The 56,197-nt window shown below is 71.9% G+C and carries 53 protein-coding genes (2 of these 53 only partly in view); 30 read left to right on the top strand and 23 right to left on the bottom strand.

Annotated features, from left to right (window positions below; genetic code table 11):
• A protein-coding gene (locus OG259_RS16160) for a HAMP domain-containing sensor histidine kinase (RefSeq protein ID WP_328942919.1) crosses the window boundary here: on the bottom strand, window positions 1-766 show its 5' portion. It extends 764 nt beyond the left edge of the window; only the first 766 of its 1,530 coding nucleotides appear in the window; its start codon is at window positions 764-766; its stop codon lies off the left edge, out of view.
• Entirely contained in the window at window positions 763-1,440 is a 678-nt protein-coding gene (gene afsQ1, locus OG259_RS16155; RefSeq protein ID WP_017239746.1) for a two-component system response regulator AfsQ1, read from the bottom strand. The genes OG259_RS16160 and afsQ1 overlap by 4 nt, the downstream gene beginning before the upstream one ends.
• Before the next feature lie 170 nt (window positions 1,441-1,610).
• Here afsQ1 and OG259_RS16150 point away from each other — a divergent pair, with 170 nt between their 5' ends.
• Window positions 1,611-2,330 carry a SigE family RNA polymerase sigma factor gene (locus tag OG259_RS16150; RefSeq protein ID WP_030318346.1) on the top strand — a complete coding sequence of 240 codons (720 nt, stop codon included), beginning with the start codon at window positions 1,611-1,613 and terminating at the stop codon, window positions 2,328-2,330.
• A gap of 143 nt (window positions 2,331-2,473) precedes the next feature.
• Here OG259_RS16150 and OG259_RS16145 read toward each other — a convergent pair whose 3' ends face one another.
• A complete protein-coding gene (locus OG259_RS16145) occupies window positions 2,474-3,169 on the bottom strand; it encodes a uridine kinase family protein (RefSeq protein WP_328942918.1) in 696 nt (231 codons plus the stop codon).
• Window positions 3,170-3,229: 60 nt separating this feature from the next.
• Between OG259_RS16145 and OG259_RS16140 the strand changes: the two genes are divergently transcribed.
• Window positions 3,230-3,628: a hypothetical protein gene (locus tag OG259_RS16140; RefSeq protein WP_328942917.1), complete on the top strand. Its 399-nt coding sequence runs from the start codon at window positions 3,230-3,232 to the stop codon at window positions 3,626-3,628.
• On the opposite strand, the gene OG259_RS16135 is transcribed toward OG259_RS16140, so the two are convergent.
• Together OG259_RS16135 and OG259_RS16130 are read right to left on the bottom strand one after the other, a co-directional pair.
• Window positions 3,561-5,090, bottom strand: coding sequence for an MDR family MFS transporter (locus tag OG259_RS16135; protein ID WP_328942916.1), 1,530 nt, complete (start codon window positions 5,088-5,090; stop codon window positions 3,561-3,563). The genes OG259_RS16140 and OG259_RS16135 overlap by 68 nt on opposite strands.
• Window positions 5,091-5,093: 3 nt before the next feature.
• Window positions 5,094-5,684: an NADPH-dependent FMN reductase gene (locus OG259_RS16130; RefSeq protein ID WP_328942915.1), complete on the bottom strand. Its 591-nt coding sequence runs from the start codon at window positions 5,682-5,684 to the stop codon at window positions 5,094-5,096.
• 114 nt (window positions 5,685-5,798) lie between these two features.
• On the opposite strand from OG259_RS16130, the gene OG259_RS16125 reads away from it, so the two are divergent.
• A complete protein-coding gene (locus OG259_RS16125; protein ID WP_328942914.1) occupies window positions 5,799-6,533 on the top strand; it encodes a TetR/AcrR family transcriptional regulator in 735 nt (244 codons plus the stop codon).
• A gap of 41 nt (window positions 6,534-6,574) precedes the next feature.
• On the opposite strand, the gene OG259_RS16120 is transcribed toward OG259_RS16125, so the two are convergent.
• The 3 genes from OG259_RS16120 to deoC are packed head-to-tail and all read right to left on the bottom strand — an operon-like array spanning window position 6,575 to window position 9,862.
• Window positions 6,575-7,468, bottom strand: a complete 894-nt coding sequence (locus OG259_RS16120; protein WP_328942913.1) for an aldehyde dehydrogenase family protein — start codon at window positions 7,466-7,468, stop codon at window positions 6,575-6,577.
• Window positions 7,461-8,897, bottom strand: a complete 1,437-nt coding sequence (locus OG259_RS16115; protein ID WP_328942912.1) for an aldehyde dehydrogenase family protein — start codon at window positions 8,895-8,897, stop codon at window positions 7,461-7,463. The genes OG259_RS16120 and OG259_RS16115 overlap by 8 nt, the downstream gene beginning before the upstream one ends.
• A gap of 5 nt (window positions 8,898-8,902) precedes the next feature.
• On the bottom strand, window positions 8,903-9,862 hold the full coding sequence (gene deoC / locus OG259_RS16110; RefSeq protein WP_328942911.1) for a deoxyribose-phosphate aldolase: 960 nt from the start codon (window positions 9,860-9,862) through the stop codon (window positions 8,903-8,905).
• 277 nt (window positions 9,863-10,139) lie between these two features.
• On the opposite strand from deoC, the gene OG259_RS16105 reads away from it, so the two are divergent.
• The 12 genes from OG259_RS16105 to OG259_RS16050 all read left to right on the top strand — a co-directional run bounded on the left by OG259_RS16105 (window position 10,140) and on the right by OG259_RS16050 (window position 25,265).
• Window positions 10,140-11,768: a hypothetical protein gene (locus tag OG259_RS16105; protein ID WP_328942910.1), complete on the top strand. Its 1,629-nt coding sequence runs from the start codon at window positions 10,140-10,142 to the stop codon at window positions 11,766-11,768.
• A gap of 229 nt (window positions 11,769-11,997) precedes the next feature.
• On the top strand, window positions 11,998-12,648 hold the full coding sequence (locus OG259_RS16100; RefSeq protein WP_328942909.1) for a class F sortase: 651 nt from the start codon (window positions 11,998-12,000) through the stop codon (window positions 12,646-12,648).
• A 33-nt stretch (window positions 12,649-12,681) separates the two neighbouring features.
• Window positions 12,682-13,383 carry a PH domain-containing protein gene (locus OG259_RS16095; RefSeq protein ID WP_328942908.1) on the top strand — a complete coding sequence of 234 codons (702 nt, stop codon included), beginning with the start codon at window positions 12,682-12,684 and terminating at the stop codon, window positions 13,381-13,383.
• Between the two features lie 272 nt (window positions 13,384-13,655).
• Entirely contained in the window at window positions 13,656-14,027 is a 372-nt protein-coding gene (locus OG259_RS16090; RefSeq protein ID WP_328942907.1) for a DUF1508 domain-containing protein, read from the top strand.
• A 78-nt stretch (window positions 14,028-14,105) separates the two neighbouring features.
• Window positions 14,106-15,146: a phosphate ABC transporter permease subunit PstC gene (pstC, locus tag OG259_RS16085; protein WP_328942906.1), complete on the top strand. Its 1,041-nt coding sequence runs from the start codon at window positions 14,106-14,108 to the stop codon at window positions 15,144-15,146.
• A gap of 32 nt (window positions 15,147-15,178) precedes the next feature.
• Window positions 15,179-16,489, top strand: a complete 1,311-nt coding sequence (pstA, locus tag OG259_RS16080) for a phosphate ABC transporter permease PstA (RefSeq protein WP_328942905.1) — start codon at window positions 15,179-15,181, stop codon at window positions 16,487-16,489.
• Window positions 16,486-18,336 carry a phosphate ABC transporter substrate-binding protein PstS gene (pstS, locus tag OG259_RS16075; protein ID WP_328942904.1) on the top strand — a complete coding sequence of 617 codons (1,851 nt, stop codon included), beginning with the start codon at window positions 16,486-16,488 and terminating at the stop codon, window positions 18,334-18,336. Before pstA ends, pstS begins: the two co-directional genes overlap by 4 nt.
• Window positions 18,333-20,906 (top strand): hypothetical protein, encoded by a 2,574-nt coding sequence (locus OG259_RS16070; protein ID WP_328942903.1) that lies wholly within the window; start codon window positions 18,333-18,335, stop codon window positions 20,904-20,906. Before pstS ends, OG259_RS16070 begins: the two co-directional genes overlap by 4 nt.
• Window positions 20,907-21,037: 131 nt before the next feature.
• The gene (locus OG259_RS16065) at window positions 21,038-22,012 is read left to right on the top strand and encodes a substrate-binding domain-containing protein (protein WP_266895859.1); all 975 of its coding nucleotides are present in this window, start codon (window positions 21,038-21,040) and stop codon (window positions 22,010-22,012) included.
• A gap of 226 nt (window positions 22,013-22,238) precedes the next feature.
• On the top strand, window positions 22,239-23,519 hold the full coding sequence (locus OG259_RS16060; RefSeq protein ID WP_328942902.1) for a hypothetical protein: 1,281 nt from the start codon (window positions 22,239-22,241) through the stop codon (window positions 23,517-23,519).
• Window positions 23,516-24,391, top strand: coding sequence for a sortase (locus OG259_RS16055; RefSeq protein WP_328942901.1), 876 nt, complete (start codon window positions 23,516-23,518; stop codon window positions 24,389-24,391). Before OG259_RS16060 ends, OG259_RS16055 begins: the two co-directional genes overlap by 4 nt.
• Window positions 24,392-24,458: 67 nt before the next feature.
• Window positions 24,459-25,265 carry a phosphate ABC transporter ATP-binding protein gene (locus tag OG259_RS16050; protein WP_328947098.1) on the top strand — a complete coding sequence of 269 codons (807 nt, stop codon included), beginning with the start codon at window positions 24,459-24,461 and terminating at the stop codon, window positions 25,263-25,265.
• Between the two features lie 128 nt (window positions 25,266-25,393).
• Here OG259_RS16050 and OG259_RS16045 read toward each other — a convergent pair whose 3' ends face one another.
• From OG259_RS16045 to OG259_RS16035, 3 genes are all read right to left on the bottom strand, one after another.
• Entirely contained in the window at window positions 25,394-27,061 is a 1,668-nt protein-coding gene (locus OG259_RS16045; RefSeq protein ID WP_328942900.1) for a phospho-sugar mutase, read from the bottom strand.
• A gap of 267 nt (window positions 27,062-27,328) precedes the next feature.
• Window positions 27,329-28,132: a purine-nucleoside phosphorylase gene (locus OG259_RS16040; protein ID WP_266895866.1), complete on the bottom strand. Its 804-nt coding sequence runs from the start codon at window positions 28,130-28,132 to the stop codon at window positions 27,329-27,331.
• Window positions 28,133-28,376: 244 nt separating this feature from the next.
• Entirely contained in the window at window positions 28,377-28,814 is a 438-nt protein-coding gene (locus OG259_RS16035) for a gamma-glutamylcyclotransferase (RefSeq protein ID WP_017239758.1), read from the bottom strand.
• 227 nt (window positions 28,815-29,041) lie between these two features.
• On the opposite strand from OG259_RS16035, the gene OG259_RS16030 reads away from it, so the two are divergent.
• Window positions 29,042-30,481: an NAD(P)H-quinone dehydrogenase gene (locus tag OG259_RS16030; RefSeq protein ID WP_266895874.1), complete on the top strand. Its 1,440-nt coding sequence runs from the start codon at window positions 29,042-29,044 to the stop codon at window positions 30,479-30,481.
• Between the two features lie 249 nt (window positions 30,482-30,730).
• Window positions 30,731-31,657: a DeoR/GlpR family DNA-binding transcription regulator gene (locus OG259_RS16025; RefSeq protein WP_443052129.1), complete on the top strand. Its 927-nt coding sequence runs from the start codon at window positions 30,731-30,733 to the stop codon at window positions 31,655-31,657.
• Between the two features lie 69 nt (window positions 31,658-31,726).
• Here the strand turns inward: OG259_RS16025 and OG259_RS16020 are convergent, their stop codons facing one another.
• Together OG259_RS16020 and OG259_RS16015 are read right to left on the bottom strand one after the other, a co-directional pair.
• Window positions 31,727-32,272: a TetR/AcrR family transcriptional regulator gene (locus OG259_RS16020; protein WP_328942898.1), complete on the bottom strand. Its 546-nt coding sequence runs from the start codon at window positions 32,270-32,272 to the stop codon at window positions 31,727-31,729.
• A gap of 77 nt (window positions 32,273-32,349) precedes the next feature.
• Window positions 32,350-34,104 (bottom strand): acetyl/propionyl/methylcrotonyl-CoA carboxylase subunit alpha, encoded by a 1,755-nt coding sequence (locus OG259_RS16015; protein WP_328942897.1) that lies wholly within the window; start codon window positions 34,102-34,104, stop codon window positions 32,350-32,352.
• Window positions 34,105-34,459: 355 nt separating this feature from the next.
• Between OG259_RS16015 and OG259_RS16010 the strand changes: the two genes are divergently transcribed.
• Window positions 34,460-34,930 (top strand): hypothetical protein, encoded by a 471-nt coding sequence (locus tag OG259_RS16010; protein WP_328942896.1) that lies wholly within the window; start codon window positions 34,460-34,462, stop codon window positions 34,928-34,930.
• A gap of 50 nt (window positions 34,931-34,980) precedes the next feature.
• Here OG259_RS16010 and OG259_RS16005 read toward each other — a convergent pair whose 3' ends face one another.
• The 3 genes from OG259_RS16005 to OG259_RS15995 form a co-directional block, all read right to left on the bottom strand.
• Window positions 34,981-35,586, bottom strand: a complete 606-nt coding sequence (locus OG259_RS16005; protein WP_328942895.1) for a nucleoside triphosphate pyrophosphatase — start codon at window positions 35,584-35,586, stop codon at window positions 34,981-34,983.
• 85 nt (window positions 35,587-35,671) lie between these two features.
• Window positions 35,672-35,800 carry a morphogenic membrane protein MmpB gene (mmpB, locus tag OG259_RS16000; protein ID WP_328942894.1) on the bottom strand — a complete coding sequence of 43 codons (129 nt, stop codon included), beginning with the start codon at window positions 35,798-35,800 and terminating at the stop codon, window positions 35,672-35,674.
• 98 nt (window positions 35,801-35,898) lie between these two features.
• Complete coding sequence (locus OG259_RS15995; protein ID WP_443051975.1) at window positions 35,899-36,573, bottom strand: TetR/AcrR family transcriptional regulator; 675 nt, start codon at window positions 36,571-36,573, stop codon at window positions 35,899-35,901.
• 37 nt (window positions 36,574-36,610) lie between these two features.
• Between OG259_RS15995 and OG259_RS15990 the strand changes: the two genes are divergently transcribed.
• Window positions 36,611-37,987, top strand: a complete 1,377-nt coding sequence (locus tag OG259_RS15990; protein ID WP_328942892.1) for an MFS transporter — start codon at window positions 36,611-36,613, stop codon at window positions 37,985-37,987.
• A 74-nt stretch (window positions 37,988-38,061) separates the two neighbouring features.
• On the opposite strand, the gene OG259_RS15985 is transcribed toward OG259_RS15990, so the two are convergent.
• A complete protein-coding gene (locus tag OG259_RS15985; RefSeq protein ID WP_030223749.1) occupies window positions 38,062-38,274 on the bottom strand; it encodes an acyl-CoA carboxylase subunit epsilon in 213 nt (70 codons plus the stop codon).
• A gap of 33 nt (window positions 38,275-38,307) precedes the next feature.
• Entirely contained in the window at window positions 38,308-39,900 is a 1,593-nt protein-coding gene (locus OG259_RS15980; protein ID WP_328942891.1) for an acyl-CoA carboxylase subunit beta, read from the bottom strand.
• A 134-nt stretch (window positions 39,901-40,034) separates the two neighbouring features.
• Between OG259_RS15980 and OG259_RS15975 the strand changes: the two genes are divergently transcribed.
• From OG259_RS15975 to OG259_RS15960, 4 genes are all read left to right on the top strand, one after another.
• Complete coding sequence (locus tag OG259_RS15975; RefSeq protein WP_328942890.1) at window positions 40,035-40,886, top strand: biotin--[acetyl-CoA-carboxylase] ligase; 852 nt, start codon at window positions 40,035-40,037, stop codon at window positions 40,884-40,886.
• 261 nt (window positions 40,887-41,147) lie between these two features.
• Window positions 41,148-42,287 (top strand): adenylate/guanylate cyclase domain-containing protein, encoded by a 1,140-nt coding sequence (locus OG259_RS15970; protein WP_328942889.1) that lies wholly within the window; start codon window positions 41,148-41,150, stop codon window positions 42,285-42,287.
• Between the two features lie 60 nt (window positions 42,288-42,347).
• Window positions 42,348-43,136, top strand: coding sequence for an enoyl-CoA hydratase/isomerase family protein (locus OG259_RS15965; protein ID WP_328942888.1), 789 nt, complete (start codon window positions 42,348-42,350; stop codon window positions 43,134-43,136).
• An 80-nt stretch (window positions 43,137-43,216) separates the two neighbouring features.
• Window positions 43,217-44,365, top strand: coding sequence for a GGDEF domain-containing protein (locus OG259_RS15960; RefSeq protein ID WP_328942887.1), 1,149 nt, complete (start codon window positions 43,217-43,219; stop codon window positions 44,363-44,365).
• On the opposite strand, the gene OG259_RS15955 is transcribed toward OG259_RS15960, so the two are convergent.
• Entirely contained in the window at window positions 44,362-44,868 is a 507-nt protein-coding gene (locus OG259_RS15955; RefSeq protein WP_328942886.1) for a MarR family winged helix-turn-helix transcriptional regulator, read from the bottom strand. The two genes, OG259_RS15960 and OG259_RS15955, sit on opposite strands and share 4 nt — an antisense overlap.
• 52 nt (window positions 44,869-44,920) lie before the next feature.
• On the opposite strand from OG259_RS15955, the gene OG259_RS15950 reads away from it, so the two are divergent.
• Together OG259_RS15950 and OG259_RS15945 are read left to right on the top strand one after the other, a co-directional pair.
• Window positions 44,921-45,556: a TIGR03086 family metal-binding protein gene (locus tag OG259_RS15950; protein ID WP_328942885.1), complete on the top strand. Its 636-nt coding sequence runs from the start codon at window positions 44,921-44,923 to the stop codon at window positions 45,554-45,556.
• Complete coding sequence (locus OG259_RS15945; RefSeq protein ID WP_328942884.1) at window positions 45,550-45,957, top strand: hypothetical protein; 408 nt, start codon at window positions 45,550-45,552, stop codon at window positions 45,955-45,957. The genes OG259_RS15950 and OG259_RS15945 overlap by 7 nt, the downstream gene beginning before the upstream one ends.
• 892 nt (window positions 45,958-46,849) lie before the next feature.
• On the opposite strand, the gene OG259_RS15940 is transcribed toward OG259_RS15945, so the two are convergent.
• Window positions 46,850-49,036 carry a serine/threonine-protein kinase gene (locus OG259_RS15940; protein ID WP_328947097.1) on the bottom strand — a complete coding sequence of 729 codons (2,187 nt, stop codon included), beginning with the start codon at window positions 49,034-49,036 and terminating at the stop codon, window positions 46,850-46,852.
• Between the two features lie 223 nt (window positions 49,037-49,259).
• On the opposite strand from OG259_RS15940, the gene hutH reads away from it, so the two are divergent.
• Window positions 49,260-50,801 (top strand): histidine ammonia-lyase, encoded by a 1,542-nt coding sequence (gene hutH, locus OG259_RS15935; protein ID WP_328947096.1) that lies wholly within the window; start codon window positions 49,260-49,262, stop codon window positions 50,799-50,801.
• 150 nt (window positions 50,802-50,951) lie between these two features.
• Here the strand turns inward: hutH and OG259_RS15930 are convergent, their stop codons facing one another.
• A complete protein-coding gene (locus OG259_RS15930) occupies window positions 50,952-51,218 on the bottom strand; it encodes a hypothetical protein (protein WP_328942883.1) in 267 nt (88 codons plus the stop codon).
• A gap of 111 nt (window positions 51,219-51,329) precedes the next feature.
• Here OG259_RS15930 and OG259_RS15925 point away from each other — a divergent pair, with 111 nt between their 5' ends.
• Both OG259_RS15925 and OG259_RS15920 read left to right on the top strand, forming a co-directional pair.
• On the top strand, window positions 51,330-51,668 hold the full coding sequence (locus OG259_RS15925) for a hypothetical protein (protein WP_328942882.1): 339 nt from the start codon (window positions 51,330-51,332) through the stop codon (window positions 51,666-51,668).
• Between the two features lie 229 nt (window positions 51,669-51,897).
• Window positions 51,898-53,169 (top strand): L,D-transpeptidase, encoded by a 1,272-nt coding sequence (locus tag OG259_RS15920; RefSeq protein ID WP_328942881.1) that lies wholly within the window; start codon window positions 51,898-51,900, stop codon window positions 53,167-53,169.
• 63 nt (window positions 53,170-53,232) lie between these two features.
• Here the strand turns inward: OG259_RS15920 and OG259_RS15915 are convergent, their stop codons facing one another.
• Window positions 53,233-54,093 (bottom strand): helix-turn-helix transcriptional regulator, encoded by an 861-nt coding sequence (locus tag OG259_RS15915; RefSeq protein ID WP_328942880.1) that lies wholly within the window; start codon window positions 54,091-54,093, stop codon window positions 53,233-53,235.
• Between the two features lie 129 nt (window positions 54,094-54,222).
• Between OG259_RS15915 and OG259_RS15910 the strand changes: the two genes are divergently transcribed.
• The gene (locus tag OG259_RS15910; RefSeq protein ID WP_328942879.1) at window positions 54,223-55,278 is read left to right on the top strand and encodes an NAD(P)-dependent alcohol dehydrogenase; all 1,056 of its coding nucleotides are present in this window, start codon (window positions 54,223-54,225) and stop codon (window positions 55,276-55,278) included.
• Between the two features lie 146 nt (window positions 55,279-55,424).
• Window positions 55,425-55,784, top strand: a complete 360-nt coding sequence (locus OG259_RS15905) for a DUF1330 domain-containing protein (protein WP_328942878.1) — start codon at window positions 55,425-55,427, stop codon at window positions 55,782-55,784.
• A gap of 48 nt (window positions 55,785-55,832) precedes the next feature.
• Here the strand turns inward: OG259_RS15905 and msrA are convergent, their stop codons facing one another.
• Window positions 55,833-56,197: the 3' portion of a peptide-methionine (S)-S-oxide reductase MsrA gene (gene msrA / locus OG259_RS15900; RefSeq protein WP_328942877.1), read on the bottom strand. The gene runs 298 nt beyond the window's last position; the window shows 365 of its 663 coding nt (coding positions 299-663); its start codon lies off the right edge, out of view; the stop codon is at window positions 55,833-55,835.

Here is a 56,197-nt window from a genome sequence, read left to right as displayed (position 1 = left end):
GGGACTCGGCCGCACTGTTGAACGTACGGGTGAGATCGGCCAGTTCGTCGGCGCCGGTGACCCGCAGCCGGGTGTCGAGCTTGCCCTCGCCGAGCTGCTTGGCCGCCTCGCCGAGCCGGTGCACCGGACGCAGCACGGTCGTCGCCGCGACCTGCGCGAGCAGCACGGAGCCGGCCACCGCGAGCGCGGTGGCGATGCCGAGCGACCAGGCGAGCGAGTTCAGATCGGCCTTCTCCGCGGCCAGCGACTTGAACATGTAACCGGCGGGCCCGCCGCCGTCGATCCGCGTCCCGCCGACCAGGTACGGCGTCCCGTTCCGCTCCGTACGCTGCCAGAACAGGTGGTACGGATACGGGTCGGCCTCCGTCACCGGGCGCTCGGTGTCCACCGCGACCATCAGCGAGCGCGGCACGTCGGCCAGGGTGAAGTCGTCCGGGTCCGAGGCCCCGACGATCGGCTTGCCCGCCGCCCGCTCGCCCAGCAGGAGCACCTGGTAGTTGGCGCTGCCGGTGGCCATCAGCTCGGCCGTCCGGCTCAGATCCTCCTGGGTGGGCCGCAGCGGCAGCGTCGCCGCCCGGTTCTGCATCTCCTGCCGGAAGTCGTTGAGCGCCCCGTCCTGGGTACGGGTCAGCACCGCCTCACGGTTCAGCCAGTACGCGATGCCGGACGCGGAGACGGCCGCGGTGAGCGCGACGAGGGCGAAGACGACGACAAGACGCAGCCGCAGGCTGGAGAGGCGCAGCCGCGTGACGATCCCTTTGCTCACGCAGGGACGTCCAGCCGGTAACCGACCCCGCGCACGGTACGGATGAGCGTCGGCGAGGACGGCACGTCCTCCACCTTGGCGCGCAGCCGCTGCACACAGGCGTCGACGAGCCGCGAGTCGCCCAGGTAGTCGTGCTCCCACACGAGCCGCAGCAACTGCTGCCGGGAGAGCGCCTGTCCGGGCCTGCGGCTCAGCTCAAGGAGAAGCCGCAGCTCGGTCGGAGTGAGCTGGAGGTCCTCGCCGTTCTTCGTGACCGTCATCGCGGAGCGGTCGATCACGAGCGAGCCGTAGGTCGCCGAGTCCGTCGACTCCCGCTCACCGCGCCGCAGTACGGCCCGGATCCGGGCGTCGAGGACGCGGCCCTGCACCGGCTTGACGACGTAGTCGTCGGCCCCGGACTCCAGGCCCACGACCACGTCGATGTCGTCGCTGCGCGCGGTCAGCAGGATGATCGGCAACTGGTCCGTGCGGCGGATGCGCCGACAGACCTCGAAGCCGTCGATTCCCGGCAGCATGACGTCGAGCACGACCAGGTCCGGCCGCTGCTCGCGCAGCAGCTGGAGGCCGTCCTCACCCGTCGCGGCGGTGGCCACCCGGTGGCCCTGCCGTGACAGGGAGAGTTCGAGGGCCGTGCGGATGGCGTCGTCGTCCTCGATCAGCAACAGAAAAGGCACGGGCGACATTCTGTCGCATGGGGCCGTCCGAGTTCGACCGCTGGGAGGCGCGCTTCTGCCCGGGGCCCTGTGACACGCCTGTGACAGTCGGCGGACAACGCCATGAAGTCCGGTGGGCAAGCTTCATTGCACACGGACCGAAACACACTCCAACCGACGGGGGGCGCCAAATGAACGCACTGCACAGCACCACCTCAAGCGCAGTAGTCACGCGTCTCCACGACGTCGTTCGGAGCACGGAGAAGTCCGGCGCGGTGAACGGGCGGGGGTGCGTTCGCAGCGTCGGGCGTCAGCGCAAGGCGCCGTACATGGTGGCCATTGCTGACGGGGGAGCGGCGTACGGGGAGGTCACGGGGGAGCGCAACTGTTCGGAAGCCGAGTTCACGGCTTACGTCCAGGAGCGTCGTGCCTCCCTGTACGCCACCGCCTACCACCTCACCGGTGACCGGTTCGAGGCCGAGGACCTGCTCCAGAGCGCGCTGTTCTCCACGTACCGCGCCTGGGAGCGGATCAGCGACAAGGCCGCGGTCGGCGGATACCTCCGCCGCACCATGACCAACCTGCACATCAGCGCCTGGCGCCGGCGCAAGCTCAACGAGTACCCGACCGAGGAGCTCCCGGAGACGGTGGGCGAGACGGACGCGATGCGCGGCACGGAGCTGCGCGCGGTGCTGTGGCAGGCCCTCGCCCGGCTGCCCGAGCTCCAGCGGACGATGCTGGTGCTGCGCTACTACGAGGGCCGGACCGATCCGGAGATCGCGGAGATCCTGGACATCAGTGTCGGCACGGTGAAGTCGAGCATCTGGCGGTCGCTGCGGCGACTGCGCGAGGACGAGGTGCTCAGCTTCGGCCGTGACGAGGAGGAGTCCTTCGGCGAGCTGGTGGCCTGAAGGCTGGGGGAAAGACCCGCGGGGGCTACGGGGGAAACGGAGCCGTCGGGGGAGCACGGGGGAACCGTACGGGGGTACGGGGAACGGCGACGCGGGTCGTACGAGCTGGGGGGCTCGTACGACCCGCGTCGTGTTTTCGGCTCTCAGCTCGCCGCGGGCGTGCGGTGGCGGCCCGCCGCCGCCGCGGCCAGGCGGCCCAGGGCTTCCGGTTTGGCGCAGGGGTGGGCGCCCAGTTCCGCCTGGCGGGCGACGATCGCCCGTTCCGCGCGCATCAGGCGCCAGCCGCGGCGCAGCAGGAACGGGACCGACTTGCGGCCCTCGCGCAGGTCGCGGGCGAGCCGACGGCGGAACGTCGTCGAGGGCCGGCCGCGCAGGCAGAGGGCGTCGGCGAGGACGTCGAGCTCACGGCAGCGGGACACGATCTCGGCCGCGAAGATCCCCTCCGCGACGAACAGCGGCGTCCGCTCGATGTCGAGCCGCTCACGGTCCACCCGGGAGCTGGTGGCCAGGTCGTACACGGGGACGTCGGTCCGTCCCGTGCGGCACAGCTCGACGATGGCGGAGACGGCGGCGTCCGCGTCCCAGGACCGTGGAGAGTCCCAGTCGATGTCCGAGCTGCCCTCGACGAGGGGGAGGGTCGGGTCGTCGGCCTCCTTGTAGAAGTCGTCGAGGCGCAGCACCGGGAGGCCGGTGACGGCGGCGAGGGACGACTTGCCGGAGCCTGAGGGGCCCGCGAGCAGGACGACACGGGTCGGGATCGGTTGGGAACTCACGGGACACCAGTGTGAAGCATTCCCCCGTGCAGGGGACCCCCGAGGAAGGCCGTTGGTATCGAGCATCACACCTCAACTACTGTCGGTGTCCGATCGGTTACCCCGTGAAGGCTCGGAAGGATCATCATGGCGCGTCACGCAGCATCCCGGACCCCCCGTCGCAGTGCCCTGCTCAAGGCCGGTCTCACCGTCACGGCGGCGGGTGCGGCAGTCCTCGGCGGGGGCGCCGCGGCCCAGGCGGTGGCCCCGGTGCCGCTGCCCGTCGACTCGCTGACCAGGACGGACGCCGGTGCGGCCGGGGCGGGTGCGCTGTCCGGTGTCACCCACGGGCTCGGCCCGCTGACCCGGCTCCAGCTCGACCCGCTGGCGAACACCGGCGTCGATCCGCTCGACAACGGCCTCGGCACCCAGGTCTCCGACTTCAAGCCGGTGGGCACCAACCTGGTGACCGACCACGTCACGAAGGGCGGGGCAGTGGCCGATCTGCCGGTGGCCGGACCGCTGACCCAGGGCCTGCTTCCGTAGCGGAGCCGGCTTCGGGCCGCAGCGGGACCTCCCGTACGAGCCAGGCCACGGCGAAGGCCAGGGCGGCGAGCACCGCCGTGCCGATCAGCACCCCGTGCACCCCGCTCGTCACCGCCGCCCCCAGGCCCTCCCGGGCCGGCTCCGGCAGTCGCAGGGCCTGCGCCGGGGTCAGGTGGGTGTCGGTGCCGTCGAGGCGCGCGGTGAACACCGCGCCGAGGACGGCGACGCCGAGCGAGCCGCCGAGCGTCCGCACGAGTGTCACGGTGCCGCTCGCCGCGCCCATGTCGCGCGGCTCGGCGCCGTACATCGTGACGAGCAGCGTGGCCTGCATGAGGAAGCCCATGCCCGCGCCGACGACCACGGTGAGCCCGGAGGCGACGGCGGTGGGGGTGTCCACGTCGAGCAGCAGCAGGACGAGCGCGCCCGCCGTCATCAGCGCGCCGCCGAGGATCGGATGGATCCGGTAGCGGCCGGTACGGGCGATGATCCGGCCCGAGGCCAGCTGCGCGGCGACCATGGCGAGCATCAGCGGGAGCAGCAGCAGTCCGCTCGCCGTGGACGACCGGCCGCGGGCGAACTGCAGGTACTGCGGCAGATAGTTCAGGGCGGCGATCATGCCCGCGCCGACCAGGAAGCTCAGGATCTGCGCGAGCGTGAAGTTGCGGCCGCGGAAGAGCCGGGGCGGGATCACGGGCTCCTCGGCCCGCCGCTCGACCCGGACGAACCAGGCGAGCGCCACGACGGCGATCGTGCCCAGGGTCAGGATCCGCGGTGAGGTCCAGGCGTGGGAGGTGCCGGCCCAGCCGGCGAGCAGGGTCAGCGCGAGGACCCCGGTGGTCAGCAGAAGGGCTCCCGCCCAGTCGACGCGGGCCCGGACGCGCGGGGTCCGTACGCGCAGGGTGAGCGAGACGATCAGCAGGGCGGCGAGGCCGACGGGCAGGTTGACGTAGAAGGCCCAGCGCCAGTTCAGGTGGTCGGTGAGGAGGCCGCCGAGGAGTGGGCCGCCCGCGAAGGCCACCGGCAGCATCGCCCCGGTGATCCCCTGGACCCGGGCGCTGTCCTTCGGGGCCACCAGGGTGCCGATGAGCGCGAAGGCGCCGACCATCAGGCCGCCGGCGCCGATGCCCTGGAGGGCGCGGAAGGCGATGAGCTGGCCCATGGTCTGGGCGAGGCCGGAGAGCACGGAACCGGCGAGGAAGACGCCGACGGCGGAGAGGAAGCTGCCCTTGCGTCCGTACAGGTCGCCGACCTTGCCCCAGAGCGGGGTCGCGACGGCGGCGGTGAGGAGATAGGCGGTGACGACCCAGGACAGCCGGTCGAGGCCGCCGAGTTCGCCCGCGATGGTGGGCAGTGCGGTGCCGACGATCGTGCCGTCGAGCGTCGCGAGGACGATGCCGAGCATGAGGCCGGTGATGCCCAGATAGGGGATGCGCGTCTCCTGAGGGGTCTGAAGGGTCGTCATGACTCAGGCGGCGTAGGGCTTGTTGGCGCGGGCGTCACGAAGTGCCTCGCCCCACCAGGCGAGTTGGTCGAGCATCGCCTTGGCCGCGGTGTCGGCGGCGGGGTCGACGGCCCGGCCGTTCTCGTCGAACTGCCCCCAGACTCCCTGGAGTCCGATCGCCTCTCGGATGGTGACGGCGTGCAGTTCGGCGAAGACGCCGCGCAGGTGCTCGACGGCGCGCAGGCCGCCGGAGAAGCCGCCGTAGGCGACGAAGGCGACGGGCTTGGCGCGCCATTCCTGGTTGTGCCAGTCGATCGCGTTCTTCAGGGAGGCCGGGTAGCTGTGGTTGTACTCGGGGGTCACCACGACGAAGGCGTCTGCGGCGGCCAGTCGCGGTGACACGGCGGCGAGGAGGGCGCGGTCCTCGGCGCGCTCGGGGGCCTGGCCGAGGTGCGGGAAGACGGTCGGCAGCGGGGTCTCGGCGAGGTCGATCAGGTCGGTGGTCAGATCCGGGCGGTCGGCGGTGTGGGTGAGCAGCCAGTTCGCGACGACGGGGCCGAGCCGGCCGTCGCGGGTCGAGCCCTGGATCACGGCGATGTGGAGCGGAGCGGCCATGGGTTCCCCCTGGAACGTCGATGTGTACGGCGTACACGAGCTGGCGTACAACGTACACGTCGATGTGTACGACGTCCACAAGGCATACGCTGTACGCGAGAGAAGGAGGCCCCAGTGGCGAAGAAGGACGAGACGGCCGACGTCTCGCTGTGGGAGCGCCTGGAGCGGCCCGCGGCGGCACCGCGGGCGTCCCTCAGCGCGGGGCGGATCGCCGAGGTCGCGATCGGCATCGCGGATCGCGAGGGGTTCGCCGCCGTCACCATGCGGAAGGTCGCCACCGAACTGGGCGTCGCACCGATGGCCGCGTACCGGCACGTCAACGGCAAGGACGAGCTCTGGGCACTCATGATCGACCGGGTGTCCGGCGAGCTGGAACCGGTGGCCGAGGTGTCCGGCTGGCGCGAGACGCTCAGGGCGTACGCGCTGCGGACCCGGGAGATGATGCTGCGCCACCCGTGGCTGGCCCACATGCCGGCGCCGCTCTTCGGCCTCACGCCGAACCGGATGGCGGCGGCCGAACGCCAGCTGGCCTCGCTCGACGGACTCGGCCTCGACGTCGACACGATGATGGCCACGTTCCGGGCGGTCAACGCGTACGTCCACGGGGCCACCCAGTCGGAGGCCGCGCTGCGCCAGTACATGGAGGAACAGGGCTGGCAGAGCGCCGACGAGACCCGACGGGGGCTCGCCCCGCAGATGTCGTACCTGATGGAGACCGGGCGCTACCCGACCTACCGGCGCTACACCCGGGCCGCGGCCCGCAAGGACGACGCGGCGTGGCAGTTCGAGACGGGCCTCGACTGCGTCCTCGACGGGGTGGCGGGGATGGTCGAGCGCGGGCACGCATGAGAAAGGGCCCCCGGGATCACCCGGGGGCCCTTCTCGCCGAACTAGTACGAGGAGCCGCTCGCGCCCAGCGAACCCGTCGGGTGCCAGACCGTCTTCGTCTCCAGGAAGGCGGTCATGCGGTCCGTGCCCGGGGACTCGGCGAAGTCCTCGGTACGCGGGCGCAGGACGCGCTTCAGGTTGTCCGCCGCCGCGATCTCCAGGTCGCGGGCGAGGTCGCCCTCGGTCGCGCCCGTCAGGTCGATCGCGTTGACGTCCTGGTGGGCCGCCAGGTGCGGGCCCATCTCCGAGGCCTTGCCGGAGAGGATGTTGACGACGCCGCCGGGAAGGTCGGAGGTGGCCAGGACCTCGCCGAGGGAGAGCGCCGGGAGCGGGTACTTCTCGCTCGCGACGACGACGGCGGTGTTGCCCGTCGCGATCACCGGGGCGATCACCGAGACCAGGCCGAGGAAGGACGAGTCCTGGGGCGCGATGACGGTGACGACACCGGTCGGCTCGGGGCTCGACAGGTTGAAGTACGGGCCCGCGACCGGGTTCGCGCCGCCCACGACCTGGGCGATCTTGTCCGTCCAGCCCGCGTACCAGACCCAGCGGTCGATCGCCGCGTCGACGACGACGGCCGCCTTCGACTTGGACAGGCCCTCCGCCTCGGCGACCTCCCGGACGAACTGGTCCCGGCGGCCCTCCAGCATCTCGGCGACGCGGTAGAGGATCTGGCCGCGGTTGTACGCGGTGGCGCCGGCCCAGCCGCCGAAGGCCTTGCGGGCCGCGACGACCGCGTCACGGGCGTCCTTGCGGGAGGACAGGGGGGCGTTCGCCAGCCACTTGCCCTTGGAGTCCGTCACCTCGTACACCCGGCCGCTCTCGGAGCGGGGGAACTTGCCCCCGACGTACAGCTTGTAGGTCTTGAAGACGCCAAGACGGGTCACGTCAGACATCGAGGTAGGCCTCCAGACCGTGACGGCCGCCCTCGCGGCCGAAGCCCGACTCCTTGTATCCGCCGAACGGCGAGGTCGGGTCGAACTTGTTGAACGTGTTGGCCCAGACGACGCCGGCGCGGAGCTTGGCGGCGACCGCCAGGATGCGGGAGCCCTTCTCCGACCAGATGCCGGCGGACAGGCCGTACTGGCTGTTGTTGGCCTTCGCGACGGCCTCGTCGGGCGTACGGAAGGTCAGCACCGACAGGACCGGGCCGAAGATCTCGTCGCGGGCGACCGTGTGCGCCTGCGTGACGTTCGTGAAGAGCGTCGGGGCGAACCAGTAACCGGCCTCGGGGATGTCACAGGCGGCGGTCCAGCGCTCGGCGCCCTCCGCCTCGCCCTGCTCCACCAGCGAGGTGATCCGCGCCAGCTGCTCCGAGGAGTTGATGGCGCCGATGTCGGTGTTCTTGTCCAGCGGGTCGCCGAGACGCAGCGACGAGAGGCGGCGCTTCAGGCTGTCGAGCAGCTCGTCCTGGATCGACTCCTGGACGAGGAGGCGCGAGCCCGCGCAGCAGACCTGGCCCTGGTTGAAGAAGATGCCGTTGACGATGCCCTCGACGGCCTGGTCGATGGGGGCGTCGTCGAAGACGATGTTCGCGCCCTTGCCGCCCAGCTCCAGGGTGACCTTCTTGTCGGTGCCGGCGATCGACCGCGCGATGGCCTTGCCGACGGCGGTCGAACCGGTGAAGGCGACCTTGTTCACGTCCGGGTGCGCGACGAGCGCGGCGCCCGTCTCCCCGTACCCGGGAAGGATGTTGACGACGCCCTTCGGCAGCCCGGCCTGGCGGCAGATGTCCGCGAAGAACAGGGCGGTCAGGGGGGTCGTCTCGGCCGGCTTCAGGACGACCGTGTTGCCGGTCGCGAGGGCCGGGGCGATCTTCCACGCCAGCATGAGCAGCGGGAAGTTCCACGGGATGACCTGACCGGCCACGCCCAGCGGCTTCGGGTTCGCCCCGTAGCCCGCGTGGTCGAGCTTGTCGGCCCAGCCCGCGTAGTAGAAGAAGTGCGCGGCGACCAGCGGGAGGTCCGCGTCGCGGGTCTCCTTGATCGGCTTGCCGTTGTCCAGGGTCTCCAGGACGGCCAGCTCACGGCTGCGCTCCTGGATGATCCGGGCGATGCGGAAGAGGTACTTGGCGCGCTCGGAGCCGGGCAGCGCCGACCACTTCTCGAAGGCCTTGCGGGCCGCCTTCACCGCGCGGTCGACGTCCTCGGTGCCCGCCTGGGCGATCTCGGAGAGGACCTCCTCGGAGGACGGCGAGACGGTCTTGAAGACCTTGCCGTCGGCGGCCTCGACGAACTCGCCGTCGATGAACAGGCCGTAGTTGGGGGCGATGTCGACGACGGACCGGGACTCGGGCGCCGGTGCGTACTCGAATGCAGATGCCATGTTGATCAGTCCACCGTCACGTAATCGGGGCCGGAGTAACGGCCGGTCGCCAGCTTCTGGCGCTGCATCAGCAGGTCGTTGAGCAGGCTGGAAGCGCCGAAGCGGAACCAGTGGTTGTCCAGCCAGTCCTCGCCCACGGTCTCGTTGACGAGAACCAGGAACTTGATGGCTTCCTTGGTGTTGCGGATGCCGCCGGCCGGCTTCACACCGATCTGGACGCCGGTCTGCGCGCGGAAGTCGCGCACCGCCTCCAGCATGAGCAGGGTGTTGGCCGGGGTGGCGTTGACCGCGACCTTGCCGGTCGAGGTCTTGATGAAGTCCGCGCCGGCCATCATGCCGAGCCAGGAGGCACGGCGGATGTTGTCGTACGTGGACAGCTCGCCGGTCTCGAAGATCACCTTGAGGCGGGCGCGGTCACCGCACTCCGCCTTGATCGCGGCGATCTGCTCGAAGACCTTCAGGTAGTGACCGGAGAGGAAAGCGCCACGGTCGATGACCATGTCGATCTCGTCGGCGCCCGCGGCGATCGCGTCCGCCGTGTCGGCGAGCTTCACGGGGAGCGCGGCGCGGCCGGCCGGGAAGGCGGTCGCGACCGAGGCGACCTTGACGCCGGAGCCCGCGAGGGTGGCCTTGGCGGTGGCCACCATGTCGGGATAGACGCAGACGGCGGCGGTCGTCGGGGTCGTGCGGTCGGTCGGATCGGGACGGACGGCCTTGGCGGCGAGCGCCCGGACCTTGCCCGGGGTGTCCGCGCCTTCGAGCGTCGTCAGGTCGATCATGGAAATGGCCAGGTCGATGGCGTACGCCTTGGACGTGGTCTTGATCGAGCGGGTGCCGAGGGACGCGGCGCGCGCCTCCAGGCCGACGGCGTCGACGCCGGGCAGCCCGTGGAGGAAGCGGCGCAGCGCACCGTCGGACGCGGTCACGTCGGCGAATGCGGATGCTGCGGATGCAGTGGTGGGCATGGTCACCAGTCGAGCATATCTACGCGCGTAGCGACCTGTACAGGGGACCGGCTTCGCAGAGCCCGAGGTCACAGGCGGCGGTCGGCGTGGTGACCGTCGTCCGACCGGGGCCGTGACTCCTGTCACGGCCCCGTGACATGGAGCGGACGAGTCCTGAATACAAGATCAATAGATTTTCCTTCAGCAGCCGGCCAGACCTCGCCGAACCCCCCGAACGGACTGAGAAAAAGCGGCATGCGACTCACTCATCCACCTGCCTGATTTCACAGGAGTCGTTATGCGCACCGCCCTCCGCACCGCCATCACCACCGCCCTCGTCGCGGGCGTCGCGATCACCGCCCCGGCGCTCACCGCCGGTGCCGCTTTCGCTGCCGGTGCGACCCCGGCGCCGAAGGCCGCCGCGCCCGCCGCCGCGGAGGACGCCCCGGTCCGCACCGTCCAGCTGGCGGGTGGGCTGTCGGCCAAGGTGTACGCCAAGGGCGACCAGCACCCGTACTACACCGCCACCATCGTGCGGGACGGCCAGGTGCTCGGTGAGCTGAAGGCGGGCGGCGGCTACGCCCAGAAGGACACCAAGACCATCGTCGGGTACGCGGTGACCCTGGACTCCGAGGGCAAGGTGACCGCCGTCGCCGTCGACGCCGCGAACGGAACCCTCCTCCGCACCGTCCAGCTGGCAGGTGGGCTGTCGGCCAAGGTGTACGCCAAGGGCGACCAGCACCCGTACTACACCGCGACGGTCATCAAGGGCGGCCGGACGCTCGGTGAGCTGAAGGCCGGCGCCGGCTACGGCGGGAAGGACACCGCGGTCTTCGCCGGATACTCGGTGACCCTGAACTCCGACGGCGAGGTGACCGCGACCGCGGTCGACACCCCGCAGGGCACCCTCGTCCGCACCGAGACCCTCATGACCGGAACCGTCGCCAAGATCTACAAGGTCAATGCCCTGCACCACCGCGCCGAGCTCTTCCGCCAGGGTCACCCGGTGGGCGTCCTCCAGGCGAACACCCGCTCCGTCGCCGGGCAGGACAACGGCGAGTTCCTCGTCCTGAACCCGGACGGCACCCTCCACAACTGGATCGGCAACACCGCCCCCGGCGTCCCCGGCATCTACCGGCTCGCCGACGGCACCGTCGTGGAGCTCGGCAGGAAGGACGGTGTCTTCGGCCTCCAGGAGATCGACCCCGCCACCGACAAGGGCCGCGGCTACATCTACAACCACGGCGGCAGCAAGGTCTACTCCTTCGGCAAGGCCGTCGTCGTCCTGGAGCAGGGCGGCTCGTTCTCCGCCTACGTCCCCGGCTCGTCGAAGCAGGCGGCCCCGCAGCCGTACGGCATGGGCGGCGGCGGCCAGGGCGAGTCCACCCCGGTCGTCACCGAGCTCGGCCCCTGCACGGTCAGCACGTCCGTCAGCATCGGCGCGGGCACCAAGGCCGAGCTGTTCATGACCCGGCAGGGCCCGCTGGCCGAGTTCAGCGCCGCCGACGACAACGGTAAGGACCGGGTCTTCGCGATGGTCGACCGGGCGCACCCCTCGCTGCCGAAGAGCGTCGGCTTCATCGGCCGGATCGTCGCCCCGAACAGCACCACGCCGTCGCTGTACACCAAGGTCGAGGGCGGCACCGCCAAGGGCGCCACGCACGCCTTCCCGAAGCTGCCGAAGGGCTGCACCGCGGAGACGGTCCCGGGCGACACCGCGAACGGCGCGACCGGGACGGGGACCGGCACCACCACCCACGCGGGGCAGACCTCCGTCATCCCGAAGGGCGGCGTCGCCGCCGGTGCCGAGCTCGGCACCGCGGGCGACGACACCGCGCTGCTCGCGGCCGGTGCCGGGGCCTCGTTCGCCGCCGCCGGTCTGGGCTTCGTCGTCCTGCGCCGCCGGTCCGCCGCCGCGCGCGTCTGACCCGCATCACCCGCATCACCCGCATCACCCGCATCACCCGCATTGCCCGTACCTCGCTCCACCCGCATTCCCCGCCCCTTGACCCGAGCGGGAGCACACCCCACCCCCGGCCGGTCGCCGCGTCCCGCGCGGCGACCGGCCGGACCCCGTCCGCCGCCTGCCCCTGCCCCCTGCCGCCTGCCCCCTGCCGCCTGCCCTCTGCCGTCCGCCCTCTGCCCGGAGCCCGCCCGTGAACCGCCGCCGTCACCCCGCCCGTACCGCCCCCGTCCTCCTCCTGGCGGGCCTGGCCGTCCTCGCCGCGCTCACCGGCTGCTCCGCGGGGGGCGAGCAGCAGCCCGTCACCCCGCCTGCCCGGATCTCCGGGGCCACCGCCGCCCCCGCACCCACCGCGGCGCCCGTGAAGCCGCTCGCCCGCTCCCTGCCCGTCCGCGTCCAGGTCCCCGCCGCCGGGGTCGACACCGGGCCCACCGGGCCCGTCCTGGGGCTCGGGCTCGCCGCCGACGGCACCGTCGAGGTGCCCTCGGTCGCGGACGCCGACCGCATCGGCTGGTACGACAAGGGCGTCACGCCCGGGCAGACCGGCCCCGCCGTCCTCATCGGGCACTTCGACACCGCCCGCGGCCCCGCCGTACTGAAGAACGTCTCCAAGGTCCGGGTCGGCGACGAGATCACCGTGACCCGGGCCGACGGCACCACCGCGGTCTTCCGGGTCAGGGAACTGGAGCAGGTCGACAAGGACACCTTCCCGACGGCCAAGGTGTACGGCGACACGAAGCGCCCCGAGCTGCGCCTCATCACCTGCGGCGGCGAGCTGGTCGACGGCCACCGCCCCGACAACATCATTCTGTACGCGGATCTCGTGGCCACGCGGGCCGCCTGAGCCCCCAGTGCCCGGCTGAGGCAGAATCGGCCCATGACGACCCCCGAGCCGACCCCCGAGCCCAGCCACGAGCCGAGCCGCGAGTCGACCCCCGAGCAGCCGTCCGCAGGGCAGAAGTCCGCGGGGCCGCAGTCCCCCGACCGTGTCTTCCGGTCGCCGCTCGGGATCGCGAGCGGGGTGTTCCTGTTGATCCTCGCGGCCCTGTTCGCCGGTGACGTGATGTTCCGCGGCGAGGGCCGGTCGCCCTGGCTCGCGCTCGCGGGTCTCGTCCTCGCCGTGCCGCTGATCGTCGCGTTCACGATCCGGCCCGCCGTGTACGCCAACGACGACCGGCTCCGGATCCGCAACCCGTTCCGGTCGATCACGCTGCCCTGGGCGACGGTCGCCGACGTACGTGCCGGCTACTCCAGCGAGGTCTTCACCCAGGACGGCGCCAAGTACCAGCTGTGGGCCATCCCCGTCTCGCTGCGCCAGCGCAAGAAGGCCTCCCGTAAGGCCGCCCGCGCCTCCCAGGACGACCCGCACGGCCGTACCTCGGTGAGCGCCAACGTCCGGGACAGTGCCTCCCGGACCGCGCCCACCGACCAGACGGTCGCCGACCTGCGCGAGCTGGCCGAGCGCCGCGCCGGGACCCCGGGTGCGCAGGGCGAGGCGCGGGTGCGCTGGGCGTACGAGATCGTCGGCCCCGCGGTCGCCGGGCTGCTGCTCGTGGTGATCCTGCTGGCGACGGGCTGACCCGACAGGACGAGGGGGTGTCTTGCCGATCAGGCAGGACACCCCCTCGGCACGTCACGAGCCCCCTGCGCCACGGGCCTCTTCGCGTCACACGCCTCTTCGCGCCCCGTGCCTCTTCGCGTCACGCCGGCGCGTTCCCGGCGGGTCGTCCCCGGTGCCGGTGTCCTAGGGGCAACCTCCTGGTGAAGCGTGCAACCCGCAAATGGTTTAGCGCCCAACTGTCACCCCCGTCTCAATAGATTGCGCTTGCCGAGACTGTGGGGGTGGGGGCGATGACCAAGGACACCGGTGTGTCCGGGACGCGTTGTCTGGTCGACATGGGGGCCGACGGACGCTACGGATGGCGACTCGTCGCACAGAACGGGAGGGTCGTCGCGCGGTCGGGGGGCTGCTACGACGACCACGCCGGGTGCCGGGCGGCCTTCGCGGCCCTGTGCACCGGGTACGCCGACATGGCCGGCGGGGTGCAGCACACCGCCGGGGGCAACGGCTGGGTGTGGCTCCTGAGGGACGCCGAGGGCCGCACCGCCGCGCTCTCCGGACGCTCCTACGAGCGCCACTCCACCTGTCGCACCGCCTATGCGCGGTTCCGGGCACTGATCGCCACCGAGGGGCCGAGATGGGCCTCAACAGCCTTACGGTGAACGGAAGTTGCCCCGCGCACGCCCCTCGTTCACGTCGCGGGGCGGGCCTGGCCACCGGGCGGGACTTACGTCCTTCCCGTGACGACCGAGACCCTTGACCCGCCGCCCGGCCCGCCGCCCGGCAGACCGGCCGACCCGCCGCCCGACACGCCGCGACGGCTCCACGCCGACCCCGGCCTTCCCGACCGGGTCTTCCGTGCCGTCGCCCGCACCGGCGGCGGCATCGTCCTCGCGGTCATGCTCCTCGTCGGCGGCTTCCTGCTCCTGCGCGCCTGGCAGGCCCTCGACCGCGCCGGATTCTCCTTCCTCACCACCGAGAGCTGGGAGCCCGACTCCGGACGCTTCGGGATCGCGGCCGTCCTCCTCGGCACCGTCCTCATCGCCCTCGTCGCGATCGTCGTGGCCGTGCCGCTGGCCACCGGGGCGGCGCTCTACATCGCCGAGTACGCCCCGCCCCGGCTGCGCCGCACCCTCATCTCCACCGTCGACCTGATGGCCGCCGTGCCCTCGGTCGTCTACGGACTGTGGGGCGTCTTCTGGCTGGAGGAGTCGATCCTCCCCATCGCCCGCTGGATCGCCACGTACCTCGGCTGGATCCCGTTCCTGCGCGTCGACGGCGCCGACCCCGACGATCCGCTGGCCCCGCCCACCGTCTACACCTCGTCCACCTTCGTCGCCGGTCTCGTCGTCGCCATGATGGTCGCGCCGATCATCTGCTCGATCATGCGCGAGGTCTTCTCCCAGGCCCCCGCCGGCGAACGCGAGGGCGCGTACGCGCTCGGCGCCACCCGCTGGGGCATGATCCGCAGCGTCGTCCTCCCCTTCGGCAAGGGCGGCATGATCGGCGGCACCATGCTCGGCCTCGGCCGCGCCCTCGGCGAGACCATCGCCGTCTACATGGTCATCTCGCAGGTCTTCACCATCCAGTGGCACGTCCTGCAGACCGGCACCAGCTCGGTGTCCTCCCTCATCGCCCTGCGCTACGGCGAGGCCACGCCCTTCGGCATGTCCGCCCTGATGGCGGCCGGCTTCGCCCTCTTCGTCATGACCCTGATCGTCAACTTCGCCGCCTCGTCCATCGTCGCCCGCAGCCGCTCCGGCGCCACGAGCGACGCCTAGCCCGTGCGCTCCTCAAGGGGGACCCGAACCCGATGACCATCGCCCCGGAGCGGCCGAAGCTGCGACCGCCCGCCGAGCGGGCCCCGCAGCCCCCCGGACCCGAACGCCGCCGCACCACCGGCACCACGCGCGCCTCCGACGTGTACGCGCTGCTCGGCGCCGCCGCGGCCTCGATCGCCCTCACCTGGCTCCTCTTCGCCCGCCTGCTGCCCTTCAGCGGCGCCGTCGGCTTCGTGATCGTCGCGTACGTCCTCTTCCTCGGGCTCTACGCGCTGCTCGTCTCCTTCGACGAGGACGGGCCCGCCGTACGGGACCGGATCGCCGGCGTCGTCGTCCGCAGCTTCGGGCTGCTGCTCCTCGCCGTCCTCGTCTTCGTCGTCGCCTTCACGCTCTGGGAGGGCCGCGCGGCCCTCGTCCACCTCAACTTCTTCACCGAGGACATGAGCCTGGCGGGCCCCCTCGAACCGCTCGACGTCGGCGGCATCCTGCACGCCGTCGTCGGCACCCTCGAACAGGTCGGCATCGCGCTCGCGCTCACCGTGCCCACCGGCATCGTCTGCGCCGTCTTCCTCAACGAGGTGCCCGGACCCTTCGCCCGCCTGGTCCGCACCGTCGTCGAGGCCATGACCGCGCTGCCCTCGATCGTCGCGGGACTCTTCATCTACGCGACCGTCATCCTGGCCCTGGGCACCGAGCGCTCCGGGCTCGCCGCCTCGCTCGCCCTCTCCGTGATGATGCTCCCGATCATCATCCGCGCCTCCGACGTCGTCATCCGGCTCGTCCCCGGCACGCTGCGGGAGGCCTCGTACGCCATGGGGTCCTCCCGCTGGCGCACGGTCTGGCACGTCGTCCTGCCGACCGCCCGCTCGGGGCTGACCACGGCCGTGATCCTCGGCACCGCGCGCGGGGTGGGGGAGACCTCGCCCGTGCTGCTGACCGCCGGGTTCACCGCCGAGCTGAACGCCCTGCCGACCTCCGGCGCGCAGGTCTCCCTGCCGCTCGCCACCTTCGAACTCGTCAAGTCGCCCGAACCGAACATGATCGCCCGCGGCTTCGGCACCGCCGCCGTCCTCATGCTGCTCGTCCTGCTCCTCTTCGTCCTCGCGCGGATCGCGGGCGGGCGCGGACCGGGGCAGCTGACGAAGCGCCAGGAGCGGCGGCGCGCCCTCGCCTCCCGGCAGGACGCGGCCCGGTGGGTCTCCACCCCTCGGGGGGCTCCCGGCCCCGGGGCCGGGAACGTCCCGTCCCCGGCCGCCTCCGCGACCGCCGCGCCCACCCCCGGCCCGGCAGGGTCCGCCGCCGCGCCCGCCGACCGATCCGTACCTCCGAGGAGTACGCCGTGAGATCCGCCGCCCCGCTCGCCCGCACCGCCCTGGGGCTCGCCGCCGCCCTGTGCGCGGTGCTCGCCCTGCTCGTCCATCCGCCGGCCGCGCAGGCCGCCGGGTACACCAAGATCACCGGCTCCGGCTCCACCTGGAGCTCCAACGCCGTCGAGCAGTGGCGCCGCAACATCGGCGCCAACGTCGGCCTCACGGTCAACTTCAACGCCAACGGCTCCTCGCAGGGCCGCGAGCAGTTCAAGAACGGCACCGTCGACTTCGCCGTCTCCGAGATCCCGTACGGCCTCAACGACGGCGGCGCCACCGACGTACCGCCGCGCCGCGGCTACGCGTACATGCCGATCGTCGCCGGTGGCACCGCCTTCATGTACAACCTGCGGATCGGCGGCCGCCAGGTCACCAACCTGCGGCTCTCCGGCCCCGTCCTCGCGAAGATCTTCACCGGCCGGCTGACCATGTGGAACGCGCCCGAGATCAAGGCCGACAACCCCGGCCTCACCCTCCCCGCCCGCCGCATCGTCCCCGTCGTGCGCTCCGACGGCTCCGGCACGACCGCCCAGTTCACCACCTGGCTCGCCAAGGAGAACGGCTCCGTCTGGGACGACTACTGCCGGCGCGCCGGCCGTTCCACCCCCTGCGGAATGACCTCGTACTTCCCCGTCGTGCCCGGCACCACCACCGTCGCCAAGTCCGGCTCGCTCGGGGTCTCCGCGCACGTCCGCCAGCCGCAGGGCGAGGGCGCCATCACCTACGTCGAGTACTCGTACGCGATCAACGCCCACTTCCCGGTCGTCAAGGTGCTCAACTCCTCCGGCTACTACGTCGAGCCGACCGCCCAGGCCGTCGCCGTCGCCCTGCTCAAGGCCCGGATCAACTCCGACCGGAACTCGACGAACTACCTGACCCAGATCCTCGACGACGTCTACCGCTCCGGGGACCAGCGCAGCTACCCGCTCTCCAGCTACAGCTACATGGTCGTCCCCACCTCGGACACCGCCCCGCACACCACCGAGAAGGGCCGCTCGCTCGGTACCTTCGCCCGCTACTTCCTCTGCGAGGGCCAGCAGCAGGCCGAGGAACTCGGCTACTCGCCGCTCCCGAGGAACCTCGTCCAGGCCGGCTTCGACCAGGTCCGCCGGGTACCCGGCGCGCCGACCGGCGCGGTCGACCTGTCCGACTGCCGCAACCCCACGTTCTCGGCCGACGGCACGAACACCCTCGCCAAGAACGCCCCGCGGCCGAAGCCCTGCGACAAGCGCGGTCCGACGCAGTGCGGTGACGGCACGGGCGGCGCCAAGGGCACGAACACGCAGGTGAACAACGGCGGTTCGACCGGCGGCGGCTCCGCCACGGGCGGCTCGACCGGCGGGAACGGAACCGGGAACGGCTCCGGCTCCTCGAACGGCGGCTCCGGCGGATCCGGCACCAACGGATCCAACGGCTCGGGCGGCAACGGCGGTTCGGCCAGTGGTGGCACCGGCGGCGCCACCGGCTCCGGCACCGGCTCCGGCACCGGGGGTTCCGCGACCGGCGGTACGGGCGGCGGCACGGGCTCCGGAGGCGGATCCGCCTCCGGCGGCGCCACGGGCGGCGGAGCCGTCGACCCCGACACCGGCGAGATCCTCGCCGGGGACGGCGGCGGTACGGGCGGAGGCACCGGCACCGGCCAGGACTCCGGCGGCAACCAGATCGTCGGCACCCCGGTCACCCTCGCCGCCGACACGGGCGGCGGCCTGCGCGGGATCCTCATGGCCCTCTCCGCCTTCCTGCTCCTCGCCACCGTCATCGCCCCGCCACTCGTCGGCCGCGCCCTCGCGGCCCGCGCCGAACGCCAGGGAGGGGGACGGTGAAACCGACGCTCACCAGAAGGGCCGGACTCGGGGCGCTGCTCGCCGCCGTTCTGCTCGCCCTCGTTCCGCTGCCGCAGGACAGTCCGGCGGTGGCGGCGACCGACCCGTCGCAGAGCTCGGCGCTGACGAAACGAGGGACCAAGGGGCCCCACGACGACTTCTCGAAGCTGGAGGTGACCGTCCACCAGACGAAGAACCTCCGCGGACAGGGAGTGCGCGTCACGTGGAAGGGCGGGAAGCAGACGTACAGCAAGAAGACCGACTTCCTCCAGATCATGCAGTGCTGGGGGGACGACCCGGCGGGACCAAAGCGGGAGCAGTGCCAGTTCGGCGCCGCGCCCGCCGCTCTCGACTTCGGGCAGTTCGTCCTGCAGCGGGTGATCGCCGTCGGCACGGACCCGCGGGAGACGGAGTACGACGAGCCGATTCCGGCTCCGGGTCTGCCGGGGCAGACGACCTCTCCGTTCGTGCCCTTCACCCCGGTCTCGGGCCCTCCGACGAAGACGTCCACCGACTGGACCTACTTCAGCAACAACGACACCAACGAGGAGTCCTTCGCCGTCACCCAGCCGGACGGGACGGGCGAGGTGGGATTCAACCTGCAGTCCACCCGGGAGGCTCCGCACCTCGGGTGCGGCGATCCGGTCGGTACCGGTGCGGACGCCCGAGGCCGAAGGTGCTGGCTCGTCGTGGTGCCCCGCGGCTCCCGTGACCCGGACGGGACCGCGAACAACGGAAGTCTGCAGTCCTCGCCGCTCTCCACCACCAACTGGAACCAGCGCATCACCTTCCCCCTCGACTTCCTGCCCGTCGGCGACCCCTGCCCCACGGACAAGGCCGAGCGTCGCATGACCGGCTCCGAGCTGGTCACGGAAGCCGTCACCTCCTGGCAGGCGGCCCTGTGCGCGGGCGGCTCCACCCGCTTCACCTTCTCCCAGCGGGGCGAGGAGCTGGCCCGGTCGAGTCTGCTCGCCCCGACCTCCACCTCGCCCGGTCTCGGCTTCACCGTCGAGCCCGTGGAAGGCGGGGAGAAGGCGGGCTTCGTCCACGCACCCGTGGCCGTCAGCGCGCTGACCGTCGGGTTCTTCTGGGAGGCCGACAGGATCGGGCTCGTGAAGGACCTGCGGCTGAACCCACGGCTGCTGGCGAAGCTGCTCACGCTGTCCTACCCCTACGACGTCCGGGTGAACACGTGGGGCATGGAGCCCCTGGCGCATCTGAAGGGCAATCCGGTCTCGATCGTCCGGGACCCGGAGTTCCTGAAGCTGAATCCGCAATTCGAGGAGTTCCGGCCGGCGGAGCTGAGCTATCCCGGCGGAATTCTCCTTTCCGCCGATCGGGCGGACACCGCGAAAGTCGTCTGGGACTATCTGCGGAGCAACGCCGACGCGCGTTCCTTCCTCGACGGGAAGCCGGACCCGTGGGGAATGAAGATGAACCCCCACTACAAGAGTCTGGGAATCAGCACGTCCAGTCTCTACGAGTTCCCGAAGGCAGATCCCACGGAGACGGAACTCCTGCTGTCGGGGAAGTCCATCAGGTACGGGGTGATCGACCGCTCGCCGTACGCCGGCGACTTCCACGACGCCGCCCGGTCGACACGGAGGGGCACCAACAACACCAAGTACGAGGTCGCCGAGGACACCGCCACGGGGGGACTCAAGCTCACCGGCCCCCTGGTCCTGCCGGGCAGCCGACGCGCCTACGGCATCATCGACTCCTCCTCGGCAACCCGCTATCAGCTCCAGACCGCGGCCCTGGCGAACGCCGACGGCACCTACGTCCGGCCCACCACCCGGGCCATGCTCAAGGCGGTCGAACAGTTCAAGGACTCCTCCGTCCCGGGGGTCCTCGTCCCCGACCCGGCTCGCGCGACGAAGGACGCCTACCCGTTGACGGTGGTGACCTACGCCGCCGCCTCCACCGGCCTTCCGGCGGACGCCCGCAAGGACTACGCGCGCGTGCTGCGGTACGCGGCCGGACCCGGGCAGAAGCAGGGCACCGCCCCCGGTGAACTGCCCCTCGGCTACGCCCCGATGCCCGCGAAGCTGAAGGCCCAGGCCGCCGCGGCGGCCGACCGCCTGGAGCGCGGCACGCCGACCGGACCGGGCGCCACCACCGGCGGCACGGCCGGCGGTGACGGCGGCGCGACCGGAGGCCCGAACTCCGGCGGCGGCCAGGGAACGAACGGCACGACGGGCTCCACGGGCACAGGCTCCGGCGGCTCGGGCTCGGGCTCGGCTTCCGGTTCCGGCAGCGGGTCCGCGAGCGGGTCCACCGGCGGCGGTACGGACACGGGCGCGGCCGCCGGGTCGCCGTCCTCCGCCGCGCCGCCGCCGGCCTCCGGCGCGGGCGGGAACGGCTCCGGGGGCGCACCGGGGGAGCGGCTCGCCGACACCGGCAGCACGCCCTCCCAGGTGCTCGGCGTCATTCGCTGGGTCCTTCTCGCGGTCCTGGTCGTCGGCGGCGTCGCCGGTATCGCGGGACCCGCGGTCCTGGCCGCCGCCGGCCGCCGTCGAATTCCCTCGGATTCACCTAGGACAGGAATTCGTAACCTGAAGAGCGGCTGACCGTGGTGGCCGCCCGTGCCACCGGTGAGGAATTGTTGTTCCCGGCCGGTCGACGGACCGGCCGGTTGAAGAATCCGGATTTTGCTTGTGCGTCCATTCCATGACATCCGTTTCCACGGAGGAGATCAGAAGTGAACGTCAAGTCCCGCGCTCGTATCGGTGCCGCCCTCGGTGTGGCCGCCCTCGGTCTCGGTGTCGCCCTCGCCCCCGCCGCGCAGGCCGACCCCAACCCGATCACCCAGTACCGCACCCTCGCCGGCACCGGCTCGGACACGACCCAGGACGTCATGAACGGCCTCGGCAACGTCGTCGTCAACGCCATCGGTCAGAAGATCATCGCGTCCTGGGACGCCACCGGCACGGCCACCATCAAGACCAAGTCGGCCGGCTGTGTGATCAACCGCCCGAACGGCTCCTCCGCCGGCATCGACGCGCTGCGCAACGCCGTGGACACCAACTCCGGCTGCCTCGACTTCGCCCGCTCCTCGCGCGGCCCGGCCGACACCAGCACCACGGACCTCACCTGGATCCCCTTCGCCAAGGACGCGGTGTCCTGGGTGAAGCGCTCCGACAGCACGCTGCCCTCCGACCTGACGGCGACGCAGCTCAAGGACATCTACGAGTGCAACCTCACGGCCCTCAACGGCGTGGCGCTCACCCCGATCCTGCCGCAGGCCAACTCCGGCACGCGTCAGTTCTTCCTCTCCTCCATCGGCGTGACCGCCCCGGGCTCCTGCGTCCAGCAGGGCGTCCAGGAGAACGACGGCACCGTCCTCGACACCGCCGGTGACATCGCCCCGTACTCCGTCGCCCAGTACACGGCGCAGGAGAAGGGCGTCGTCGCGAACCGCCGCGGCGCGGCCGTCCTCGGCTCCGTCGGCACCGTCGCGCCCCGCAACGCCGACAAGACCCTGAACACGGCGTTCCCCTTCCTGCGTGACGTCTACAACGTGGTCCCGACCCCGAAGCTGACCAACGCCACGATCTCCTCCACGTTCGTCGGCTCGACCTCCAAGGTCTGCGCCGCCACCACGACCATCACCAACTACGGCTTCGGCGCCCTCGGCACCGCCTGCGGCGCCACCACCGTCAAGGGCGAGCGCTGATCACCACCGCTTCCTGACCGCACACCGGCCGGGCACCTTCGGGTGCCCGGCCCCCCGGCGTATCCGTGGTGCATCCGCTCCCCGTATCGCTTCCCGACCGCCCGACCGCCCGACCGCCCGACTGACTGCCCGCCCGATTGCCCGACCTCCGGGCGGGCACACCACGCCGCCCGATCCCGCCACCACCGGCCCACCCGCTCCCGCATCCGACTCCTGGGGGACCCGCATGAACCGCCCCGCACCACTCAGATCACCCGTCGCCCTCCTGACGGCACTCGCCCTCCTCTGCGGCGCCCTCGCCGCCGCCCTGGCCCTGGCCGTCCCCGCCAAGGCCGCCACCGTCCACGGGAGTTTCACGCTCCAGGGCGGTTCGGGCTCCGTCACCGCCCGGCCCTTCGCCACCGGGGTCACCACCACCGCCGCCTGCCCGGCACCGGCCGACCCCGCCAAGCCCTACCTCAAGGCCCGGCTCGGAGTGGTCGAACCCGTCCTCGGCACCTTCCACGCGATAGCCGGCACCGTCCCCGGGGACCCCCTGAGCGCGGGGCCCTTCACCCGGCCCGTCGACGTCGAGGCCACTCACACCTCGCTCCAGGAGGGCCTCCGGAACTTCATCCCCGAAGGGCCCCTGGACGGCCGCTACGAGCTTCGCCTCTACTGCCGGACCGGCATCGGAGCCGAGTCGGAGGACTACTTCTCCACGATGATCCAGGTCACCGGTGACACCTGGGCCCCGATCGCGCAGAAGGCGACCCTGCTGGAGGTCGTCTCCGACCCCGCCGTCGCCGTCGTCGGCGCACCGGCCGAGATCATCGCGACCTTCCAGCCCAAGGAGGCCGCCGGATCGGTGAGCTTCCAGAAGTTCGTGAACGACGAACTCGTCGACATCGGCACCGTCGACGTCGTCGGAGGGAAGGCCCAGGTCACCGTCACGGAGTCCGCCGTCAACAACGACGGCCTGCCGGTGGTCGTCACGTTCACCCCCACCGACCCCGAGGCCTACACCCCCGCCTCGTTCGTCTATTCGCTGTACGTGGCCGAACCCACCCCCACCCCCACCGGCACCACCCCGACCCCCACCGGCACCACCCCCACCCCGACGGGCACCGGCACCGGCACGCCGACCCCGACGGACGACCCCACCGACACGCCCACGCCGACGGACACCCCCAGCGACACGCCGAGCGACACCCCGGGTCCGACCGGCACCGACACGCCGTCGCCGACCGCGACCGGCGACTCCGGCACCTCGGGCGGCAGCTCCGGCGGCGACTCGGGCACCTCGGGCGGCTCCGGCGGCAGCGATGCGCAGGGCGGTTCCGGCGACTCCGGCGGAAGCGGCACCAGCGGCGGCTCCGGAGGCACCGGCACCGACGGCGGCAACGGCAGCCTCGCCGCCACCGGTTCCACCGCCGCCTCCGCCGCGCTCGGCTCCCTCGCACTCTGCCTCCTCGGCGCGGCGGCCGTGATCCAGACCCGCCGCCGCAAGGCGGGCGCCCGCCCGTGACCACCGCACCGCCCCCCACCGCCCCCCGCGCCGGGCTCGCCCTGGCCGGGGCGGCGCTGTCCGTCCTCGCCGCGCTGCTCATCGGCTTCGCCGCCAACCTCACCGTCGTCGGACACCTCCAGCACGCCCGCGAGCAGTCCACCGCCTACGACGAACTGCGCGAGCAACTCGCCCTCGGCACCGCCCCGGTGGGGCAGCTCACCTACGACGGCAAGCCGCTCGAACCCGGCGCCCCCGTCGCCCTGCTCCGCATCCCCGCGCTCGGACTCCGCGAGGTCGTCGCCGAGGGCACCACCTCCGAGGTCCTCATGTCCGGGCCCGGGCACCGCCGGGACACCGCCCTGCCCGGCCAGGCCGGGGCCAGCGTGATCATGGGCCGCAAGTGGGGCTACGGCAGCCCCTTCAACGACGTGCACCGCCTCCCGAACGGCGCCCGCGTCGAGGTGGCGACCGGTCAGGGCGAGGCGGTGTACGAGGTGACGGGCGTCCGGCACCCCGGTGACCCCAACCCCGCGGCCCTCGCCTCCGGCGAGGGACGGCTCACCCTGATGACCGCGAGCGGTGGCGCGTACACCCCCGAGGACATCGTCCGCATCGACGCCAGGCTCCTCGGCGCAGCCCGGCCCAGCCCGCCCCGGCCGCTGCGCCCCGGCTGGATCACGGCCGCCGAGAAGCCCCTCGCGGGCGACCCCGACGCCTGGCCCGGGATCTTCCTCGGCGCCCAGGCGCTGCTCCTCGCCGCCCTGCTCACCGTCCTCGCCCGCCGCCGCTGGGGAAACCGCCAGACCTGGGTCACCGCCGTCCCGGTCCTCCTCGCCCTCGGCGTCCTCGTCTCCGGCGAACTGACCCGGCTCCTCCCCAACCTCCTCTGACCGCTGTGGAGTTCACACCGTGACCGATCTCGCCGACACCGTCACCCTGCCGCCCGTCCCGCCGCTCGTGCCGGTCGGCGGCACGGCGGCCCCGTCCCGTGCCGCCGACCTCGAAGCCGACTCCGTCTCCGCCTGGTTCGGCGACCGCAAGGTCCTCGACCGGGTCTCGCTCGCCATGCCCGCCCGTGAGGTCACCGCCCTCATCGGCCCCTCCGGCTGCGGCAAGTCGACCTTCCTGCGCATCCTCAACCGGATGCACGAACTCACCGGCACCGCCTCGCTCGCCGGCCGGGTCCTCCTCGACGGCGCCGACATCTACGACCGGGGCCGCCGCATCACCCACGCCCGCCGCGAGATCGGCATGGTCTTCCAGAAGCCCAACCCGTTCCCCGCGATGTCCCTGTACGAGAACGTCCTCGCCGGCCTGAAGCTCGGCGGCATCCGGGCCGGCAAGGAGGCCAAGGACGACCTCGTCGAGGAGTGCCTGACCCGGGCCGGCCTCTGGAACGAGGTCAGGGACCGGCTGCGGCAGCCCGGCGGGGCGCTCTCCGGCGGCCAGCAGCAGCGCCTCTGCATCGCCCGCTCGCTCGCCGTCCGCCCCCGGGTCCTGCTCATGGACGAACCCTGCTCGGCGCTCGACCCGACCTCCACTCGGCGCGTCGAGGAGACCATCGCCGAGCTGAAGTCGGAGGTCACCGTCGTCATCGTCACCCACAACATGCAGCAGGCGGCCCGCGTCTCCGACTCCTGCGCCTTCTTCCTCGCCGAACAGGGCACCCCCGGAGTGATCGTCGAGCAGGGGCCCACGGAGACGGTGTTCAACTCCCCGACCGATCCGCGCACCTCCGACTACGTCAACGGCCGCTTCGGCTGAGACCGATCTCCGGCGTGCGCCCCCGGCGTGCGGGAGCCGAGAGACGTCATGTGCCGTGCGGGTTTCACCCGGACGGCCGAAGGGCCGGTACGGAGTCCCCGTACCGGCCCTTCGTGGCTGTGCGAGGGTCAGAGACCCGCCGCCGCCGACAGGTCCCGCTTGATCGCCACCAGCACCTCGTCGGCCGTCGCCCGCGCCGGGGCGAGGTCGACCGCCGCGGCGACCGGCACCACGACCTCTAGGTAGCACTTGAGCTTCGGCTCGGTGCCGCTCGGGCGGACGATCACCCGGGCCTTGTAGTCGCCCTCCAGGTGGTACCGCAGCCCGTCCGTCGGGGGCAGCGACTCCGTGCCCTTCGTCAGGTCCTCCGCCGACACGACCGTCAGACCGGCGAGCGAGACCGGCGGCCGCTCGCGCAGCGCCGTCATGGCGTTCGCGATGATGCTCAGGTCCTCGACCCGCACCGACAGCTGGTCCGTGGCGTGCAGCCCGTGCGCGACCGCCAGGTCGTCGAGCAGGTCGGTCAGCGTCCGGCCCTGCTCCTTGAGCACCGACGCGAGCTCGGTCACGAGCAGCGCCGCCGTGATGCCGTCCTTGTCGCGGACGCCCTCCGGGTCGACGCAATAGCCGAGCGCCTCCTCGTAGCCGTACCGCAGGCCCTCGACGCGGGCGATCCACTTGAAGCCGGTCAGCGTCTCCTCGTAGCCGACGCCCGCGGCCTCCGCGATCCGGCCGAGCAGCGAGGACGACACGATCGACTCGGCGAACACGCCCGTCGCGCCCTTGTGCACCAGGTGCGCGGCGAGCAGCGCGCCCACCTCGTCGCCGCGGAGCATCCGCCAGCCGCCGACGACGGTCGCGTCGGGCACGGCCACGGCGCAGCGGTCGGCGTCCGGGTCGTTGGCGATGATCAGGTCGGGGTCCACGGCCCGGGCCGCCTCGAAGGCGAGGTCCATGGCACCCGGCTCCTCCGGGTTCGGGAACGCGACCGTCGGGAACGCCGGGTCCGGCTCGGCCTGCGCGGCGACGAGCGCGGGCGGCGGGAAGCCGGCCCGGGCGAAGGCCGCCGTCAGGACGTCCTTGCCGACGCCGTGCATGGCCGTGTAGACGGTCCGCGCGGTGCGGGGGGACCCAGGGGTCAGGACGGCGTCCGTACGCTCCAGATAGGCGCCCAGGACCTCGTCACCGAGGGTCTCCCAGCCGGCCTCCGGACGCGGCACGTCGTGCAGCGAGCGGATCGCGTCGATCTCGGCGGCGATCTCCGCGTCGGCGGGCGGCACGATCTGCGAGCCGTCGCCCAGGTAGACCTTGTAGCCGTTGTCGCGCGGCGGGTTGTGGCTCGCGGTGACCTCGACACCCGCGACGGCGCCCAGATGCCTTATGGCGTACGCGAGGACGGGCGTCGGCAGCGGGCGGGGGAGGAGCGCGGCGCGCAGGCCCGCGCCGGTCATCACGGCTGCGGTGTCGCGCGCGAAGTCGGCCGACTTGTAGCGGGCGTCGTAGCCGATGACGACGAGCCCGGCCCCTCCTTCGCTCCCGGAGGGCTCCTGCGCCTTGAGGTACGCGGCGAGGCCGGCGGCGGCGCGGATGACGACCGAACGGTTCATCCGCATGGGCCCGGCGCCCAGCTCACCGCGGAGCCCGGCGGTGCCGAACTGCAGCGTGCCGGCGAATCGGGCGGCGATCTCGTCGCTCGCGCCGCGGTCGAGGAGCGCGGCGAGCTCCTCCCGGGTCTCACTGTCGGGGTCCTCGGCGAGCCATGCCTGGGCCCGGGCGATGAGGTCGTCCTGCGTCACGGTGTGCCTTTCGGGGTGTCGGCGGGGGTGGGTGCGGGTGGGTGGTCTGCCGCTGCGCGGAGCCTTCCCCCACCCCGCCCCTTCCCGAAACGGGGCGGGCCCCCAGCCCCCCGTACGGCCTTCGGCCGTGCCCTCGAACGCCGGGCGGGGCTGAACTCTCAGCCCCGCCCGAGGTCCCCCACGCCCGCAAGGGCGTAGGGGGAGTTCGAGGCGCGGGGGTCCGGGGGCGGAGCCCCGGTCACGGGAAGGGGCGGGGTGGGGAGGAACTCAGATCCGGTCCAGGACGCGCGTCAGGAGCTCACCCATCCGCGCCGCCGAGTCCCGCCCCGCCTGCAGCACCTCTTCGTGGTTCAGCGGCTCGCCCGAGAGCCCCGCCGCCAGGTTGGTGACCAGGGAGATGCCGAGGACCTCGGCACCCGCCTCGCGCGCGGCGATGGCTTCCAGGACGGTGGACATGCCGACGAGGTCGCCGCCGAGCACGCGGACCATGTTGATCTCGGCCGGGGTCTCGTAGTGCGGCCCGGGGAACTGCACGTAGACGCCCTCTTCGAGGGTCTCGTCGACCTCCTTGCACAGCGCGCGCAGCCGCGGCGAGTACAGGTCGGTGAGGTCCACGAAGTTCGCGCCGACGATCGGGGAGGCCGCCGTCAGGTTGAGGTGGTCGCTGATGAGGACCGGCTGGCCCGGGCGCATGCCCTCGCGCAGGCCGCCGCAGCCGTTGGTCAGGATGATCGTCTTGCAGCCGGCGGCGACGGCGGTGCGGACGCCGTGGGCGACGGAGGCGACACCGCGGCCCTCGTAGAAGTGGGTGCGGCCGAGGAAGACGAGGGCGCGCTTCTCACCGATCTTGTACGAGCGGATCTTGCCGCCGTGGCCCTCGACGGCGGGCGGCGGGAAGCCGGGCAGGTCGGTCACCGGGAACTCGGCCTCGGGAGCGCCGAGCGCGTCGACGGCGGGCGCCCAGCCCGAGCCCATGACCAGGGCGACGTCGTGGTTCTCGACGCCGGTCAGCTCGCGAAGACGTGCGGCAGCGGCCTCGGCGGCCTCGTACGGGGTGGCAGTTGCGTTCACTGACTCTCTCGCCTCGGGGAGGGGGGTCCGAGGTTGGCCCCGGACGGATTTGATACGCGCAGAAGCGTATCCGGAGTTTGCCTACGCGCGTAGATGACGATGCCGACGGACATGCGATCGTTGTCTTGTCGTTTCCGACGAATGGAGCACGCTCACCCTCGTCCCCGCGCGTCGGCAGTTCGTACACCTTCCGGCGGACACCGGTCGGCGGGCGCTCTTCGGGCGGCACCGCCGGCGGGGCGGCTCAGCAGGGGCGCTTGCGCAACTCCATCACGTAGTCGTGCGGCGCGCCCGCGGACTCGGCCGCGTCGGCCACCTCGCCCAGGTACCGCGCGGACGGCAGGCCGCCCTCGTACGCGTTGAGGACGTACACCCAGGCCGGCTCCTCGCCGTCCAGGGTGTGCACCCGGACCCGCATCCGGCGGTAGATGTCGAGGCCGACGCCCTCCCAGCGGTCCATGGAGTCCTCGTCCATCGGCGCGATGTCGTAGAGCGCCACGAAGACCTGGGAGCGGGGGGCCTCCACGATGGTGGCCAGCGCTCCCTCCCAGCCCATCTGCTCGCCGCCGAAGGTCAGCCGCCAGCCGTTCAGCCAGCCGGTGCCGCGCAGCGGGGAGTGCGGTGCGCGGCGGCTCATCAGCCGCGCGTCGAGGTTGCCGGCGAAAGCGGCGTAGAGCGACATGGGACCGAGGGTACGGGAGGGGGCGGGGTGTCCGCCGAACTCCGAGGTGAGGGCCCCGGGGGAGCCCTGCCCGGGGGCGGCCGTCCCTTCGGAGGCCCCGGCGTGAGGCCGCGCCGGGCGTGCGGGAGAATGGGGTACGCACTTGAAGCGTGCGGGACAATGGCGTACGCACTGCATCCCAGCGGGGGGACCCCCCGGCAGAACGAGAGCGCGAGGCGTAGATCCCAGTGACCCGGATCGTGATCATCGGCGGCGGACCCGGCGGATACGAGGCGGCCCTGGTGGGCGCCCAACTCGGCGCGGAGGTGACCGTCGTCGACTGCGACGGCCTCGGCGGCGCGTCCGTCCTGACCGACTGCGTTCCCTCCAAGACCCTGATCGCCACCGCCGAGGTGATGACCACCTTCGACTCCTCGTACGAGGAGCTGGGCATCATCGTCGCGGACGACACCCCGCACGTGGAGCAGGCGGCCCGTGTGGTGGGCGTGGACCTCGGCAAGGTCAACCGACGGGTGAAGCGCCTGGCGCTCGCCCAGTCGCACGACATCACCGCCTCCGTCACCAGGGCGGGCGCCCGCGTGCTGCGCGGCCGCGGCCGGCTCTCCGGCCGGCAGGCGATGGACGGCTCGCGCCAGGTGATCGTCACGGCCGCCGACGGCACGGAGGAGACGCTGACCGCGGACGCCGTGCTCATCGCGACCGGCGGCCACCCGCGCGAGGTGCCGGACGCCAAGCCGGACGGCGAGCGCATCCTGAACTGGACGCAGGTCTACGACCTGAAGGAGCTCCCCGAGGAGCTCATCGTGGTCGGTTCCGGTGTGACGGGTGCCGAGTTCGCCGGTGCCTACCAGGCGCTCGGCTCCCGGGTCACCCTGGTCTCCTCCCGTGACCGCGTGCTGCCGGGCGAGGACCCGGACGCCGCCGCCGTCCTGGAGGACGTCTTCCGCCGCCGCGGCATGAACGTCATGGCCCGCTCCCGCGCCGAGTCCGCCAAGCGGGTCGGCGACCGGGTCGAGGTCACCCTCGCGGACGGCCGGGTCATCTCCGGTACGCACTGTCTGATGGCGGTCGGCGCGATCCCGAATTCGGCCGGAATGGGTCTGGAGGAGGCGGGGGTCAAACTGAAGGACTCCGGTCACATCTGGACCGACAAGGTCTCCCGTACGACCGCCCCCGGCGTGTACGCGGCGGGTGACGTGACCGGTGTCTTCGCGCTCGCCTCCGTGGCCGCGATGCAGGGCCGTATCGCGATGTACCACTTCCTCGGCGACGCGGTGGCCCCGCTCAACCTGAAGACGGTCTCGTCGAACGTCTTCACCGACCCCGAGATCGCCACCGTCGGCTACACGCAGGCAGATGTGGACGCGGGCAAGATCGACGCCAAGGTCGTCAAGCTGCCGCTGCTGCGCAACCCGCGCGCGAAGATGCAGGGCATCCGGGACGGCTTCGTCAAGATCTTCTGCCGTCCGGGCACCGGCATCGTGGTCGGCGGCTGTGTCGTCGCGCCGAAGGCGAGCGAACTGATCCATCCGATCTCGATCGCGGTCGACAACAATCTGACGGTCGAACAGATCGCAAATGCTTTCACCGTGTACCCCTCCCTTTCGGGTTCGATCGCGGAAGTGGCACGGCAGTTGCACACCCGGAAGTCCGCGGGCGAGGCGTGACAGCCCGCCGGATCGACGTCCGGCGCACGGCTCCCGCCTGCGGGAACGGTTCGCCGACTCGGACAACCCCCGGCAAGGCAGGGCATAGCCCTGGCGCATGACGAATCAACGGCGGGGCCTCCCATACCACTTGGAGGCCCCGTCTGTGTGCATCTTCTGTAATTCGGCGCATAGTGCTGAAAAGTATCGGCCGGTCACGTTACTGTCAGTTTCGTGTTCGCTGCAGAACGTCGCCAGTTGATCCTCGAAATGGTGCGAGCCAATGGGGCCGTGTCGCTCCGCGAGCTCGCCCGCGTCGTCCAGACCTCTGAAGTGACCGTACGGAGAGACGTACGGGCCCTTGAGGCAGAAGGACTCCTCGACCGCCGGCACGGCGGTGCGGTGTTGCCGGGCGGATTCACGCGAGAATCCGGCTTCCCGCAGAAATCCCATCTCGCGACCGCGGAGAAGACGGCCATCGCCGACGTCGCCGCGAGCCTCGTCGAAGAAGGCGAGGCCATCGTCGTCGGCGCCGGGACGACCACGCAGGAGCTGGCACGCCGGCTCGCCCGCGTGCCCGGTCTGACCGTGGTCACCAACTCGCTCCTGGTCGCCCAGGCCCTCGCCCACGCCAACCGGGTCGAGGTCGTCATGACCGGGGGAACCCTCCGTGGCTCCAACTACGCCCTGGTGGGCAGCGGGGCCGAGCAGTCGCTCCAGGGCCTCCGGGTCTCCCGCGCCTTCCTCTCCGGAAGCGGACTCACCGCCGAGCGCGGCCTGTCCACGTCCAACATGCTCTCCGCGAGCGTGGACCGGGCACTCGTCCAGGCGGCGGCCGAGGTCGTGGTCCTCGCCGACCACACCAAGCTCGGCTCCGACACCATGTTCCAGACGGTGCCCACGGACGTCATCACCCGCCTGGTGACCGACGAACCGCCCGCCCACGACGACCGGGCCGCCACCGAGCTCCAGGCCCTCGCCGACCAGGGCGTGCACATCGCCGTCGCCGGTACGGGCGCCGCCGCCGGCCCCACCGGCGGTGACCAGGTCCCCCCGGGCGCCCGGCCCCGCCGTGACATGCCGCTCCCGGTGCAGCGCGGCCGGATGGCGGCCGGTCAGTTCCGGGGACCGGGCGGAGGGATGGCCGCCGAGACACTGGAGCGCACGGCGCGGGTCGCCGACATGCGGCGCCGCTGAGCCCGCGGGCCCTCCCCCAGGGGTCCCGCGCTCCGCCGAACCTTCCTCGCCACGGCGGCAGCCGTCACCTCACGCCTTGATGCCCCGAAGCGTCAGCTCCAGCAGGCGATCCGCCAACTCCGCGTCCTCCGGACACTGTTCCGCCGCCAGCGCGATCGCGTTGGTCAGCTGCATCAGGTCGCCGATCGACACGTCGGCGCGCACCTGGCCCGCCTCCCGGGCGCGCCCGAGCAGCCGCTCACCCGCCGCGCGCAGCGGATCGCTGCACTGCGCGAGCGCCGAACTCCGGTCGTACGAGGCGGACATCAGCGCGTGCGCGAGCCCCCGGTACTCGCCCGCGTGGGCGATCAGGGCCCGCAGCCACTCGACGAGCGCCCGGCACGGCTCCTCGGCCTCGGCCAGCTCCCCCGAGCGGTCCAGGAGCTCCGTCAGGGCTTCCTGGAAGACGGCGTTCAGCAGCTCGGCCCGGGTGGGGAAATGACGGTAGAGGGTGCCGATCCCCACGCCCGCGCGGCGCGCGATCTCCTCCAGGGGCGCGTCGGCGCCCTGTTCGGCGAAGGTGACACGGGCTTCGGTGAGCAGCCGCTCGTGGTTGCGCCGTGCGTCGGCTCGCATGGGTGAAGGCCCTCCCCTCGACGAAGGGCCCGCAGGCGGTTGCCTGCGGGCCCTTCGTACCGTACTTGGTGCGACGGTCAGTCCTTGATGTCGCAGATCGCGGCGCCCGAGGTGACCGAGGCGCCGACCTCGGCGGCCAGGCCCTTGATGGTGCCGGAGCGGTGGGCGTTGAGCGGCTGCTCCATCTTCATGGCCTCCAGGACGACGATCAGGTCGCCTTCCTTGACCTCCTGGCCCTCCTCGACCGCGATCTTGACGATCGTGCCCTGCATCGGGGAGGCGAGGGTGTCGCCGGAGGCGGCCGGGCCGGACTTCTTGGCGGCGCGGCGCTTCGGCTTCGCACCCGCGGCGAGGCCGGTGCGGGCCAGGGTCATCCCCAGCGAGGACGGCAGCGAGACCTCGAGGCGCTTGCCGCCGACCTCGACGACGATCGTCTCGCGACCGGTCTCGTCCTCGTCGGCATCGGCGCCGGCGGGGGCGAAGGGCTTGATGTCGTTGACGAACTCGGTCTCGATCCACCGGGTGTGGACCCGGAAGGGGTCTGCGGTGAAGTCGGGGTCGACGACGACGGCCTGGTGGAAGGGGATGGCGGTGGCCATGCCCTCGACCTTGAACTCGCCGAGCGCGCGGGCGGCGCGCTGCAGGGCCTGCTCGCGGGTGGCACCCGTCACGATCAGCTTGGCGAGGAGCGAGTCCCAGGCCGGGCCGATCACCGAGCCGGACTCCACGCCCGCGTCGAGGCGGACGCCGGGGCCGGTCGGCGGGGCGAAGAGGGTGACGGTGCCGGGGGCGGGCAGGAAGCCGCGGCCCGGGTCCTCGCCGTTGATGCGGAACTCGAAGGAGTGGCCGCGGATCTCGGGGTCGCCGTAGCCGAGTTCTTCGCCGTCGGCGATGCGGAACATCTCGCGGACGAGGTCGATGCCGGTGACCTCTTCGGTGACCGGGTGTTCGACCTGGAGGCGGGTGTTGACCTCCAGGAAGGAGATCGTGCCGTCGGTGCCGACGAGGAACTCGACCGTGCCGGCGCCGACGTAGCCGGCTTCCTTCAGGATCGCCTTGGACGCCGCGTACAGCTCGGCGTTCTGCGCCTCGGACAGGAACGGCGCGGGGGCCTCCTCCACCAGCTTCTGGTGGCGGCGCTGCAGCGAGCAGTCACGGGTGGAGACGACGACCACGTTGCCGTGGGAGTCGGCCAGGCACTGCGTCTCGACGTGGCGGGGCTTGTCGAGGTAGCGCTCGACGAAGCACTCGCCCCGGCCGAACGCGGCAACGGCCTCACGCACGGCCGAGTCGTACAGCTCGGGGACCTCCTCCAGCGTCCGGGCGACCTTCAGACCACGGCCACCGCCGCCGAAGGCGGCCTTGATCGCGATCGGCAGCCCGTGCTCCTCGGCGAACGCCACGACCTCATCCGCACCCGAGACCGGGTCGGGGGTGCCCGCGACGAGCGGGGCACCGGCACGCTGGGCGATGTGACGGGCCGCCACCTTGTCACCCAGATCACGGATCGCCTGCGGCGGCGGACCGATCCACGTCAGACCCGCGTCCAGCACGGCCTGCGCGAACTCGGCGTTCTCCGAAAGGAACCCGTAACCGGGGTGGACCGCGTCCGCACCCGAGTCCTTCGCCGCCTGCAACACCTTCGCCATGTCCAGATAACTGGTCGCCGGAGTGTCACCGCCCAGAGCGAACGCCTCATCAGCCGCCCGGACATGCAGAGCATCCCGGTCCGGCTCGGCGTACACGGCCACGCTGCCGATACCCGCATCCCGGCACGCCCGGGCCACACGGACAGCGATTTCGCCACGGTTGGCGATGAGCACCTTGCGCACGATGGCTCCCTCCTTGAAACAAGCTGAGTTTAGGGACTGCCGACACGGCCTTTCGACCCGTCCCCAGTGGTGAGCTTGCCCACACGGAGCGTGACCCCGGGCCTGCTCGGGTCGTGAATTCCCTTGTCGCACCACGGTACGCAGGGTTCCTTTACGGCACAGTAGCTCCGAGGTGTGGCGCAGGTCTCTGTTCATGCGGCCAGTCGCCATTCGGGTTTCTTTGTCGAGTCCCTACGAATGGCCCAGTGATTCTTTGCCCTGCCGTCCGCCGTCGCCGGTCGTGTGCGCACTCTTGTCCAGAGGTTTACCGGCCAGTAGCCTTCGCGCTGTCGATCGTACTGTCGGTAACAGTCGTATGCAGGGGGTGGCCGAGGTGGCCCGCAGACCGATAGCTCTCGTGACGGCGGCGGTGCTGTTCCTCGAGGCACCCGGGATCGTCGCGATCAACGCCGTGATGGCACGGTTCGTCAAGGTCCAGACGATGTCCCTCGACGGCATGGACCCCGACGCGATGTACACCGGCACCTGGGCGCTGGGCATCGGCTCCGGCGTCGCCCTCGCCCTGTGCGGCCTCGTCGCCCTCGTCGCGGGCATCCGCGACCGCCGGCCCGGCCGGATCGGCCGGGGCCTGCTCATCGGCTGCGCGGTCGTGCACGGCCTCCTCGGCGCGGTCACCCTCGGCCTGATCGGCTGGGGCGCCTTCGCCTTCATGATGCTCGTACTCGGCCTGATCGTGCTCACCCTCGTGGCGTACGGCAAGAGTGCCGAGCACCGCGGGGAAGAGCGCCGCGAGGAACCCCGCGAGGAAGCGCCGGCGCCCGCGTAACCGCCGCCGGGCGGGCCGGGACGGCCACCGGCGCCGACGTTCCGCGGCCCTCAGGTCCAGAGGTCGGTGATCTGCACGCCCAGCTTCCCGAGGAGCGTGCGCAGCAGCGGCAGCGACAGGCCGATCACATTGCCCGGGTCGCCGTCGATGCCGTCGATGAACGGCGCCGAGCGCCCGTCCAGGGTGAACGCGCCCGCCACGTGCAGCGGTTCGCCGCTCGCCACGTACGCCGCGATCTCGTCGTCCGTCGGCTCGCCGAAGCGGACCACGGTGGAGGCCGTCGCCGACTCGTAGCGCTTGGCGGCCGTGTCGTACACGCAGTGGCCGGTCTGGAGGATGCCGACCCGGCCGCGCATCGCCTTCCAGCGGGCGGTGGCCTCCTCGGCGTCCGCCGGCTTGCCGAGGGCCTGCTTGTCGAGCTCCAGGACCGAGTCGCAGCCGATGACCAGGGCGCCGAACACCTCGGGCCGGGCGGCCACATGGGCGGCCTTCGCCTCCGCGAGGGCGAGCGCGAGCTCGGCCGGGGTCGGGGCGTGCAGCTTGTCCTCGTCGACCCCGCTCACGATCACCTCGGGGGCGAGCCCGGCCTGCCGGAGCAGGTTGAGGCGGGCGGGGGAGGCGGAGGCGAGCACGACACGGCGCGGATCAGCAGTCATGGGGGCAGCGTAGCCAGTCGCGGGGCCCCCTTCGCGTCGAAGGCCCGCCGAAGCCCGTGGGAGCCCGTCGAGGTGGGCCGGGGCGTCAGCGCGCGTTGACCACGAACATCGCCACCACCATCGCCAGGGCGAGCAGTATGCCCGCGCGGCGAAGCTTCGCCTGCATGTCGCGCAGGAACTTCGGCGGCTGATTCTTCGGGTCCGACCACAGCATGCCTCCGATCCTGCGGGTGCGACGGGCGGGGCGCCTGAGTACGGATACTCAGCCGCCCCGGTGTCGAAGGACTATTCGCGGACGAACGGAAGGTCGCCTCAGGGCCGCGCCCGGATGAACACCCCGTCCCGCGCCGCCGCGAGGGCCGCCGTGACCGCCCGTTCCGTCACTTCCCCGGTGAGTTCCTCGCGGGTGACGGTGAAGCGGTAGTACAGCGGCGCGGAGACGGCGCGGAGCAGCTCCGTCGGGTCCGTCTCCGCCGGGATCTCGCCGCGGGTGGCGCCCTTGGCGACGACGGGCGCCCATTCGCCGAGCCTGGTCCGGTAGAAGTCGGCGAGCGCGCGGGCGCACTCCTCGTCGCAGGCGGCCGCGGCGATGACCGCGCGGAAGACGGCGCCCATCCGGGGGTCGGTGAGGGTGTCCCGTACGAGTTCGGCGTTGGCCCGCAGGTCGCCCGCGAGGCTGCCGGTGTCGGAGGCGGGCAGGGACTGCTCGGCCATGTCGTGCAGGAGGTCGGTGACCAGGCCGACGGGCGAGCCCCAGCGGCGGTACACGGTCGTTTTGCCGACGCCCGCGGTCGCGGCGATCCGGTCCATGTTCAGGGCGTGGAAGCCGGTGTCGGCGAGGGCGTCCTGGGTGGCGTCGAGGACGGCCCTGCGGACCTTCGCGGTGCGGCCGCCGGGACGCAGGGTGCCGGGCGAGGCCGGCTGGCTCTCGGTCAAATGGGTCTCCTGTTCCATTAACGCCATCGACTCTGCTACGGTACGGGACATCTTAACGGAACCAGTCTCCCATTAAGGGGTCGCGCTCATGGTTGCCCTCGATCTCCCCACACCCACTCCCACCTCCACGGAACACCCGGACACCCGGATGACCGGCCGGATGCGGCTCGTCCTCGTCGTCCTCCTCGTCGCCCAGTTCATGCTGGCCGTCGACTTCTCGATCCTGAACGTCGCACTGCCCGTCATCGGTCAAGGACTCGGCTTCAGCCTCGGCGGCCTCCAGTGGATCGCCACCGCCTTCGCCCTCGCCGCCGCCGGCTTCACCCTGCTCTTCGGGCGCGTCGCCGACCTCGTCGGACGCCGCCGCCTCTTCCTCGGCGGCATGGCGCTCCTCGGCGCCTCCTCCCTCGTCGGCGGCCTCGCCACCGGCCCCGAGATGCTGATGGCGGCCCGCGTCGCCCAAGGCCTCGCCACCGCGGCCGTCACCCCCGCCGGACTCTCCCTGCTCACCGCCGCCTTCCCCGAGGGCCCCCTGCGCGCACGGGCGCTCGGTCTCAACGGAGCCCTCATGTCCGCGGGCTTCACCACCGGCGCGATCCTCGGCGGCGTCCTCACCGACCTGCTCTCCTGGCGCTGGGCGTTCCTCGTCAACGTGCCGGTGGCCCTCGCCGTCCTCCTCGTCGCCCCCGCCGTCCTCACCGAGAGCCGCCCCGCCGTCCGGCCCCGCCTCGACGTACCCGGCGCGATCACCGTCACCGGCGGACTCCTCGCCCTGGTCTACGGCCTGACGACCGAACCCCTGGCCCTCGTCCTCGGCGTCGCCCTGCTCGTCGCCTTCTGGTTCATCGAGCGGCGGGCCGCCTCGCCCCTGGTACCCGTACGGATCCTCACCCGCCGCACCGTCGTCTGGGGCAACGTCGCCGGGCTCGTCGCCTTCGTCACCGAGACCTCCCTGGTCTTCCTGATGACCCTGTACCTCCAGGACGTCCTCGGCTTCTCCCCGCTCGCCGCCGGCCTCTCCTTCGGCGTCCTCGGCGCGGGCACGGTCCTCGGCGGGGTGTTCGCCTCCCGCTTCATCGGCCGCTTCGGCGCCCGTACCGCCCTCGTCGCCGGAGGCCTCCTCCAGGCCGCCGCGACCCTCGCCCTCTACGGCCTCGGCGACGACCGCGGCAGCCTCTGGCTGCTGCTCGCCGCGACCTTCGCCGGCGGCGTCGGCAACATGCTCGCGATCGTCGGCTTCATGGTCACCGCCACCTCCGGGATCCCCGACCACGAGCAGGGCACGGCGACCGGCCTCGCGACCATGACCCAGCAGATCGGCATCACCATGGGCACCCCGATCATGAGCGCCGTCGTCGTCACCTCCCCCGTGCTCCTCGACGGCATCGGGCTCGCGGTCCTCGTCAACGCCGCCATCGTCGTGGCCGGAGCCGTCCTGGCCGGCGTCTTCCTGCGCCGCACGTGACGGGTGACAGGGACACGAGAAGGGCCGGACCCCCACCCGGGGAGTCCGGCCCTTCCTCGCGTGCCGACCCGCGACTACACCGGCCAGTACGACCGTGCCCACGCCCGCGGGCCCGGGCGGGGCCGTACCGAACGCGCGATCCGGGACGGGTCCGACCACCCCTCCGGCACCGCCGGGCCGCCGCTCTCGGCGGACGCCGCCGCCGTCGCCGCGGCCCGGGCCTGAACCACCGCCAGTGCGGCGGCCAACTCCTCCGGGGTCGGGTTTCCTCGTACGACCTTGATCATGTGGACTCCTTGAAGGGTCAGGTCCGGGGAGGCCTAGAGCGGGATGTTGCCGTGCTTCCTCGGGGGCAGCGATTCCCGCTTCGTCCGCAGCTGACGCAGCCCCTTCACGATCTGCGGGCGCGTGTCCGACGGCAGGATCACCCCGTCGATGTAGCCGCGCTCGGCCGCCGTGTACGGGTTCAGCAGGGCGTCCTCGTACTCCTGCATCAGCCGCGCCCGCTCCGCATCCTGGTCCTCGGCGGCGGCGATCGTCCGGCGGTGCAGGATGTTGACCGCGCCCTGCGCGCCCATCACCGCGATCTGCGCCGTCGGCCAGGCCAGGTTCAGGTCCGCGCCCAGGTGCTTGGAGCCCATGACGTCGTACGCGCCGCCGAAGGCCTTCCGCGTGATGACCGTGATCAGCGGGACCGTGGCCTCCGCGTACGCGTAGATCAGCTTCGCGCCGCGCCGGATGATGCCGGCGTACTCCTGGTCCACGCCCGGCAGGAAGCCCGGCACGTCCACGAAGGTCAGGACCGGGATGTTGAAGGCGTCGCAGGTGCGGACGAACCGCGCGGCCTTCTCCGACGCGTCGATGTCCAGGCAACCCGCGAACTGCATCGGCTGGTTCGCGACGACACCCACCGGGAAGCCCTCGACACGGCCGAAACCGGTCAGGATGTTCGGCGCGAACAGCGCCTGCGTCTCCAGGAACTCACCGTCGTCCAGGACGTGCTCGATGACCTTGTGCATGTCGTACGGCTGGTTCGCCGAGTCCGGGATCAGCGTGTCCAGCTCGCGGTCCTCGTCCGTCGCCTCGGTCTCCGCGACCTCCGGGAAGGCCGGCGGCTCCGAGAGGTTGTTCGACGGAAGGTAGGACAGCAGGGACTTCACGTACTCGATGGCGTCCTTCTCGTCACCCGCCATGTGGTGCGCCACGCCCGAGGTCGAGTTGTGCGTCCGGGCGCCGCCCAGCTCCTCGAAGCCCACGTCCTCGCCGGTCACCGTCTTGATGACGTCGGGACCCGTGATGAACATGTGCGAGGTCTGGTCCACCATCACCGTGAAGTCGGTGATCGCGGGGGAGTAGACCGCGCCGCCCGCACACGGGCCGACGATCAGCGAGATCTGCGGGATCACCCCGGAGGCATGGGTGTTCCGGCGGAAGATCTCGCCGTACATGCCGAGCGCGCTCACACCCTCCTGGATGCGGGCGCCACCGGAGTCGTTGATGCCGACGACCGGGCAACCGGTCTTCAGCGCGAAGTCCAGCACCTTGATGATCTTCTGGCCGTACGTCTCGCCCAGCGCACCGCCGAAGACCGTGAAGTCCTGCGAGAACACGGCGACCGGGCGCCCGTCGACCGTGCCGTAGCCGGTGACGACACCGTCTCCGTACGGCCGGTTCTTCTCCAGACCGAAGTTGGTCGACCGGTGGCGGGCCAGCTCGTCCAGCTCGACGAAGGAACCCTCGTCGAGCAGCAGGGCGATCCGCTCGCGCGCGGTCAGCTTGCCCTTCGCGTGCTGCTTCTCCACCGCACGCTCCGAGCCGGCGTGGGTGGCCTCGTCGATACGGCGCTTGAGGTCCGCGATCTTGCCTGCGGTCGTGTGAATGTCGATCTCGTACTGCTCTGCCGGCTCGGACATCGGGATGCGGCTCCCTGCCTGGTCACGGGGGGTTCGTTGACTACGAATGGGCTACTGCTCAGCTACTGAGCCGTAGCGTATCGACGCGGATACGGTTCGGCACTGCGGTCTTTGCCACACCTAGTCTGGCTTGCATGACGTCCTCCCAAGGCTCCGGCGGACCCTGGTCCGACCTCGACCGGCCCCCGCTGAACGCCCCCGCACTGCGCCGCGCCCTCGTCCTTCCCGAGGGCCTGTGGACCTCGCTCGACGTGGTCACCGGCACCGGATCCACCAACAGCGACCTCACCGCCCGCGCCGACGAGCTGCCCGAGGGCGCCGTACTCGTCGCCGAGGAGCAGACCTCCGGCCGCGGCCGCCTCGACCGCAGCTGGACGGCCCCCGCACGCTCCGGGCTCTTCCTCTCCGTCCTCCTCAAGCCGGAGGTGCCCGTCCAGCGCTGGGGCTGGCTCCCGCTGCTCACCGGCGTGGCCGCGTCGACGGGCCTCGCGAAGGCCGCCGGGGTCGACATCTCCCTCAAGTGGCCCAACGACCTCCTGGTTTCCGTCGCGGGCGAGGAACGCAAGACCGGCGGCATCCTCGCGGAGCGGGCCGGAGCGGACGGCGTCGTCGTCGGCCTCGGCATCAACGTCACCCTCCGCGAGGAAGAACTCCCCGTCCCGGCCGCAGGCTCCCTCCTCCTCGCCGACGCGGTCTCCACCGACCGCGACACCCTCCTGCGGGCCGTCCTGCGCTCCTTCGAGGAGTGGTACAGGACCTGGGTGCGGGCGGACGGCGACCCCGCCGCCTCCGGACTCCAGGAGGCGTACACGGCCGGCTGCGCGACCCTCGGCCGCCGCGTCAGGGCCGACCTCCCCGGCGAACGCATGCTGGAAGGCGAAGCGGTCGCCCTGGACGGCGACGGCCGCCTGGTCGTCGCCACGGAGGGCGGCGGCACGGAAGCGGTGGGCGCGGGCGACATCGTCCACCTGCGATCGGCCACCTGACCCCCCGGTGTGGGCATGCGTTCCGCCAGGGGCGGGACGGGTGGGCCCACCCCACCAGCGCGCGGCGCCCTCCAGTCCGGCCACCCCGAGGGCCCGCGCGCCCAAGGGCCTCGCACGACAGGAGGGCCCGCACGACAGGCCCCGGAACACAGGCGGCAGCCGTTAAGGCGTGAGCCAGCCCACAGCTGTCGTATCGTGGAGCGCGATCCCAGGCGACAGATCGGCAGGGCAAGTGGGCAGGGAACGGGCAGGAGGCGGCCGGTGACCGTCGACGACGAGAACGAGGGCGGCGCGCCCGAGCCTCCCACGTACCCCACCCCCCACCACGAGGTCGACCACACGGCCGAGCCGAGCGACGACCCGCTCGCCATCCGCCTCGAACAGCTCATCCTCGGCGCGGACCGCCGCTACACCCCGTTCCAGGCCGCCCGCACCGCCGGCGTCTCCATGGAACTCGCCTCCCGCTTCTGGCGCGCCATGGGCTTCGCCGACATCGGCCAGGCCAAGGCGCTCACCGAGGCCGACGTCCTCGCCCTGCGCCGGCTCGCCGGTCTCGTCGAGGCCGGGTTGCTCAGCGAGCCGATGGCCGTCCAGGTCGCCCGCTCCACCGGGCAGACCACCGCCCGGCTCGCCGAGTGGCAGATCGACTCCTTCCTGGAGGGCCTCACCGAGCCGCCCGAGCCCGGCATGACCCGCACCGAGATGACGTACCCGCTGGTCGAGCTGCTCCTGCCCGAGCTGGAGGAGTTCCTCATCTACGTCTGGCGGCGCCAGCTCGCCGCCGCCACCGGCCGGGTCGTGCAGGCGGCCGACGACGACGAGATGGTCGACCGGCGGCTCGCCGTCGGCTTCGCGGACCTCGTCGGCTTCACCCGGCTCACCCGGCGCCTGGAGGAGGAGGAGCTCGGCGAGCTCGTCGAGGCCTTCGAGACCACCTGCGCCGACCTGGTCGCCGCGCACGGCGGCCGGCTCATCAAGACCCTCGGCGACGAGGTCCTGTACGCCGCCGACGACGCCGGCACGGCCGCCGAGATCGCGCTGCGGCTCATCGAGACCCTCAGCCACGACGAGACGATGCCCGCACTGCGCGTAGGCATCGCCTTCGGCACCGTGACGACCCGGATGGGCGACGTCTTCGGCACCACCGTGAACCTGGCCAGCCGCCTCACCTCGATAGCGCCGAAGGACGCCGTCCTCGTCGACGGCGCGCTCGCGGAGGAGCTGTCCAGGACGAGGGAGGCGCCCGTCTCGGAGACGGAGGCCGCCGAGGAGGCCGTCCGCGCGGAGAAGGAGGGCCGCCAGGCGGCCACGTACCGCTTCGCGCTCCAGCCGATGTGGCAGCGCCCGGTCCGCGGCCTCGGCGTCGTCGAACCCTGGCTCCTGACCCGCCGTCCCACCTAGGATCTCCGGTGAACGTCTGTTAACAGCCGTTAACAGACCTTGATCGGGAGGGTGTGCGGCATGTCCGAGCAGCGTTTTGGTGAGTTCGTCGTGGTCCGGCGGGACGGGCACGTCGCCGAGCTGGTCCTCGACCGGCCCAAGGCGATGAACGCCGTGTCCTCCGAGATGGCCCGCTCCCTCGGTGCCGCCTGCGACGCGCTCGCGGCCGACGCCTCCGTCCGCGTCACCGTGCTCACCTCCTCGAACGACCGGGCCTTCTGCGTCGGCGCCGACCTCAAGGAGCGCAACTCCTTCACCGACGCCGAGCTGGTCCGTCAGCGGCCGACCGCCCGTGCCGCCTACACCGGCGTCCTGGAACTGCCGATGCCGACCGTCGCGGCCGTGCACGGCTTCGCCCTCGGCGGCGGCTTCGAGCTGGCGCTCGCCTGCGACGTGATCGTGGCCGACGCGACCGCCGTCGTCGGCCTCCCCGAGGTCTCCGTGGGCGTCATCCCCGGCGGCGGCGGTACGCAGCTGCTGCCGCGCCGGGTGGGCGCGGCGCGCGCCGCCGAGCTGGTCTTCACGGCCCGCCGGGTGGAGGCGGAGGAGGCCCGCGAGCTGGGCCTGATCGACCTTCTGGCAGAGGATGCGCGGGCGGGAGCCCTGGAGCTCGCCGGGCGGATCGCGGTCAACTCGCCGGTCGGGCTGCGCGCGGCGAAGAAGGCCATGCGCCTCGGCCAGGGCCTGGACCTGCGGGCGGGCCTGGAGGTCGAGGACGCGGCCTGGCGTTCGGTGGCCTTCTCGGGGGACCGTGCGGAGGGCGTGGCGGCCTTCAACGAGAAGCGGAAGCCGAACTGGCCGGGCGAGTAAGTTTTACCGTTTTGCACCAGATGTCACTTACGGTGACGTCTCGGAAGGGAAAACGGATCAAACCTCCCTAAGCTGGAGGAATGGGTGAGGACGTGCGGCTGCGGGCCGTAGTGGCGCTGGCGCAGGGGATGGCGGCGGCGCACACTCCACGCGAGTTCTGGCGGGCGGCGGCGCTCGGGGCCCGCGACGGGCTCGACGGGACCTTCGCCGCCCTGTCGGTCTGGCAGCGGGACCACGGACGCCTCAAGGTCCTGGTGAACGCCGGGGAGCGGGCCGTCGGCGAGGAGGAGTTCCCGGACTCGGAGACGTATCCGGTCCACCAGTTCCCCGAGATCACGGAGTTCCTGCACGAGCAGTGGGCGGGCGGCGGCAAGCCGGACGCCTGGGTGGAGACCGCCGCCGACCCGGTGTCGACGGGTCGGGTGGCCGGTCTGCGCCGACGCGGGCGCGGCTGCTGTGTGGTGGCCCCGATCGTGCTGCACGGGCGCGCGTGGGGCGAGCTGTACGTGGCTCGCCCGCCGGAGGAGAAACCTTTCACCCGCGCGGACGCCGACTTCGCCACGGTCCTGGCGGCGGTCGTCGCGGCGGGCATCGCCCAGGCCGAACGCCTGGAGGAGGTCCGCAAACTCGCCTTCACCGATCCCCTGACGGGACTGGCCAACCGGCGGGCCGTCGACACCCGCCTGGACGAGGCCATCGAGCGCTACCGGGCGGACGGCTCCGTCGTCAGCCTGATGGTCTGCGACCTCAACGGCCTCAAGCGGGTCAACGACACCCACGGCCACGCCGTCGGCGACCGCCTCCTCGAACGCTTCGGCTCGGTCCTCTCCCGCTGCGGCGCCATGCTCCCCGGCGCCCTCGCGGCCCGCCTCGGCGGCGACGAGTTCTGCCTCCTGACGGTCGGCCCGACGGCCGACGAGGTCGTGGCGGTCGCCGAGGAGCTGTGCGTACGGGCGGCGGAGCTGGAACTCGGTGAGGGCGTGGCCTGCGGGGTGGCGTCCACCGGCGACCCCATCGGCCCGCTCAGGTCGGCCCGCCGCCTCTTCCGCCTCGCGGACGCGGCCCAGTACCAGGCCAAGGCGGCCCGCTCGTCGAAGCCGGTGGTGGCGGGCCGCGACGGCACGGTCATCCGCCTCGCCGACGCCCCGCCGGGAGCCCGCGACCGCCGCCGCTTCAGGGACGCACCACCGGTGGACCCGGGGCCGCCGCCCGGGTCGGGCGGGGCTTAGGGCTGCCCGGAGAGGTCGTGCAGGGTGCGCAGGCCCCGGAGGAAGCCCTCGCGGTCGGCCGCCGGCAGTCGGGCGAGCAGGTGTTCCTCGCCCTCCTGGATCGCGGCCTGCGTGGCGTCGCGCAGGTGGCGGCCCTCGGCGGTGAGGGAGAGAAGCCGCGCCCGGCGGTCCTCGGGGTCAGGCTGCCGGCGCAGCAGTCCGCGTGCCTCCAGGTCGTCGAGGACGGGGATGATCCGCGTCTTGTCCGCCCGGACGGCCTCGGCCAGCGCGGCCTGGGTGCGGATGGGCTTCTCGTCGAGGTGGAGGAGGACCACGTACCCCCACATGGTCAGACCGTGGGCGTCGAGGATCGGCTGCTCGGCGGCCATCAGGGTGCGGCCGAGCGGGACGACCATGGCGGCGAGGTCGGGGCGAGGGGGGTCGGAGGGGTGGGAGGGGCTGCCCGGGGTCGCGGTGGCTGGGGTGGCTGCGGTCGATGCGTCCGCTGCGGTGTTCTCGGCCATGGCCACGAAAATACCCGTTGACAATTGATAAGCACGCGCAGATCGTAAGCGGATGCCTATGAATGTGAAGGGGTCTCCGGACCCCGTGGACTTCGACCGGCTCCGGGACCTCCACGCACGCGTGATCCGGGACAGCGCGACCCTCGTGCACCGGATCGCCCCGGCGGATCTGGCCCGGCCGACCCCGTGCGCGGCGTGGACCCTGGCCGATCTGCTCGCCCACATGACGGCCCAGCACCACGGGTTCGCGGCCGCCGCGCGCGGCGACGGTGGGGACCCGGCGCACTGGGAGGTCCGCCCGGCGGACGGGGACGCGCTCGCGCGGTACGGCGAGGCGGCCGAGCGGGTCGTCGCCGCCTTCGCGGCGGTGGACGGCCCGGACAGGGCCTTCGACCTGCCAGAGTTCAGCCGGGACCGGACGCTCAGGGCCGAGCGCGCCGTCGGCTTCCACCTCATCGACTACGTGGTGCACGGCTGGGACGTCGCTCGCAGCCTCGACCTCCCGTACGTGCCGGAGCCGGACGTCCTCGCCGTGGCCCTGCCGATCGCCGAAGCGGTTCCGGGCGGCGAGGCGCGTAAGGCCCCGGGCGGCCCCTTCGGGCCGGAGCTGCCGCCGGCTGAGGGGGCGGACCCGCTGGACCGCATCCTCGCCGTCCTGGGCCGCCGGGCGGGCTGGCGCCCGTGCTGAGGTCGCCCTGGACGCCGGGCTCGTACGAGGGGCGGGGCGGCGGCCGGCCGGTGCTGGTCAGCGTCACCGACTTCCGCCTCGACCGGCGCAGGGACCTGCCGGGCGTCCACCGCGCGGCCCGAAGGCTCGCGGCGGACTGGCCGGCCCTCGAAGGGGCGTACGGGATGTGGCTGTGGGCGCAACCGCTGGCGCGCCGCTGCGGCGCGGTGGCCGTCTGGCGCGACGAGGCGGCCCTCCGTGCCTTCGTCACGTGGCCGCCACACGTCGCGATCATGCGCGCGTACCGGGGGAGGGGTGCTTTGACCTCGACCGGCTGGGAGGCGGCGAGGTTCGAACCGGCGGCGATCTGGGGTCGGGCGCGGGGGGTGATCGGGGAGGGTTCAGGGGGTGGGGGGTTCTGATGAGGTGCGGGTGCGGCCGCCCTCTTTCCGAGTGTGGCGGCCTCCACCACCGCGTCAAGGGCGCCTCCGGCGTCGCTGCGCGATGGGCTGCGCCCACCCTTGACCCGGCGGCGGAGGCCGCCTTTTCACACTCGGAGGGCGACCGGGGGGCGAGGCCTACGCAGAGCCCCGGGCAGTGTCCGGGGTCGGTGTGTGCGTCTGGCGGCCGGTGGGTGGGGGCTCGGTTCGCGGCGGGGCTGGGTGCGTGCCCTTCCGGCCGGTCGGGGGTGCGCGGCCGTGCGATGGGGCGGTCGGGCTTGGCTCAGCGGGTTGCGGTCGGTGGGTGGTCGGGCTTCAGGCCCCGCTGGTCTGTGTTCGTGGGTGGCGGGAGCGGCTGGCGAGAGTTTCTTGCAGTTTCATCGCCCGGAATGGGCGAAGTGCCCCCTTTGGGCCTCAATCCGAGACGTGCTACTCGGAGTAATGCAGGGTTTCCACTCCCCCCACCCGCCGGGAGCGACCAGCGGGGCCTGAAGCCCAGCCCATGGACTTCCATCGGCCGCTGAGCCGAGCCCGACTGCCCCATCGCACGGCAGCGCACCCCCAACCGGCGGGAAGGGCGCCCACCCAACCCTGCCGCGAACCAAGCCCCCACCCACCGGCCGTCAGACGCACGCAATCCCCGGATACCGCCCGGGGCCCGGCGGTGACCCCGCCCCCCGGACCGCCCTCCGAGAGGTCTTTCGCTCCTGGAGGCGGTGGGTCAAGGGTGGCCGAAGGCCATCGCGCAGCGACGCGACCGCAGGGAGCGCCCTTGACGCACCGCCGGAAGGAGCGACTCTCGGAAAGAGGGCGGTCCCACCAGAAGCCCACGAACCCGGCCCACCCCAAGAACCCCAGGCCCCAAGCCCGAGCCTCACGCGTAACCGAGCTGTTGCTTCAGCCAGGCATGGGTCTGCCGCGCTTTCAGGACATCGACGTCGTCCGCGCCGAGGATCCGGGCGTAGGTGTCGATGAACTCGTCGTAGAGGCGGGCGGCTCTGGCGTGGGCGCCCGTGCTGGCGACGTACCAGGCGTGGCTGTGCCGTGCTCCCAGGACTCGGGTGTCCTCCGGCCCCAGGACCCGGGTGTACGTGTCGATGAATCCGTCGAAGAGACGGGCGGCCTTGGCGTGTTTGCCCGTCTCGCCGACGTTCCAGGCATGGACGTGCCGCGTTTCCAGCGTGTCGGGGGCGTCGGCGCCGAGGATCCGGGTCCGGTCCTTGATGAGTCCGGCCAGCAATCGCGCCGCCTTGGCGTGGTCGCCGCTCCGGCCGGCGTTCCAAGCCTGGTTGTGCCGGGCGGACAGGACTTCGGCGTCGTCCTGCCCCAGGGTCTGGGCGTAGACGTGGATGAACTCGTCGTAGAGGCGGACCGCCGTGGCGTGTTCGCCGGACATTCCGGTGTTCCAGGCGTGGTTGTGCCGGGTGGCCAGCGTGTCGGGGTGGTGAGGGCCCAGCACGCCGGTGCGGTCCTTGATGAGTTCGGTCTGCATTCTGGCCGCCCTGGCGGGGTCGCTCGCGATGCCGATGCTCCGGGCGTGCTGGTAACGAGCCGACAGCACCTGTGAGTTGTCGGGGCCGAGGACGCGTTCGTAGACGTCGATGAACTCCTCGTAGAGGCGAACCGCTGTGGCGTGGTCGCCCGTCTCGCTCACGTTCCAGGCATGGTTGTGCCGTGCTGCCAGGACGTCGGTGTCGGCCGTGCCGAGAACCCTGACATAGGTGTAGACGAACGCGCCGTAGAGGCGTACGGCTTCGGCGTGGTCACCTGCCTGTCCGATGTTCCAGGCATGGTTGTGCCGGCTGTACAGCGTGTCGGGATGTTCCGCGCCGAGGACCCGAGTGCGGTCCTTGATGAGCACTGCCTGCATCCGGGCCGCTTTGGCGTGGTCTCCGCTCTGCCCCACGTTCCAGGCGTGGTCGCCGCACGCCCGCAGCACTCCGGGGTCGTCGGGGCCGCACACGCGTGCGTACCGGTCGATGAACTCGTTGTAGAGGCGGACGGCCTCCGCGTGGTTCCCGGTCCGGCCGACGTTCCACGCGTGGTCGCGGCGTCGGGCCAGGGTGTCCGGGTGGTCCGGCCCGAGCGTGTGTGCGCATTCGGTGCCCAGGTCGGCGAACAGTCGCGCGGCCTCCTGGAAGTCCTTCGTGTCGGACACGGAACGCGCGTGCTCCGTACGCGTGCGCAGCGGGTCCTCGACCGTGGGAGTCGGCTTCTCCGGTTCCTCGACCGTCGGGGTCGGTCCCGCCCCGCCCCGAAGTTCACTCAGTACGGCGCTCAGTCGGTCGCGGGCCTGGCTTGCGGTGGTGGGGCGTCGGTCGGGGTCCTTGGCGAGCAGGGCCGACAGGAGGTCGTCCAGCGCGGGGGGTATCCCGTCCCGGTGGGTGCTGGGGGGCTGGGGTGGGGTGTACACGTGGGCGAACGCCATCGCGCCCACCTCCAGTAACCCGAACGGAGGCTGCCCCGTGACCAGTTCGTACAGCACGCATCCGAGGGAGTACAGATCCCCGCGCCCGTCGCCGACCTTGCCCTGCAGGCGTTCCGGTGGCATGTAGGCGGGTGTGCCGACCACCCGGCTGGCCGTCGTGGCCGTCGACAGGTAGCGGGCGATGCCGAAGTCGAGGATCTTCACCGTCCCCGAGGGCGTCACCATGAGGTTCTCCGGCTTCAGGTCGCGGTGGACGACCCCGGCCGCGTGCGCGGCCACCAGTGCGTCGGCCGTCTGTATCGCGCATTCCAGCGCGACGTCGAGCGTCGGCGTCCCGTCGTCGGTCAGGACCGACCGCAGGTCCTTGCCCTTCACCAGCTCCATCACGAGGAACAGGGTTCCGTCGGTGTCCTGGCCCAGGTCGTACACCGTCACGACACCCGGATGATTCAGTCCTCCCGCGGTCCTCGCCTCGCGGAAGAACAGGTCGAGTGCGCCGTCCACCCGGGACATGTGCTGCTGGAGCAGTTTGACCGCGACGTGTCTGTGCAGGCGGGTGTCGCGCGCGGCCCAGACCTCCCCCATGCCGCCGCGGCCCAGTACCCGGTCCAGCTCGTAGCGGTCGGCCAGCATGCGTGCCACTCACGTGCCCCCTTGTCCCCCACGCTTCCTGCCGGATCCGACTGTAGGACGCGGCAGGGGCCGAGCACAGGCGATCACGGGCGCCGTCCTCCGCGCGGCAGACTGGGGCCCCATCGGGAATGATCGATGCGTAAGGGTCCGTCCCCCGCCCGACCGGTGACGAAGTCACCTAGTGACATGTCGGTCTTCAGTCCGTAGGGTGCTGAATATGGATATGCAGACAGTCGTCCTCGGCACGTCCGGCACGACCCCGCAGGACGTCATCGACGTCGCCCGCCACGGCGCCCGCGTCGAGCTGTCGCCCGAGGCCGTGGAGGCCCTGGCCGCCGCCCGGAGCATCGTCGACGCGCTCGCCGCCAAGCCCGAGCCCGTCTACGGGGTCTCCACCGGCTTCGGCGCGCTCGCCACCCGGCACATCGGCCATGAGCTCCGTGCCCAGCTCCAGCGCAACATCGTCCGCTCGCACGCCGCCGGCATGGGCCCGCGCGTCGAGCGCGAGGTCGTCCGCGCCCTGATGTTCCTGCGGCTCAAGACCGTCGCCTCGGGCCACACCGGCGTCCGCCCCGAGGTCGCGCAGACCATGGCCGACGTCCTCAACGCCGGGATCACCCCGGTCGTGCACGAGTACGGCTCCCTCGGCTGCTCCGGCGACCTCGCCCCGCTCTCCCACTGCGCCCTCGCGCTCATGGGCGAGGGTGACGCCGAGGGCCCCGACGGTGAGCTGAAGCCCGCCGGCGAGCTGCTCGCCGCGCACGGCATCGCGCCCGTCGAGCTCAAGGAGAAGGAGGGCCTGGCCCTCCTCAACGGCACCGACGGCATGCTCGGCATGCTGGTCATGGCCCTCGCCGACCTCGACACCCTCTACAAGTCGGCCGACATCACCGCCGCGCTCTCCCTCGAAGCCCTCCTCGGCACCGAGAAGGTCCTCGAACCCGAGCTGCACGCCATCCGCCCGCACCCGGGCCAGACGGCCTCCGCCGCCAACATGCTTGCCGTGCTCAAGGGCTCCGAGCTCACCGGTCACTTCCAGAGCGGCGAGGCCCCCCGCGTCCAGGACGCCTACTCGGTCCGCTGCGCCCCGCAGGTCGCCGGCGCCGGCCGCGACACCATGGCCCACGCCCTGCTCGTCGCCGAGCGCGAGCTGGCCGCCGCCGTCGACAACCCGGTGGTCCTCGCCGACGGTCAGGTCCGCTCCAACGGCAACTTCCACGGCGCCCCCGTCGCGTACGTCCTCGACTTCCTCGCGATCGCCGCCGCCGACCTCGGCTCCATCGCCGAGCGCCGCACCGACCGGCTCCTCGACAAGAACCGCTCGCACGGCCTGCCGCCCTTCCTCGCCGACGACGCCGGCGTCGACTCGGGCCTGATGATCGCCCAGTACACGCAGGCCGCCCTGGTCAGCGAGATGAAGCGGCTCGCCGTTCCGGCCTCCGCCGACTCCATCCCGTCCTCCGCGATGCAGGAGGACCACGTCTCCATGGGCTGGTCCGCCGCCCGCAAGCTGCGCACCGCGATCGGCAACCTCAACCGGATCATCGCCGTCGAGCTGTACGCCGCGACCCGCGGCATCGAGCTCCGCCACGGCCTGACCCCGGCCCCCGCCTCCCAGGCCGCCATCGACGCCCTGCGCGCGGCCGGCGTCCAGGGCCCCGGCCCGGACCGGTTCCTCGCCCCCGACCTGGCGGCCGCCGACACCTTCGTGCGCGAGGGCAAGCTGCTCGCCGCGGTGGAGCCGGTCACCGGCCCGCTGGCGTAAGCGGGGACAGCAGCTGACGTGAGGGCCCGCCCCGGAAGTCCGGGGCGGGCCCTTCGCGCTCTCCACGGCCGCCGGGGCCTGTCCGGCGGCCGATCCCCGGCCGGAGCCGTGACCGATCCGCCGGTCGGCTCCCGGACGGTCCGGTCGCGGCTAGACGGTCCGGTCGCGGCGGCGCATCGCCAGCGCCACGAAACCCGCGCCGACGCCCAGGAAACCCGTCCCGCCGATCAGATACGGCGTGGTGTCCCGGCCGCCGGTCTCCGCCAGACGTCCGTCCGCGACGGGACCGTCCTGGGTCACCCCGATCCGTACCCCGCCCTGCTCGTCGGTGGCGTTGGCGGACGGTACGAACCACAGGGCGCACAGCAGTGTCCCCGCGGCGGTCGCGGTCATCAGTGGGCGTCGGGCGGCGGACACGGAAATTTCGATCCCCCTTGCGGAAACCGCGAATTGGTCGGTGCGCCGATGCTAATGAACACAGCGGGTCGTGGGAAAGCCGAGGGCCCGCGGGCGCCTACGCTCCGACCCATGAGTACTTCTGAGACAGCACGCTATGTACGCCTTCGCGTCGATGTGGTTCTGGAGATCGACGGGCCGGCCGAGCTGACCGAGGCCGCCGAGGCCCGGATCGATGCCGACGAGTTCATGCCGGAAGAGGAGCGGGTGCCCGCCCGCGCCGCGGCGCGGGAGGACAGCGCCGAGGCCCTCGCGTACCTCGTCGAGCCCTTCGACCTGATCCGCGACGTCCCCGGCATCGAGATGGTCCAGGCCTCCTGGAGCAGTGAGGAGATCGACTACGACCCCGATGCGCTGGAGTGGGAAGTCGACGAGGAAGATGGGGCGGAGGAAGACGACGACCGGTCGTAAGACCGGTATCCGCCCTGTTCGCAGGCCCCGGGACGGCGTCCCGGGGCCTGCGGTGCGCCTGGCGACGGGACCCGCCGGAAGCCCCGGGAACCGGACGGACCGTACGTGCGTGTCGATCAGTGGTGGCCCACCCGTGGGCCAGTGGTGTTCCCCACAAACGCTCCGCTTTCGGAACCGGACGGGGTGTCATGGGCGTTCATAACAAGAAGTTGGCAGGGAATCGGCGACGATGGAGAAGCGTGTGATGACGGACGGCAAGCGCCGCCGCAGGAGCCTGGCCGCCGCGGCCGCCGTGCTCGGCGGCGTGCTGGTGCTCTCGGCGTGCAACGACGGGGACAAGGGCGCGGGCGCCTCCGGCTCCGCGACGCCGCAGTCACAGGCCCAGGTCGACGAGGCGGCCGCGCAGAAGACCTCCAAGGCGCAGATCACCATCTCGCCGAAGAACGGCGCGCAGAACGCCTCCATCAACAACGACGCCAAGGTCACCGTCACCGAGGGCAAGCTCACCGAGGTCGTCATGACCTCCGCCGAGGGCGAGGCCGTCAAGGGCGAGATAGCGGCCGACGGCCTCAGCTGGAAGCCGACCGGCCAGCTCAAGCGCGCCACGGTCTACAAGATCGCCGCCACCGCCGCGGACGCGGAGGGCCTGGAGGCCCACGAGAACTCCTCGTTCACCACCGTCTCCAAGGCCAACAGCTTCATCGGCAACTTCACGCCCGAGGACGGTTCGACCGTCGGCGTCGGCATGCCGGTCTCGATCAACTTCAACAAGGCGATCACCGACAAGGCGGCCGTCCAGGGCGGCATCACGGTCACCTCCAGCAGCGGCCAGGAGGTCGTCGGGCACTGGTTCGACGGCACGCGCCTCGACTTCCGTCCGGACGACTACTGGACCGAGGGCTCGACCGTGACCCTCAAGCTCGACCTCGACGGCGTCGAGGGCGCCGACGGTGTCTTCGGCGTCCAGCAGAAGACCGTCACCTTCAAGATCGGCCGCAACCAGGTCTCCACCGTCGACGTCGCCACCAAGACCATGACGGTCACCCAGGACGGCAAGACGATCAAGACCATCCCGATCTCCGCCGGCTCCCCGGACAACCCGACCTACAACGGTCAGATGGTGATCTCCGAGAAGTTCAAGGAGACCCGGATGAACGGCGCGACCGTCGGCTTCACCGACGACGACGGCAAGGGCGAGTACGACATCAAGGACGTGCCGCACGCCATGCGCCTGTCCACGTCGGGCACGTTCATCCACGGCAACTACTGGGGCCCGGACTCGATCTTCGGCTCGGCCAACACCAGCCACGGCTGCGTCGGCCTGAACGACGTCAAGGGCGCCGGCGACCCGAACCAGCAGGCCGCCTGGCTCTACGACCACTCGATCGTCGGTGACGTCGTGATCGTCAAGAACTCCAAGGACAAGACGATCTCCCCCAGCAACGGCCTCAACGGCTGGAACATGAACTGGGCGGAGTGGAAGGCCGGCTCGGCGGCCTGACGCCCGGCACGCGCCCACGAGAACGGCGGCCCCCTCCACGACGGAGGGGGCCGCCGTTCCGCGTCACCGTACGACTTCCTCCACACCCCACTGCGCCAGCAGCCGCAGCGCGTCCGCCGACGCCGTTCCCGGCTCCGCCTGGTACGTCACGATCACCAGATCCGGGTCCCCGCCCGCCACCTTCATGCTCTCGTACGCCAGCGTCATCTCGCCCACCAGCGGATGCCGCAGCCGCTTCGTCCCGTGCCCCTTGTCCGCGACGGTGTGCGCCGCCCACAGCGAGCGGAACTCCTCGCTCTTCACCGACAGCTCGCCGACCAGCGCCAGCAGCGCCGGATCGTCCGGATAGCAGCCCGCGTACAACCGCAGCACGCTCACCACCTCGGTCGCCTTGCTCTCCCAGTCCAGGTAGAGATCGCGCGCGTTCGACCCGAGGAAGACCAGCCGGGCCATGTTGCGCTCCTCCGGCTCCATCGCCGCGAAGTCGCCCATCAGGGCCCGCGCCATCCGGTTCCACGCGAGGATGTCGCCCCGACGCCCCATGAGGAAGGCGGGGACGCCGTCCATCGCGTCCAGGAGGTGCTGCAGACCGGGCCGCACCAGCTGGGGACGGGCGATCGCCGCCCGGTGCTGCTTCTTCTTCGCCGTCGGCTTGGCCAGGTGCGTCAGATGCGCCCGCTCGGTGTCGCTCAGCCGCAGGGCCCGCGCGATGGAGTCGAGCACCTCCATGGACACATTGCGGCCGTTGCCCTGTTCGAGCCGGGTGTAGTACGCCACCGACACCCCGGCCAGCTGCGCCAGCTCCTCCCGGCGCAGCCCCGGTACCCGGCGATGACGCCCGAACTCCGGCAGACCCACGTCCTCCGGCTTCAGCCGGGCCCGGCGCGAGCGCAGGAATTCGCTGAGTTCGGCACTGAGATCCATGTGACCCGATTATCCCAGGTCGTACGTCCCGGCGGACGGCTGTTCCTGTCCCTGCCAGTGGTAGGCACGCTGGACGTAGGCAGAACAGAGGCCTGGGTACGTGCCGCGGACTCCGGCAGGCTCGTCCCCATGACCACGAACGTGACCACCGTCCCCGCCTTCGCCGCACCCGCCGCCAACGCCCCGCTGGAGCGCACCACCGTGCCCCGCCGGGCCGTCGGCGAGCACGACGTCCTCATCGAGATCAAGTACGCCGGCATCTGCCACTCCGACATCCACCAGGCGCGCGACGGCTGGGGCGAGGGCATCTTCCCGATGGTCCCCGGCCACGAGATCGCCGGTTTCGTCGCCGAGGTCGGCTCCGGGGTCACGAAGTTCCAGGTCGGCGACCGGGTCGGCGTCGGCTGCTTCGTGGACTCCTGCCGGGAGTGCGCGTACTGCCTCCAGGGCCTGGAGCAGTACTGCTCCGGCACCGGCATGACCGGCACGTACAACGCGCTCGACAAGAACGGCGAGCCCACCTACGGCGGCTACTCCACCCACATCGTCGTCGACGAGAACTACACCCTGCGCATCCCCGAGGGCATCGCCCTCGACGAGGCCGCGCCGCTGCTCTGCGCGGGCATCACCCTCTACTCGCCGCTCGCCCACTGGCAGGCCGGCCCCGGCAAGAAGGTCGCCATCGTCGGCCTGGGCGGCCTCGGCCACATGGGCGTCAAGATCGCCCACGCGCTCGGCGCCGAGGTGACCGTGCTCAGCCAGTCGCTGAAGAAGCAGGAGGACGGGCTCAAGCTGGGCGCCGACCACTACTACGCGACGAGCGACCCGGAGACCTTCACGAAGCTCGCCGGCACCTTCGACCTGATCATCTCCACCGTCTCCGCGCCGCTGGACTTCGGCGCCTACCTGAGCCTGGTGAAGACGGACGGCGCCCTGGTGAACGTCGGTGCGCCCGAGGAGCCCGTCGCGCTCAACCTCTTCTCCCTCATCGGCGGCCGCAAGACCCTCGCGGGCTCGATGATCGGCGGCATCGCGGAGACCCAGGAGATGCTGGACTTCTGCGCGGCCCACGGCCTGGGCGCGGAGATCGAGGTGATCGACGCGGACCGGATCAACGAGGCGTACGAGCGGGTGATCGCGAGCGACGTCCGCTACCGCTTCGTCATCGACGCGTCGACGATCTGACGACGGAGGCGGGCCCGGGGCGGCCGGCGCGGAACCGGCGGCGGGCCCGGAACCGGCGGGGAGGGCCGTCGGCGGTAGCCCGGGCTGCCGGGGCATGACCTCCGGGGTAATCGACTCCGTACGGTCCGCCCGGGCAGCCTTGCCTCATGACCGCATACGCCATCGGAAACCTGCACCCGAAGCCCGTCCTCGACGAGGAGGTCTTCACCTACATGGAGCGCATCCAGGCCACCCTCGACCCCTTCGGGGGCCGCTTCCTCGTGCACGGCGCCCCCGAGCGCGAGGTCCGCGAGGGGACGTGGCCCGCCGCCCTCGTGATCATCGGCTTCCCGACGTACGCGGACGCCCGAGGCTGGTACGAGTCCGAGCCCTACCGGGCGCTGATCCCGCTGCGCACCCGTCACATGGCCGGCGACGTCCTCCTCGTCGACGGCGTCGCCCCCGGCTACGACCCGGCGGCGACCGCCGCCTCGCTACGGGCGTCCTCGGCCGACGACACGGCCTGAGCAGGGCTCGGGCCGTGTCGCCAGTCGCCAGTCGTCAGCCGTCAGCCGTCAGCCGTCGGCCTTCGCGACGCCGATCGGGCAGGAGACGCCCGTACCGCCGATGCCGCAGTAGCCCGCCGGGTTCTTGTCCAGGTACTGCTGGTGGTAGCCCTCGGCCGGGTAGAAGGCACGGCCCTCCGCCGGGAGGATCTCCGTGCTGATCGTGCCGTAGCCGGAGCCCGTCAGGACCTTCTGGTAGGCCTCGCGGGAGGAGTCGGCCGTCGCCGCCTGTGCGGGCGTGTGGGTGTAGACCGCCGAGCGGTACTGGGTGCCCACGTCGTTGCCCTGCCGGAAGCCCTGCGTCGGGTCGTGGGACTCCCAGAAGAGCTTCAGGAGGGACTCGTACGAGACCTTCGCCGGGTCGAAGACGACCC

Origin of the sequence: Streptomyces sp. NBC_00250 (assembly GCF_036192275.1) — a bacterium.
GTDB lineage: Bacteria > Actinomycetota > Actinomycetes > Streptomycetales > Streptomycetaceae > Streptomyces.
The sequence above is the reverse complement of the archived record's forward strand: the minus strand, read 5'-3'. Positions and strand labels throughout refer to the sequence as shown.

What these genes read in the sequence shown, in the direction of transcription:
- OG259_RS16005 (WP_328942895.1), bottom strand. Translation starts at nt 35,586, where the DNA reads ATGACTGCTGATCCGCGCCGTGTCGTGCTCGCCTCCGCCTCCCCCGCC.
- OG259_RS15975 (WP_328942890.1), top strand. Translation starts at nt 40,035, where the DNA reads ATGACGTCCTCCCAAGGCTCCGGCGGACCCTGGTCCGACCTCGACCGG.
- OG259_RS16035 (WP_017239758.1), bottom strand. Translation starts at nt 28,814, where the DNA reads ATGTCGCTCTACGCCGCTTTCGCCGGCAACCTCGACGCGCGGCTGATG.
- OG259_RS15910 (WP_328942879.1), top strand. Translation starts at nt 54,223, where the DNA reads ATGACCACGAACGTGACCACCGTCCCCGCCTTCGCCGCACCCGCCGCC.
- OG259_RS15920 (WP_328942881.1), top strand. Translation starts at nt 51,898, where the DNA reads ATGGAGAAGCGTGTGATGACGGACGGCAAGCGCCGCCGCAGGAGCCTG.
- pstA (WP_328942905.1), top strand. Translation starts at nt 15,179, where the DNA reads ATGACCATCGCCCCGGAGCGGCCGAAGCTGCGACCGCCCGCCGAGCGG.
- OG259_RS16120 (WP_328942913.1), bottom strand. Translation starts at nt 7,468, where the DNA reads ATGTCTGACGTGACCCGTCTTGGCGTCTTCAAGACCTACAAGCTGTAC.
- OG259_RS16025 (WP_443052129.1), top strand. Translation starts at nt 30,731, where the DNA reads ATGGTGCGAGCCAATGGGGCCGTGTCGCTCCGCGAGCTCGCCCGCGTC.
- OG259_RS15980 (WP_328942891.1), bottom strand. Translation starts at nt 39,900, where the DNA reads ATGTCCGAGCCGGCAGAGCAGTACGAGATCGACATTCACACGACCGCA.
- OG259_RS16020 (WP_328942898.1), bottom strand. Translation starts at nt 32,272, where the DNA reads ATGCGAGCCGACGCACGGCGCAACCACGAGCGGCTGCTCACCGAAGCC.
- OG259_RS16150 (WP_030318346.1), top strand. Translation starts at nt 1,611, where the DNA reads ATGAACGCACTGCACAGCACCACCTCAAGCGCAGTAGTCACGCGTCTC.
- OG259_RS16010 (WP_328942896.1), top strand. Translation starts at nt 34,460, where the DNA reads ATGCAGGGGGTGGCCGAGGTGGCCCGCAGACCGATAGCTCTCGTGACG.
- deoC (WP_328942911.1), bottom strand. Translation starts at nt 9,862, where the DNA reads ATGCCCACCACTGCATCCGCAGCATCCGCATTCGCCGACGTGACCGCG.
- OG259_RS15985 (WP_030223749.1), bottom strand. Translation starts at nt 38,274, where the DNA reads ATGATCAAGGTCGTACGAGGAAACCCGACCCCGGAGGAGTTGGCCGCC.
- hutH (WP_328947096.1), top strand. Translation starts at nt 49,260, where the DNA reads ATGCAGACAGTCGTCCTCGGCACGTCCGGCACGACCCCGCAGGACGTC.
- OG259_RS16105 (WP_328942910.1), top strand. Translation starts at nt 10,140, where the DNA reads ATGCGCACCGCCCTCCGCACCGCCATCACCACCGCCCTCGTCGCGGGC.
- OG259_RS16115 (WP_328942912.1), bottom strand. Translation starts at nt 8,897, where the DNA reads ATGGCATCTGCATTCGAGTACGCACCGGCGCCCGAGTCCCGGTCCGTC.
- OG259_RS15925 (WP_328942882.1), top strand. Translation starts at nt 51,330, where the DNA reads ATGAGTACTTCTGAGACAGCACGCTATGTACGCCTTCGCGTCGATGTG.
- OG259_RS15990 (WP_328942892.1), top strand. Translation starts at nt 36,611, where the DNA reads ATGGTTGCCCTCGATCTCCCCACACCCACTCCCACCTCCACGGAACAC.
- OG259_RS15905 (WP_328942878.1), top strand. Translation starts at nt 55,425, where the DNA reads ATGACCGCATACGCCATCGGAAACCTGCACCCGAAGCCCGTCCTCGAC.
- OG259_RS16140 (WP_328942917.1), top strand. Translation starts at nt 3,230, where the DNA reads ATGGCGCGTCACGCAGCATCCCGGACCCCCCGTCGCAGTGCCCTGCTC.
- OG259_RS16060 (WP_328942902.1), top strand. Translation starts at nt 22,239, where the DNA reads ATGAACCGCCCCGCACCACTCAGATCACCCGTCGCCCTCCTGACGGCA.
- OG259_RS15955 (WP_328942886.1), bottom strand. Translation starts at nt 44,868, where the DNA reads ATGGCCGAGAACACCGCAGCGGACGCATCGACCGCAGCCACCCCAGCC.
- OG259_RS16090 (WP_328942907.1), top strand. Translation starts at nt 13,656, where the DNA reads ATGACCAAGGACACCGGTGTGTCCGGGACGCGTTGTCTGGTCGACATG.
- OG259_RS16135 (WP_328942916.1), bottom strand. Translation starts at nt 5,090, where the DNA reads ATGACGACCCTTCAGACCCCTCAGGAGACGCGCATCCCCTATCTGGGC.
- OG259_RS15940 (WP_328947097.1), bottom strand. Translation starts at nt 49,036, where the DNA reads ATGCTGGCCGACCGCTACGAGCTGGACCGGGTACTGGGCCGCGGCGGC.
- OG259_RS16145 (WP_328942918.1), bottom strand. Translation starts at nt 3,169, where the DNA reads ATGCTCGATACCAACGGCCTTCCTCGGGGGTCCCCTGCACGGGGGAAT.
- OG259_RS15960 (WP_328942887.1), top strand. Translation starts at nt 43,217, where the DNA reads ATGGGTGAGGACGTGCGGCTGCGGGCCGTAGTGGCGCTGGCGCAGGGG.
- OG259_RS15915 (WP_328942880.1), bottom strand. Translation starts at nt 54,093, where the DNA reads ATGGATCTCAGTGCCGAACTCAGCGAATTCCTGCGCTCGCGCCGGGCC.
- OG259_RS16130 (WP_328942915.1), bottom strand. Translation starts at nt 5,684, where the DNA reads ATGGCCGCTCCGCTCCACATCGCCGTGATCCAGGGCTCGACCCGCGAC.
- OG259_RS15995 (WP_443051975.1), bottom strand. Translation starts at nt 36,573, where the DNA reads ATGTCCCGTACCGTAGCAGAGTCGATGGCGTTAATGGAACAGGAGACC.
- OG259_RS15950 (WP_328942885.1), top strand. Translation starts at nt 44,921, where the DNA reads ATGCCTATGAATGTGAAGGGGTCTCCGGACCCCGTGGACTTCGACCGG.
- OG259_RS16095 (WP_328942908.1), top strand. Translation starts at nt 12,682, where the DNA reads ATGACGACCCCCGAGCCGACCCCCGAGCCCAGCCACGAGCCGAGCCGC.
- OG259_RS15965 (WP_328942888.1), top strand. Translation starts at nt 42,348, where the DNA reads ATGTCCGAGCAGCGTTTTGGTGAGTTCGTCGTGGTCCGGCGGGACGGG.
- mmpB (WP_328942894.1), bottom strand. Translation starts at nt 35,800, where the DNA reads ATGCTGTGGTCGGACCCGAAGAATCAGCCGCCGAAGTTCCTGCGCGAC.